Source organism: Nocardioides sp. FY1077, assembly GCF_058681775.1.
Genome location: NZ_JBZWDB010000005.1, coordinates 223,332 through 281,002, shown reverse-complemented (window position 1 = coordinate 281,002; position 57,671 = coordinate 223,332). Strand labels below are relative to the sequence as shown.

47 protein-coding genes and 1 tRNA gene (2 of these 48 cut by a window edge) are annotated in these 57,671 nt (G+C 74.6%); 16 read left to right on the top strand and 32 right to left on the bottom strand.

The genetic code is table 11. The features are described from left to right. From AC4OR8_RS18420 to AC4OR8_RS18395, 6 genes are all read right to left on the bottom strand, one after another. Positions 1-770, bottom strand: partial view of a glycosyltransferase gene (locus tag AC4OR8_RS18420; protein WP_492167063.1) — the 5' portion only. 403 nt of this gene lie to the left of the window's left edge; only the first 770 of its 1,173 coding nucleotides appear in the window; it begins with the start codon at positions 768-770; its stop codon lies beyond the left edge, outside the window. Continuing rightward, complete coding sequence (locus tag AC4OR8_RS18415) at positions 767-2,023, bottom strand: Wzz/FepE/Etk N-terminal domain-containing protein (RefSeq protein WP_492167062.1); 1,257 nt, start codon at positions 2,021-2,023, stop codon at positions 767-769. Before AC4OR8_RS18415 ends, AC4OR8_RS18420 begins: the two co-directional genes overlap by 4 nt. A 153-nt stretch (positions 2,024-2,176) precedes the next feature. Next, positions 2,177-3,256: a glycosyltransferase gene (locus AC4OR8_RS18410; protein WP_492167061.1), complete on the bottom strand. Its 1,080-nt coding sequence runs from the start codon at positions 3,254-3,256 to the stop codon at positions 2,177-2,179. 8 nt (positions 3,257-3,264) lie between these two features. Further along, complete coding sequence (locus tag AC4OR8_RS18405; protein WP_492167060.1) at positions 3,265-4,425, bottom strand: glycosyltransferase family 4 protein; 1,161 nt, start codon at positions 4,423-4,425, stop codon at positions 3,265-3,267. Then, the gene (locus tag AC4OR8_RS18400; protein WP_492167059.1) at positions 4,422-5,783 is read right to left on the bottom strand and encodes an O-antigen ligase family protein; all 1,362 of its coding nucleotides are present in this window, start codon (positions 5,781-5,783) and stop codon (positions 4,422-4,424) included. The genes AC4OR8_RS18405 and AC4OR8_RS18400 overlap by 4 nt, the downstream gene beginning before the upstream one ends. Then, the gene (locus tag AC4OR8_RS18395) at positions 5,780-7,294 is read right to left on the bottom strand and encodes an oligosaccharide flippase family protein (protein WP_492167058.1); all 1,515 of its coding nucleotides are present in this window, start codon (positions 7,292-7,294) and stop codon (positions 5,780-5,782) included. Before AC4OR8_RS18395 ends, AC4OR8_RS18400 begins: the two co-directional genes overlap by 4 nt. A 173-nt stretch (positions 7,295-7,467) precedes the next feature. Between AC4OR8_RS18395 and AC4OR8_RS18390 the strand changes: the two genes are divergently transcribed. Beyond that, positions 7,468-8,214, top strand: coding sequence for a hypothetical protein (locus AC4OR8_RS18390; protein ID WP_492167057.1), 747 nt, complete (start codon positions 7,468-7,470; stop codon positions 8,212-8,214). A 55-nt stretch (positions 8,215-8,269) separates the two neighbouring features. Here AC4OR8_RS18390 and AC4OR8_RS18385 read toward each other — a convergent pair whose 3' ends face one another. From AC4OR8_RS18385 to lepA, 3 genes are all read right to left on the bottom strand, one after another. Then, a complete protein-coding gene (locus AC4OR8_RS18385) occupies positions 8,270-9,388 on the bottom strand; it encodes a hypothetical protein (protein WP_492167056.1) in 1,119 nt (372 codons plus the stop codon). Between the two features lie 63 nt (positions 9,389-9,451). Continuing rightward, positions 9,452-10,348 carry an aminoglycoside phosphotransferase family protein gene (locus AC4OR8_RS18380; protein WP_492167055.1) on the bottom strand — a complete coding sequence of 299 codons (897 nt, stop codon included), beginning with the start codon at positions 10,346-10,348 and terminating at the stop codon, positions 9,452-9,454. Between the two features lie 5 nt (positions 10,349-10,353). Beyond that, complete coding sequence (gene lepA / locus AC4OR8_RS18375) at positions 10,354-12,234, bottom strand: translation elongation factor 4 (RefSeq protein ID WP_492167054.1); 1,881 nt, start codon at positions 12,232-12,234, stop codon at positions 10,354-10,356. A gap of 138 nt (positions 12,235-12,372) precedes the next feature. Here lepA and AC4OR8_RS18370 point away from each other — a divergent pair, with 138 nt between their 5' ends. Together AC4OR8_RS18370 and rpsT are read left to right on the top strand one after the other, a co-directional pair. Then, on the top strand, positions 12,373-13,314 hold the full coding sequence (locus AC4OR8_RS18370; protein ID WP_492167053.1) for a phosphotransferase family protein: 942 nt from the start codon (positions 12,373-12,375) through the stop codon (positions 13,312-13,314). Positions 13,315-13,471: 157 nt separating this feature from the next. Next, on the top strand, positions 13,472-13,732 hold the full coding sequence (gene rpsT, locus AC4OR8_RS18365; RefSeq protein ID WP_492167052.1) for a 30S ribosomal protein S20: 261 nt from the start codon (positions 13,472-13,474) through the stop codon (positions 13,730-13,732). Between the two features lie 109 nt (positions 13,733-13,841). Here the strand turns inward: rpsT and holA are convergent, their stop codons facing one another. From holA to AC4OR8_RS18335, 6 genes are all read right to left on the bottom strand, one after another. Next, on the bottom strand, positions 13,842-14,867 hold the full coding sequence (holA, locus tag AC4OR8_RS18360; RefSeq protein ID WP_492167051.1) for a DNA polymerase III subunit delta: 1,026 nt from the start codon (positions 14,865-14,867) through the stop codon (positions 13,842-13,844). A 100-nt stretch (positions 14,868-14,967) separates the two neighbouring features. After that, positions 14,968-17,262, bottom strand: coding sequence for a ComEC/Rec2 family competence protein (locus tag AC4OR8_RS18355; protein ID WP_492167050.1), 2,295 nt, complete (start codon positions 17,260-17,262; stop codon positions 14,968-14,970). Between the two features lies 1 nt (position 17,263). Continuing rightward, the gene (locus AC4OR8_RS18350; protein WP_492167049.1) at positions 17,264-18,481 is read right to left on the bottom strand and encodes a helix-hairpin-helix domain-containing protein; all 1,218 of its coding nucleotides are present in this window, start codon (positions 18,479-18,481) and stop codon (positions 17,264-17,266) included. A gap of 98 nt (positions 18,482-18,579) precedes the next feature. After that, entirely contained in the window at positions 18,580-19,446 is an 867-nt protein-coding gene (locus tag AC4OR8_RS18345; RefSeq protein WP_492167048.1) for a DegV family protein, read from the bottom strand. Between the two features lie 11 nt (positions 19,447-19,457). After that, positions 19,458-21,941: a leucine--tRNA ligase gene (leuS, locus tag AC4OR8_RS18340; protein WP_492167047.1), complete on the bottom strand. Its 2,484-nt coding sequence runs from the start codon at positions 21,939-21,941 to the stop codon at positions 19,458-19,460. Between the two features lie 228 nt (positions 21,942-22,169). Further along, positions 22,170-22,811: a TetR/AcrR family transcriptional regulator gene (locus tag AC4OR8_RS18335; protein WP_492167046.1), complete on the bottom strand. Its 642-nt coding sequence runs from the start codon at positions 22,809-22,811 to the stop codon at positions 22,170-22,172. 72 nt (positions 22,812-22,883) lie between these two features. Here AC4OR8_RS18335 and AC4OR8_RS18330 point away from each other — a divergent pair, with 72 nt between their 5' ends. Next, complete coding sequence (locus tag AC4OR8_RS18330; protein ID WP_492167045.1) at positions 22,884-23,645, top strand: SDR family NAD(P)-dependent oxidoreductase; 762 nt, start codon at positions 22,884-22,886, stop codon at positions 23,643-23,645. Between the two features lie 91 nt (positions 23,646-23,736). Here AC4OR8_RS18330 and AC4OR8_RS18325 read toward each other — a convergent pair whose 3' ends face one another. Continuing rightward, positions 23,737-25,890, bottom strand: a complete 2,154-nt coding sequence (locus AC4OR8_RS18325) for a PhoX family protein (protein WP_492167044.1) — start codon at positions 25,888-25,890, stop codon at positions 23,737-23,739. A 193-nt stretch (positions 25,891-26,083) separates the two neighbouring features. After that, the gene (locus AC4OR8_RS18320; protein ID WP_492167043.1) at positions 26,084-27,070 is read right to left on the bottom strand and encodes a helix-turn-helix transcriptional regulator; all 987 of its coding nucleotides are present in this window, start codon (positions 27,068-27,070) and stop codon (positions 26,084-26,086) included. Between the two features lie 21 nt (positions 27,071-27,091). Here AC4OR8_RS18320 and AC4OR8_RS18315 point away from each other — a divergent pair, with 21 nt between their 5' ends. Then, positions 27,092-28,630, top strand: a complete 1,539-nt coding sequence (locus tag AC4OR8_RS18315; RefSeq protein WP_492167042.1) for a flavin-containing monooxygenase — start codon at positions 27,092-27,094, stop codon at positions 28,628-28,630. Next, positions 28,627-29,286: an acetoacetate decarboxylase family protein gene (locus AC4OR8_RS18310; protein WP_492167041.1), complete on the top strand. Its 660-nt coding sequence runs from the start codon at positions 28,627-28,629 to the stop codon at positions 29,284-29,286. The genes AC4OR8_RS18315 and AC4OR8_RS18310 overlap by 4 nt, the downstream gene beginning before the upstream one ends. A gap of 96 nt (positions 29,287-29,382) precedes the next feature. On the opposite strand, the gene AC4OR8_RS18305 is transcribed toward AC4OR8_RS18310, so the two are convergent. The 10 genes from AC4OR8_RS18305 to AC4OR8_RS18260 form a co-directional block, all read right to left on the bottom strand. Beyond that, positions 29,383-29,913, bottom strand: a complete 531-nt coding sequence (locus AC4OR8_RS18305) for a Dps family protein (RefSeq protein WP_492167040.1) — start codon at positions 29,911-29,913, stop codon at positions 29,383-29,385. 85 nt (positions 29,914-29,998) lie between these two features. Next, a complete protein-coding gene (locus AC4OR8_RS18300; RefSeq protein WP_492167039.1) occupies positions 29,999-30,865 on the bottom strand; it encodes an FHA domain-containing protein in 867 nt (288 codons plus the stop codon). 3 nt (positions 30,866-30,868) lie between these two features. Further along, on the bottom strand, positions 30,869-31,138 hold the full coding sequence (locus AC4OR8_RS18295) for a hypothetical protein (protein WP_492167038.1): 270 nt from the start codon (positions 31,136-31,138) through the stop codon (positions 30,869-30,871). Positions 31,139-31,302: 164 nt separating this feature from the next. Continuing rightward, positions 31,303-31,375 (bottom strand) — tRNA-Ala (locus AC4OR8_RS18290). A gap of 71 nt (positions 31,376-31,446) precedes the next feature. Then, entirely contained in the window at positions 31,447-32,112 is a 666-nt protein-coding gene (locus AC4OR8_RS18285) for a histidine phosphatase family protein (protein WP_492167037.1), read from the bottom strand. After that, complete coding sequence (rsfS, locus tag AC4OR8_RS18280) at positions 32,109-32,486, bottom strand: ribosome silencing factor (protein ID WP_492167036.1); 378 nt, start codon at positions 32,484-32,486, stop codon at positions 32,109-32,111. Before rsfS ends, AC4OR8_RS18285 begins: the two co-directional genes overlap by 4 nt. Continuing rightward, positions 32,483-33,229 carry a nicotinate-nucleotide adenylyltransferase gene (gene nadD / locus AC4OR8_RS18275; protein WP_492167035.1) on the bottom strand — a complete coding sequence of 249 codons (747 nt, stop codon included), beginning with the start codon at positions 33,227-33,229 and terminating at the stop codon, positions 32,483-32,485. The genes rsfS and nadD overlap by 4 nt, the downstream gene beginning before the upstream one ends. A 19-nt stretch (positions 33,230-33,248) precedes the next feature. After that, entirely contained in the window at positions 33,249-33,413 is a 165-nt protein-coding gene (locus AC4OR8_RS18270) for a hypothetical protein (protein WP_492167034.1), read from the bottom strand. Between the two features lie 29 nt (positions 33,414-33,442). Then, the gene (locus AC4OR8_RS18265) at positions 33,443-34,732 is read right to left on the bottom strand and encodes a glutamate-5-semialdehyde dehydrogenase (protein WP_492167033.1); all 1,290 of its coding nucleotides are present in this window, start codon (positions 34,730-34,732) and stop codon (positions 33,443-33,445) included. 22 nt (positions 34,733-34,754) lie between these two features. Next, positions 34,755-35,507 carry an AfsR/SARP family transcriptional regulator gene (locus tag AC4OR8_RS18260; RefSeq protein ID WP_492167032.1) on the bottom strand — a complete coding sequence of 251 codons (753 nt, stop codon included), beginning with the start codon at positions 35,505-35,507 and terminating at the stop codon, positions 34,755-34,757. 416 nt (positions 35,508-35,923) lie between these two features. On the opposite strand from AC4OR8_RS18260, the gene AC4OR8_RS18255 reads away from it, so the two are divergent. Both AC4OR8_RS18255 and AC4OR8_RS18250 read left to right on the top strand, forming a co-directional pair. Next, on the top strand, positions 35,924-36,832 hold the full coding sequence (locus AC4OR8_RS18255; RefSeq protein WP_492167031.1) for a manganese catalase: 909 nt from the start codon (positions 35,924-35,926) through the stop codon (positions 36,830-36,832). 97 nt (positions 36,833-36,929) lie between these two features. After that, positions 36,930-38,153, top strand: coding sequence for a putative manganese transporter (locus AC4OR8_RS18250; RefSeq protein ID WP_492167030.1), 1,224 nt, complete (start codon positions 36,930-36,932; stop codon positions 38,151-38,153). Between the two features lie 242 nt (positions 38,154-38,395). Here the strand turns inward: AC4OR8_RS18250 and AC4OR8_RS18245 are convergent, their stop codons facing one another. Next, positions 38,396-39,136 carry a hemerythrin domain-containing protein gene (locus AC4OR8_RS18245; protein WP_492167029.1) on the bottom strand — a complete coding sequence of 247 codons (741 nt, stop codon included), beginning with the start codon at positions 39,134-39,136 and terminating at the stop codon, positions 38,396-38,398. Positions 39,137-39,300: 164 nt separating this feature from the next. Between AC4OR8_RS18245 and AC4OR8_RS18240 the strand changes: the two genes are divergently transcribed. Beyond that, a complete protein-coding gene (locus tag AC4OR8_RS18240; protein WP_492167028.1) occupies positions 39,301-40,833 on the top strand; it encodes a lysyl oxidase family protein in 1,533 nt (510 codons plus the stop codon). Between the two features lie 70 nt (positions 40,834-40,903). Here AC4OR8_RS18240 and AC4OR8_RS18235 read toward each other — a convergent pair whose 3' ends face one another. The 4 genes from AC4OR8_RS18235 to AC4OR8_RS18220 all read right to left on the bottom strand — a co-directional run bounded on the left by AC4OR8_RS18235 (position 40,904) and on the right by AC4OR8_RS18220 (position 44,168). Next, positions 40,904-41,857: an electron transfer flavoprotein subunit alpha/FixB family protein gene (locus AC4OR8_RS18235; protein WP_492167027.1), complete on the bottom strand. Its 954-nt coding sequence runs from the start codon at positions 41,855-41,857 to the stop codon at positions 40,904-40,906. 15 nt (positions 41,858-41,872) lie between these two features. Further along, on the bottom strand, positions 41,873-42,670 hold the full coding sequence (locus tag AC4OR8_RS18230; RefSeq protein WP_492167026.1) for an electron transfer flavoprotein subunit beta/FixA family protein: 798 nt from the start codon (positions 42,668-42,670) through the stop codon (positions 41,873-41,875). Positions 42,671-42,820: 150 nt separating this feature from the next. Then, positions 42,821-43,243 (bottom strand): hypothetical protein, encoded by a 423-nt coding sequence (locus tag AC4OR8_RS18225; RefSeq protein WP_492167025.1) that lies wholly within the window; start codon positions 43,241-43,243, stop codon positions 42,821-42,823. A 145-nt stretch (positions 43,244-43,388) separates the two neighbouring features. After that, entirely contained in the window at positions 43,389-44,168 is a 780-nt protein-coding gene (locus AC4OR8_RS18220) for an enoyl-CoA hydratase/isomerase family protein (RefSeq protein WP_492167024.1), read from the bottom strand. A 139-nt stretch (positions 44,169-44,307) separates the two neighbouring features. Between AC4OR8_RS18220 and glgX the strand changes: the two genes are divergently transcribed. From glgX to glgB, 7 genes are all read left to right on the top strand, one after another. Then, positions 44,308-46,497 carry a glycogen debranching protein GlgX gene (gene glgX, locus AC4OR8_RS18215; protein ID WP_492167023.1) on the top strand — a complete coding sequence of 730 codons (2,190 nt, stop codon included), beginning with the start codon at positions 44,308-44,310 and terminating at the stop codon, positions 46,495-46,497. 88 nt (positions 46,498-46,585) lie between these two features. Beyond that, positions 46,586-50,023, top strand: coding sequence for a M36 family metallopeptidase (locus AC4OR8_RS18210; protein ID WP_492167022.1), 3,438 nt, complete (start codon positions 46,586-46,588; stop codon positions 50,021-50,023). A gap of 321 nt (positions 50,024-50,344) precedes the next feature. Beyond that, entirely contained in the window at positions 50,345-50,656 is a 312-nt protein-coding gene (locus AC4OR8_RS18205) for a GIY-YIG nuclease family protein (protein WP_492167021.1), read from the top strand. Positions 50,657-50,989: 333 nt separating this feature from the next. Continuing rightward, complete coding sequence (locus AC4OR8_RS18200; protein ID WP_492167020.1) at positions 50,990-53,011, top strand: alpha-1,4-glucan--maltose-1-phosphate maltosyltransferase; 2,022 nt, start codon at positions 50,990-50,992, stop codon at positions 53,009-53,011. After that, positions 53,008-54,888 (top strand): maltose alpha-D-glucosyltransferase, encoded by a 1,881-nt coding sequence (gene treS, locus AC4OR8_RS18195; RefSeq protein WP_492167019.1) that lies wholly within the window; start codon positions 53,008-53,010, stop codon positions 54,886-54,888. Before AC4OR8_RS18200 ends, treS begins: the two co-directional genes overlap by 4 nt. After that, positions 54,885-56,414 carry a maltokinase N-terminal cap-like domain-containing protein gene (locus AC4OR8_RS18190; protein ID WP_492167018.1) on the top strand — a complete coding sequence of 510 codons (1,530 nt, stop codon included), beginning with the start codon at positions 54,885-54,887 and terminating at the stop codon, positions 56,412-56,414. Before treS ends, AC4OR8_RS18190 begins: the two co-directional genes overlap by 4 nt. Then, positions 56,411-57,671, top strand: the 5' portion of a protein-coding gene (gene glgB / locus AC4OR8_RS18185) for a 1,4-alpha-glucan branching protein GlgB (RefSeq protein WP_492167017.1). 977 nt of this gene lie beyond the right edge of the window; 1,261 of the gene's 2,238 nt are visible here — the first part of the coding sequence; it begins with the start codon at positions 56,411-56,413; its stop codon lies off the right edge, out of view. Before AC4OR8_RS18190 ends, glgB begins: the two co-directional genes overlap by 4 nt.

Sequence of the window (57,671 nt, the reverse complement as noted above, 5' to 3'; positions counted from 1 at the left end):
ACGTCCTCGTCGGGACCGCTGCCCACCAGCACGAGCCGGGCGTCCGGCACCTGCGCCCGCACCGCGGGCCAGGCGGCGAGCAGCGTGTCCTGGCCCTTCTGGTGGCTCAGCCGGCCCACGCACACGACGGTGGGCGCCTCGGTGAGCCCGAGCCGGGCGCGGGTCTCGACCCGGTCCTCGGCGCTGGTGGGCTCGAAGCGGCGCAGGTCGACGCCGTTCGGCACCACCGTGGCCTCTCCCCGGACGCCGGCGGCGCGCCCGGTGGCGAGCTCGCCGTCGCCGACGCAGACGAGCTGGTCGGTCCAGCGCACGGCGAACCGCTCCCAGTGCAGCGCGAGCCGGCTCGCGGTGCCCGACCCGGCCTGGAACGACCAGGCGTGGGGCTGGAACAGGGTGGGGACCCGCCCCCGCACCGCCAGGCGGCCGGCCAGTCCCGCCTTGGAGCTGTGCAGGTGCACGAGGTCGGGGTGCAGTCGCCGCACCAGCGCGCCCAGGCGCAGCGTCTCCTCCAGCGTGCTCGGGCCGGGGTCGCGGGTCGCGGCCCACCACGCCACGTCGGCGCCGGCCTCGCGCGCGGAGTACCCGAGCCAGCCGGTGGACGGGCAGGCGACGGTCACCCGCCACCCGCGGGCCAGCTGCTCGCGCACGTAGGTCATCGCGACCTCGGCGGTGCCCTCGCTGGTCGGCACGCTGACGTGCAGGACGTGGGGGCGGCCCGGGGTCGCGTCGGGGCCCGGGGCGGGCGCGGGGACGGGGCTGCGGGCGGTCACGCCGGCACCACCTCGGCGCGGTGCCCGATCAGCACGGTGCCGGCCAGGCGCACGCCCCGGGCCACGAACCGGTCGGAGTGGGCGGCGAGGGCCTCGGGGCTGATCACGCCCTCGACCACGCCCAGCAGCATGCTCCCCTCCGCCGACATGACGACCGCGTCGTCACCGGCGTCGAGGGAGGGCGCGATCACCACGACGGCGTCGAAGTGGTCGACCAGCTCGCCCGCCACCTGCGCGAACGACTCCTCGAGCAGGGTGAGGTGGGTGCCGTCGGCCGCCCGCCCCGACGGCAGGACGCTGAGCCCCTCGACCGGGCCCGGGCTCACCGCGCGGTGCCACGGCGTGCCCTGCAGCACGTCGACGAGGCCTGCGGTGTCGGGCTCGTCGGTCGGAGGCGTGTCCGGCCCGCCGAGGCGGGCGTCGACGAGCAGGACGCCGCGGCCCGAGGCCGCCAGCGACACCGCCAGGTTGGCCGCGAGCCAGGCGTTCACGTCACCGGTGGTGACCCCGGTGACCACCACCAGCCGCGGGGGGCTGCCGGCGGTGCGCGCCTCGAGGGCGACGCGGAGGCGGCGGAAGACGTCGGCGGCCGGCGTGCCGGCGTACATCGCCTGCAGCGTGGGGTCGCGCGGGGGCGAGACGTGGGCCAGCACGGGAGCGTGCACCGCCGCCTCGACGCCCCACGCGTCCTTGACGGTGTAGGTGCGGCGGTCGCGCGCGAGCCCGGCCACCACGGCGAGCACGAGGCCGAGCAGCGTGCCGACGCCGAGGGCCAGCGGCAGGTCGGGGCTGGCGTACGTCGCCGGCGCGCGCGCGGGCGCGGTCTCGGTGAACTCGAAGGCGCCGGTGGGGTCGCTCTGCTGGAGGGCGAACGACACGGCGTTGGCCAAGCGGGCGGCACCGTCGGCGTCGGTGTCGTCGACGCGCACCTCGATGAGCACGGTGTCGGGGACGACCTGGGCCCGCACCCGGCCCCGCAGCTCGTCGAGGTCGCGGTCGAGTCCGGCGCGCGCGACGGCGCCCTCCAGCACCTGCGGGCTCACCGCCAGCTCCGCGAGCGTGGCGCGCTGGGCGTCGAGCTCGTCGGTGGCGGGGGCGGCGGGCGCGGGCTCGGCGGCCAGCGTGGCCTGCGCGGTGTAGGTCTTCGTAGCAGTGGCCACGCCGAGCAGCACGCCCCCGGCGGTCAGCAGCAGCACGAGCGCCACCAGCACCCGCTGGCGCCACAGGGCGGCACCGATGTCACGCAGCTCCATGTCAGGCTCTCCGGGGGCCGGGTCGTCGGCCCACTGATCCACGGCGCCAGGAGATCTTCCCGGCACCCGCGCCCCCGAGCGGTGCAGGTCGGCGAGGGCGGTGGGCCCGGTCGCACGACGGCGGGCTCCCCACGGGGAGCACTGGTGAAATGTCTACCACCCGGGGTCACCTCGCAAACCTGTGAGCAGCCGACGGTAGAGGTCGCGGTAGGCGGCGTGCATCACCGCGGAGCTGAACCGCTCGGCCACCAGCGCCTGCCCGCGGGCGCGGAGCAGGTCGCGGTGGGGGCCGACGGCGAGCACGCGGTCGAGCGCGGCGGCGAGCGCCGCGGCCGACCCCGTCGGCACCAGCTCGACGGCGTCGGCCAGGCCCACCAGTCCCCCGACGTCGCTGGCCACCACCGGTACCCCGGCCGCCATGGCCTCGAGCACCGCCATCGGCAGGCCCTCGCGGTCGCTGGGCAGCACCAGCACGTCGGCGGCGGCGAGCAGGGCCGGTACGTCGTCGCGCTCGCCCAGCAGCCGCACCCGACCGGCCAGCCCACCGGCGCGCACGGCGCTCTCGAGCCGCCCGCGGTCGGGGCCCTCCCCGGCGAGCAGGAGCACGCCGTCGCCGGTGCGCTCGGCCCAGGCCTGCACCAGCAGGTCCTGGCGCTTCGGCGCGGCGAGGCGCGCCAGGCACAGCGCGACCGGCGTGGCGGCGTCGAGACCGAGGCAGGCCCGGGCGTGGTCGCGGTCGACGCGGGCCGTGGCGGGCGCGGCGTTCTCGACCACCGTCACCATCGGGGCCGGCAGCCCCGCCGCCACCAGGTCGGTCGCCACCGACGCGGAGACCGCCACGACGTGGTCGGCGCAGCGGCGCAGCAGGCGCACCGCGCCCGGGTAGTCGTCGGGCGAGAGCCCGTGCACGGTGGCCAGCAGCGGCGGGCGCCCGGCCGGCCACGTCGCCAGGCGGGCCACCAGGGTCGCGCGCACGTTGTGGGTGTGCACCACGTCGGGCCGCTGCCCCCGCGCCACCCGGGCCAGGCGCGCCACCGAGCGGGCGACGTCGACGGCGCTGCCGCGCTGCAGCGGCACCCGCACGGTCTCCACGAGACCGCCCCCGCTCAGCTGCTGCTCGCGGAACCCGCCGCTGCTGGCCAACACCACCTGGTCGCCGTCGGCGGCCAGCTGCTCGGCCAGGCCCGCGACCAGCGTCTCGGCGCCGCCGTTGCCCATCTCGGCGATGGCCATGAGCACCCTCACGCCGCAGCCCGCCGGTAGGTGGCGAGCAGGCCGTCGACGCACGCGTCGAGCGGGTACGTCGTGACCACGCGCTCGCGCGCAGCCGCGCCGAGCCGCGTGCGCAGCGCGGGGTCGTCGACCAGCCGCCTCAGCGCCGCCGCGAGGGCCGGCGCGTCGTCGACGGGCACCAGCAGGCCCTCGATGTCGTGGCGGACGACCTCGGGCACGCCGCCGACCGCCGTCGCGAGCACGGGCAGCCCGGTCGCCATGGCCTGGAGCATCGCCAGCGGCTGGTTCTCCGCCCCCGAGGTGGACACGTAGAGATCGGCGGAGCAGAGCACGCCACCGACGTCAGCGACGTGCCCGGGCAGCCGCACCCTGCCCCGCAGGTCGGGGCGGGTGGCGCGGCGGGCCAGGTCGGCCGCGCCGCTGCCGGTCCCGGCCAGCACGGCGGTGGCGCCCGGGGTGGCCGCGAGGGCCCCGAGCAGCCGGTCGGGCCGCTTCGCCGGCTCGAGGCGGCCCACCCAGGCCAGCGCAACGGGTCGGTGGGAGGGCGCCTCAGGGGCAGGTCGTGCGGGCCAGCGGGCGAGGTCGACGCCGTGGGCCACCACGTCGACGCGGTCGGGCGGCAGCCCGACGTGCTGCACGGCGTAGCGGGCGAGGGCGGTGCTGGGGGTCACCACGCGGGCGCCCGACCAGCGCGTCGCCCACCGCTCGCCGGCCAGGTAGTAGGCACGGTCGCGGCGGCGTCGCCGTCCCACCAGCGCGTTGCCGGCCACCAGGTCGCTGAGCCCGTCGGCGACGCCGTGCAGCGTGCAGACCAGCGCGGGTGCTCGCCGGCCCGCGGGCAGCAGCCGGCCCAGCCAGGCCGCGCGCCGGTCGTGCAGGTGCAGCACGTCGGGGGCGAGGTGCCGCAGCCGTCGCGACACGGCGGTCGCGCCCCGTGCGTCGCGCACCGAGGTGACCGCCAGCGGGTGCCAGGTGACCCCGCCGCGCTCGGCGGTCGCCGCGCCGGCCGGGCGCGGCCCCACGACGTGGACGTCGACCCCGCGGGCGGCCAGGCCCGCGGCGACGTCGACGACGTGGTCGGCCGGGCCGCCGGCGGCCTGGGTCAGCAGGTGCACGACCCGCCCGGAGGTGTGGGAACCGGTCGACGACGACGCGTCGGCGCGGCTCATCGGCGCCGGGCCGCGGTGGCCGGCACCGCTGCGAGGGCGGCGCCGATCGCGCAGAGCAGCCACAGCGGGAGGAAGAACTGCTCGCTGAGGAACAGCGCGGCGACCGTGGTGCCGACCAGCGCGGTGCAGACGCCGGCCGCGAGCGGGGCGCGGTCGTGGCGCCAGCGTGCCCAGGCGCCGGCGAAGCCGGCAAGCAGCACCCCCAGGAACGCCAGCAGGCCCGCCAGCCCGAGCTCGGCGGCGACCTCGAGGTAGGTGCTGTGGGCGGCGTCGAGGCCGGCCACCTCCTCGGCGTCGTCGCCGCCGTGGTCCTGGTGCTCGCGGGCGAAGGAGCCGGGGCCGTGGCCCAGCAGGGGCGCCTCGCGCGTCATCGCCGCCGCCTGCTGCCACAGCTCGAGGCGCTGGGTCACGTTCTCGGTGGCCACCGCCTGCTTCTGCTCGACGCTGGTCAGCACCAGGCCGGGGCTCACCGAGGCGGTGAAGGCCACCAGGGTGACCACCACCACAGTGAAGGCACCGACCACGCGCCACGGGACGAACCGGGCCAGCACGGCCACGACCAGGGCCACCGCGAGACCCACCGCGGCGCCGCGGGAGAGCGTGCCGACCATGGCCACCGCGCAGACCAGCGCCGCGAGGTCCCAGGGCCAGCTGCGCCGGCCCACCGCACGCACCGCGACGGCCAGCGGCACGGCCGCGACGAGGAAGAACGCGAGGTCGTTGGGGTCGCCCACCGGTCCGCCGACCCGGCGGTCGGCGCCCAGGAGGTAGGCCAGGGCGCCGCAGAGCGCAGCCAGGGTGCACGCCCCGACGTACACCCGGGCGACGGTCTCGGGCGCGAGGCGCCCGCGCATGCAGTCGGCGAGCACGACGAGCAGGGCGAGGAACCCCACCCACCGGCCGAGGGTGGGCAGCGCCTCCCCGGTGGCACCCTGCGCGAGCGTGGAGAGCAGCACGACCACGAGCAGCCCGACGGCGGCCACCAGCACCGGGCTGCGCGGGGCGCGGTGGAGCGGCCGGGCGGCGCGGCGCACCAGCCAGGCGAGCACGACCACCAGCGCCAGCACCTTGGTGACGCGGGGGTCGACGACGGCGAGGTAGTCCTCGAACACGGCCGCGCCCACGACCACGAGCACGGCCAGCTCGATCTGGGCGACCAGCACGGTCAGCAGCACCAGCCCGAGCACCCCGAGACCGGTGACGGTCGGGGAGACGCCGACGAGGAAGCCGCCGAGGACGGCGAGCAGCGCCGGCAGGGCCGTGAGCAGCCAGAGCGGGAGGCGGCGTCCCGCCGGCGGGCGGCGACGCAGCACGAACCCGTCGGTGCCGGCGGGGGCCTCGGGCAGGTGGAGGGTCATCGGAGGGCCGCCCAGGGAGCCACCAGGTCGACGAGCCGGCGGCGCTCGACCAGGCGCAGCACCGCGACATGGGCGGCGAGGCCGGCACCGACCGCGGCGACGAGCAGCCCGAGGCTCGGGCCCGCCGACGCGGTCGCCCGCACCACCGAGACGGCGAGCAGCGACGCGGCGGCACCCAGGGCGAGGCCCGTCGCGGGCCGGCGGGTCCAGGGGCCGAGCGAGCCGCGGCGCACGGGGGGCAGCGCGGCGCACGCCCGGGCCAGCGCGACGCCCGCCACGAGCGCGGCCGCAGCCACCTGCGTCGCGGCGACCGCCACGAGCCCGTGGGGGGCGGCCACCGGCAGCGCGGCGGCGAGCACCAGCAGGTGGACGGCGCGCAGCAGCAGACCGTCGCCCGGGCGACCGGCGGCGGCCAGCGTGGTGAGCGCCACGGCCACCACCCCCAGCAGCAGGCCGTGCACGGCGAGCACCCGCAGCACCGGCACGCCGGGCCGCCACTGCTCGCCGAGCAGCACGAGGTGGTCGGCGAGCAGCGCGGTGAGCAGGCACACCGGCACCAGCAGCGCGAGGGTGCCGGTCAGCAGGCCGCGTCCGGCCGCGGCGAGATCGGCGCCGCGGCGCCGGCAGAGGTAGGGGAACGCCACGCCGGTGAGCACCACCGCCAGCAGCGACGAGACGTAGGCGACCCGCCAGGCCAGGGAGTACTCCCCCAGCGCGACCGCGCCGAGCGCGTGGGCGACCACGACCAGGCCGAGCAGAGGCGCCACGAGGTCGAGCAGGTGGGCCCCGCTCCACGGCAGGCCGAACGACACCAGCGCCCGGGCGTCACCGGCGTGCCACCCCGGCCGCACCGGCGGGTGCACCAGCCACGACCCGGCGAGGGTGACCGCGCCCTGGGCCACCTGGCCCACGACCAGGCCGGTGACACCGGCCCCGTCGAGCACGAGCACCACCGCCACCACCGCGCCGACCACCGCACCGGCCACGTCGGGCAGCACGCGTCGAGCGAAGCTCAGCCGCCGGCGCAGCAGCTCGAGCCCGACGGCGGCCACTGCCAGCGCGGGCACCGGGACGACGAGGCCGCGCAGCACCGCGGTGGTGGCCTCGGGCCCGGCCAGCGCGCGCGTCAGGGCCGGCGCGGCCAGCCAGACCAGCGCCGCGCACGCCGTGCCGCCCACGAGCGCGAGGGTGACCGCGGTGCGCGCCGCGCGGGCCACGTCGCCACGCCACCCCACGAGCGCTCCGGCGGAGCCGAGCCCGGCCACCAGCGTCACGGCGCCGGCCACCACCGTGGCGAGCGCGACCGCGCCGAGGGCCTCCGGTGCCAGGCGGGCGGCGAGCACCAGCAGCACGGCGACGTGGGCCACCTTCACCACCACCGCGTGGGTGGCCACCCACAGCAGACCGCGGGAAGCACCCGCGGCGCCCGAGGACGCGGCGGCTTTCCGATACGGGCGGGCGCTGCGCGCGGGGTCGCCGGAGCGTGCGACGGCGCCCCCCAGCTCCACCATTCCCATCCCCCCGGATCAGGCACGGGCATCCGCCCGCGTCGACATGGTCGTCCTGCGACGCTACCCCGGATGGTTTGTCCCTACACCTGCGCGGGCATCATGGTGCGGGTCCGTCCGGCGTGGGTGCCGGTGCGGGCCGTGTCCTTGCGCGTCGACTGCTCCGGGGGGAACCAGTGCGCACCCAGCTGCTCCGTGTCGTCGCCGTGCTCGCAGGCCTGGTCCTGCTCACCGCCTCGTTGTCCGGCTGCGCCGACCTGCGCGCCCAGGTGGCCGGCTCCGACGACACGTTCCTCGACCCCGTCGAGGTCACCCCGGTGCTGGAGACCAGCGAGTGGGCCGTGACCGACGGCCTGCTGTCGGTGCTGGTGCGCAACACCGAGGCGCGCACGCTGCGCACCGCCGACGTCACCCTGGAGGCCGTGGGCGAGGACGGCCGCTCCCTCGGCACCTGGGGCGCCGGCTCGCTGGCGGGGCAGGACGCGTGCTGCTCGGTGGCCGAGCTCGCGCCGGGCGAGCTCTACGGCCTCTACTTCCCCGTGGGCGAGGGCGTCGAGGACGTCGCCTCGGTGAACCTGCGCTTCCGCGACGTGGCGTGGGAGCCCGCCGACACCGACCAGGACAGCTCCACGGCGGTCGTCGAGGGCCTGGCCCGCGAGCTCGACGACACCCGGACCACGGTCGCCGCCCGGGTGGACGTCGGCACGCGGGACGTGCCGCAGGCGCTGGTGCAGGCCGTGCTGCGGGCCCCGACCGGGCGGCTGGTGGCCGTGGTCACCGGCGTGTGGTCCTGCCTGGCGGCCTTCGAGGAGCGCCCCATCGAGATGGAGCTGTTCCAGCGGGTGCCCCCGGGCACCACCGTCGACACGGTGACCGTGCGGCCCCTCGACGACGCCGTGACGCAGGCCCCGGCCTGCCCCTGACCCTGCCGCGCCGCGCCGCTGGACGGGAGGCCCACCGGCCGGTGGGCCGCAGGGCTCAGTGACCGCGGAAGAGCCACCCCAGCGGGCGGGCACCGCTGAGGGCCTGGTCGAGGTCGTCGACCTCGGCGGGACGCTCGTCGCTGCGGCGTCCGGACGCCACCGACGCGAGCTCGGGCGCGGCGTCGGTGGTCTCCTGCGGCTCGGCGTCCGGCTCGGCGTCGACGGCGGCCTCGGACCGGGCGTCGGACCGGGCGTCGGGCGCCTCCGGCCGGTCGTCGGAGACGGCGATGCGCTCCTCGACACCGACGACCACGACGTCCTGGGAGATGCCGTCGTCCACGTCGTCCACGACGTCCACGACGGGCTGGACGGCCTCGACGGCCTCGACGGGCTGGTCGCCGGGCTGACGCGCGGGCTTTGCCACGTCGTCGGCGTCGTCGGCGTCGTCGGCGTCGTCGGCGTCGGCGGCGTCGGCGTCGGCGGACACCTCCGCAGCCACCGCGTCGACGGCCCGGGTGGTCTCGGTCAGCTCGGCGCTGGCGGTCGTCACGGCCAGGGCGACCGACGAGGCGCTGGCCAGCGTCGTGGCCAGCCCCCGCAGGTCGGAGTCGATGCCGGCGACCAGGCGCTCGGCCTGCTGGCGCAGCTGGGCCATGTCGGCGAGCGCGGTCGCGCGAGCCTCGTCGCGGGCGCGGGTGCGGTCGAGCTCCGCGGCGCGGCGCACCAGGGCGGCCTCCGCCTGGGCGGCCTGCGTCAGCCGCACGGCGTCGGCCTGCGCGGCCTGCGTCAGCCGCTCGGCCTCCGCCCGCGCGAGGTCGGTGGTCTCCGCCGCACTCGTCCGGGCGTCCTGGGTGAGCCGGGCGGCCTCGGCACGGGCGTCCTCGGCGACCGAGGCCGCCTCGGCCATCGCCTCGGCGACGAGGTGCTGGGCGAGCTCCTGCGCCTCCGCCACCAGCCCGTCGGCCTCGGCGACCGCGGCGTCGCGCACGCCGGTGGCCTCGGCGAGCAGGGAGCTGGCCTCGCGGCGGGTGGCCAGCTCGGCGCGCAGCCGGGTGGCCCGGGAGGTGGCGTCGACCGGCGTGGCCGCCGTGGCCCCCTCACCGGGATCGCCCGGATGCTCGGCGTGGTCGGTCGACACGTCCTGCGACGTGTCCGTGCTCGTGCGATCGGTCACCGTTCCCCCTCGGCGCTCGTGCTCTGCTGCGCTCACCCTAGCGAGCATTGGTGGTCATGTCCCCTACTGCTGCACGGCCTTGGCCAGGGTCACACAACGGGTCAGCCAGGCGCGGTCCGGAGTCCCGCTCGCGTCCTCCAGCTCCCACAGCGCGAGGTGCAGCATCCGCACCACCACCCAGTCGCGGGCGCGGTCCTCGTCGAGACCGGCGGCGTCCACCACGGCGTGGAAGCGGCGCCGTACTCCCCCGCGCACGTCGCCGGCCAGCTCGTCCCACCGGTTCCAGAGCAGCGGGGCCACCTCGTAGTGCGGGTCGCCGCTGAGCGGCTTGGGATCGATGGCCAGCCACGGCTCCCGGCCGGCGCCGAGCACGTTGGCGTAGTGCAGGTCGGTGTGCAGCAGCCGACCGTCGGTGGCGGGATCGGCGGCCAGGTCCCGCCCGAGGGAGACCGCCTGCTCGACCAGCCGGTGGGGCAGCGGCGCGTCGGTCGGCAGGGCGGCCAGGCGCGTCGTCCAGCGGCTCGTGCACGACGACAGGGTGCGCAGCTGCGGCGGGGCCGCGACGTGGAGACGGGCGTACAGGCCGGCCACCACCTCGCACGCCTCGAGGTCCCACAGCTCGGTGAGGTCCTCGGGGTGCAGCCGTTCCAGCAGCAGGGCTGAGCGGCGCGGGTCGGCGCGCAGCAGCCGGACGGCGCCGTCGCCGTGCCAGTGCTGCAGGGCGAGGTGCTCGTGCTCGGCCTCCCGGTGCGGCCAGCCCACCTTGAGCGCGGCCGGCACGCCGTCGGCGTCCACCACCGGGACGACGAGCGCCGTGTGGCCGTGCCGCGCGTCGCCGTCGGGCGTCAGCGCCCACTCGTCGTGCAGGTCGCGCACCAGCCGCGGCAGCGCCTCGACCCAGGTGGCCCAGCGGGGCCCGCGCGCCGCCATCGCCAGCACCCCCGGCGGCAGCGGCTGCACGGGTCCTACTTCTTGCCCTTGTCGACCGAGGAGCCCGCTCCGTCGTTGGAGAGCGCGGCCACGAAGGCCTCCTGGGGGACCTCGACGCGGCCGACCATCTTCATCCGCTTCTTGCCCTCCTTCTGCTTCTCCAGCAGCTTGCGCTTGCGGGTGATGTCACCGCCGTAGCACTTGGCGAGCACGTCCTTGCGGATCGCGCGGATGTTCTCGCGGGCGATGACCCGGGCCCCGATCGCGGCCTGGATCGGCACCTCGAACTGCTGGCGCGGGATCAGGTCCTTGAGCTTGCCGGCCATCATCACGCCGTAGGCGTAGGCGGCGTCCTTGTGAACGATCGCGCTGAAGGCGTCGACCGGCTCGCCCTGCAGCAGGATGTCGACCTTCACCAGGTCGGCCGCCTGCTCGCCGGAGCGCTCGTAGTCGAGGGAGGCGTAGCCCTTGGTGCGTGACTTCAGCTGGTCGAAGAAGTCGAAGACGATCTCGCCCATCGGCAGCGTGTAGCGCATCTCGACACGGTCCTCGGAGAGGTAGTCCATGCCGCCGAGGGTGCCGCGCTTGGTCTGGCACAGCTCCATGATCGTGCCGATGTAGTCCGACGGGCTGAGGATCGTGGCCTTGACCACCGGCTCGCGCACCTCCGAGATTTTGCCCTCGGGGAACTCGCTGGGGTTGGTCACCTCGATCTCGGCGCCGTCCTCCAGCGTCACGTCGTAGACCACGTTGGGTGCGGTGGAGATCAGGTCGAGGTCGAACTCGCGCTCGAGGCGCTCGCGGGTGATCTCCATGTGCAGCAGGCCCAGGAAGCCGACCCGGAAGCCGAAGCCCAGCGCGCCGGACGTCTCGGGCTCGTAGACCAGGGCCGCGTCGTTGAGCTGCAGCTTCTCCAGCGCCTCGCGCAGGTCGCCGTACTGGTCGCCGTCGATCGGGTAGAGCCCGGCGTAGACCATCGGGTTGGGGTGCTTGTAGCCGCCCAGCGCGTCGGTGGCGCCGTGGTGCTGGGTGGTGACGGTGTCACCCACGCGGGACTGGCGCACGTCCTTCACGCCGGTGATCAGGTAGCCGACCTCGCCGACGCCCAGGTCGGCGGCCTTCACCGGCTCGGGGCTGATCACGCCGACCTCGAGCATCTCGTGGACCACGCCGTTCGACATCATCTTGATGCGGTCGCGGTGGCTCAGCTTGCCGTCGACGACGCGGACGTAGGTCACCACGCCGCGGTAGGTGTCGTAGACCGAGTCGAAGATCAGCGCGCGGGCCGGCTTGTCGGCGTCGCCCACCGGCGGCGGGGTCTCGGAGACTATGTGGTTGAGCAGGTCCTGCACGCCGAGCCCGGTCTTCGCGCTGACGCGCAGCACGTCCTCGGGCTCGCAGCCGACCAGGCCGGCCAGCTCCGCGGCGTACTTCTCGGGCTGCGCGGAGGGCAGGTCGATCTTGTTCAGCACCGGGATGATGTGGAGGTCGGCGCCCATCGCGAGGTAGAGGTTGGCCAGTGTCTGGGCCTCGATGCCCTGCGCGGCGTCGACCAGCAGCACGGCGGCCTCGCAGGCCTCCAGCGAGCGCGAGACCTCGTAGGTGAAGTCGACGTGTCCCGGGGTGTCGATCATGTTCAGCACGTAGTCGCCCGGCTCGGCGCCCTGCTCGTTGCCGGCCGGGACCGTCCACGGCATCCGCACGGCCTGGCTCTTGATCGTGATGCCGCGCTCGCGCTCGATGTCCATCCGGTCGAGGTACTGCGCCCGCGCGGCCCGCTCGTCGACGACGCCGGTCAGCTGCAGCATGCGGTCGGCGAGGGTCGACTTGCCGTGGTCGATGTGCGCGATGATGCAGAAGTTGCGGATGATCGCGGGATCGGTCTGGCCCGGCTGGGGCAAGGTCTTCGGGGGCACGGACTGCTCTCGTCGAGGGACTGGTCGTGACCCCAGTCTCGCACCCCCTCGGGCGGCGCCACGAATCACTCCACCGCTCTCCGCGCCCAGGACGCGACCGGCTCGCCCCGCGCGGCCCGCGTCGGCCAGGATGCGGGGGTGCACCCCACGACGATCCCCCACGGTCGCACCGCGCAGCGCCTGGAGTGGCCCTTCCTGCCGCCCGCCCTCCGTCGCACGGTGGAGGGCCGGATCGGCACCGAGGTGGTGCGGGCCGAGAGCCAGGGCGCGGGGTTCACACCGGGATTCGCGTCGGTGCTGCACGGCGCCGACGGCTCGGCGCACTTCGTCAAGGCCGCCTCGGTGAAGGCCCAGCGGATGTTCGCCCAGGCCTACCGCGAGGAGGCCCGGGTGCTGGCCGCCCTGCCGCCCGACGTGCCCGCCCCCCGGCTGCGGTGGCTCCACGACGCCGACGACTGGGTGGTGCTCGGCATCGAGCACGTCGACGGCCGGGCCCCGCACCGGCCGTGGACGCCGGGCGACCTGCAGGCCTCGCTGGACGCGCTGGCCCGCACCGCGGCGGCGCTCACCCCGCCGCCGGCCGCCGCGCGCCTGGCCACCTTCGCCGACGACTTCGCCGCCTTCCCCGCCTACTGGGACAGCCTGCGCCGCAGCCTGCCCCACCTGCGCCACCTCGAGGAGGCCGCGGGGCTCGCGGCCCGCTTCGCCGAGGTCACCGCCGGCTCGACCGCCGTCCACACCGACGTGCGCGACGACAACCTGCTGGTGCGCCCCGACGGCGGCGTCGTGCTCTGCGACTGGAACTGGCCCTGCGTCGGCGCCGCCTGGATCGACTCGCTGCTGCTGCTCGTGGGCCCCCGCGGCGACGGCCTCGACGTCGAGGCCGTGCTGGCCAGCCACCCGACCTTCGCCGGGGTGCCGGCCGAGTCGGTCGACGTCGTGCTGGCGCTGGTGACGGGCTACTTCCTGAAGTCCTCCGGCGACCCCGTGCCGCCCACCTCCCCCCACCTGCGCGAGGCGCAGTGGTGGCAGGGTGATGTCTGCTGGCACTGGCTCAGCGAGCGCCGGGGCTGGGAGTGACCGCGTCCGAGCGGCCCCGGGGGCCGAGGGATTTGGGGCGCTGCCGACGGCGCTGTTAATCTCTCCTGTCGCGTGTCTGGCCGCAGCCTGCGCCGACCGCACCAGGACCCGCACCACCCAGACCCCGCACACGTCGACTCGAAGCGAAGGCACATCAGTGGCGAACATCAAGTCCCAGATCAAGCGCATCAAGCAGAACGAGAAGGCCCACGAGCGCAACAAGGCCGTGAAGACCGGCCTGAAGACCGCCGTGCGCAAGTTCCGCGCCGCCGCGGACGCCGGCGACAAGGAGACCGCTGTGGTCGCCGGTCGTGACGCCGCGAAGATGCTCGACAAGGCCGCCTCGAAGGGCGTCATCCACAAGAACCAGGCCGCGAACCGCAAGTCCGCGATCGCCAAGCAGGCCGCGTCTCTCTGAGCCGTCCCGCACCCGGGCGTCACCCCCACGGGGTGGCGCCCTTCTGCGTTCTCGGGACCGGCACCCGTCGGTCGACCCGGCCAGAGCCGGGGCCAGAGCCGGGGCCGGGTCAGCGCTGCAGGCGCAGACCGGTGATCGTGAGGACGAGACGCTCCAGCGTGTAGGACGCGTCGGTCGCCGCACCCTTGATGTCGGCGTCGGCGCGGGCGACGGCCCGCACCGCGCGGCCCAGGCCGTCGTCGTCCCAGCCGCGCACCTGCTCGCGCAGCGAGCGCAGCTTCCACGGCGGCACGCCGACCTCGCGGGCCAGGTCGGCCTCGCGCAGGCTCCGCGGGGCCGTGCGGTAGCGGGCGAGGCCGCGTGCGCCCGCGGCGAAGGCGGAGGTGACCAGCACCGCGGCGACACCGCCGTCGAGGGCCCAGCGCAGCTCCTCGAGGGCGCCGCGGGCATCACCTGAGAACGCGGCGTCGGCCACGGCGAACGACTTCGCCTCGGCCCGGCCACCGAAGTACTGCTTGACCCGGGGCACCGTCAGCGTCTCGCCGGGGAAGTCCTCGGTGAGCTGGTGGGCCGCGGCGGCCAGCGAGCGCAGGTCCTGCCCCACGGCGGTCACCAGGAAGCTCGCCGCCTCCTGGTCGATGCGCGCGCCGTGGCCGCGCACCTCCGCGGCCACGAAGGAGGGGTACTCCGAGGGGCGCATCTCGGCCGACTTCACCTCGGTGACCCGCGGCAGCTTGCGCAGCTTGGTGAGCACGCCGGAGCCCTTGGGCCCGCCGCCGTGGACCAGCACGAGCGCGACGTCGTCGACCGGCTCGGCGGCGTAGGCCACCAGGCCCGCCACCGACTCCTCCGGCAGGTGCTCCAGGCCGCGAACGACGACGCAGCGGGTGCTGGAGAACAGCGAGGCGGCCGACATCTCCCCCAGGGTGGCCAGGGTGAGGTCGGCGGCCGGGCCGTCGGCGAGCTCGGCCTCCGGGTCGTGGGCGCGCACCGCTGCGCGCACGCTCGCGACGGTGCGCTCGCCGAAGAACTCCTCCTTGCCGGTGACCAGCACGACCCGGCCCAGCACGTCGGCGGCCGAGGGGGACGACGGGGCCGAGGCAGCGGCGGGACGGCGGGACGGGGCGGCGTTCATCGTGGGCGCCAGCCTGCCACACGGCGCGGACAACGCCGCCGGCCGTCGGCACGCCAGTCGCCGGTCCCGTCGGCGGGCACGTCGGCGGGCGCGTCGGCGGTCAGTGCGTGGCGGTGCTGAGCGCGCCGGCGTCGTCGACCACCACCGCGAGGTCGCCCTCGAGGTCGGTGCGCAGCACCTCGGCACCCTGAGCGGCCAGGGCGTCGACCACCCTGACCGACGGGTGGCCGTAGTCGTTGTCGGCCCCCACGGACACCAGGACGGTGGCCGGGGTGAGCGACTCCAGGAAGGCGAGGTCCTGGTGGGAGCTGCCGTGGTGGGGCAGCTTGAGAACGTCGACGTCCAGGCCCGGCACCGAGCGCGCCAGGGCGGCCTGCGCGGGCGGCTCGACGTCGCCGGTGAGCAGCACCCGCACCCCGCGCACCTCCACCAGCAGCACGACGCTGGCGTCGTTGGCGGTGCTCCCGTCGCCGGGCCCGGCCCGCGCCGGCGTCGGGGGCGGCCACAGCACCTGCAGGCGCACGTCGCCGAGGCTGCGGGTGGGGCCGGCGGCCACCGGGGTGACCGGCACGCCGTGCTCGGCGGCGACCGCACCCACCTCGGCCACCCCGCCCGGCGGGTCGAGCAGGGGGGTGGTCTCCACGGCGTCGACCTCCCGCCCGTCGAGCACGCCGGACAGGCCTTCGACGTGGTCGGCGTGGAAGTGGGTGAGCACCACCAGGGGCACCCGTTCGACGTCGAGGTCGTCGAGGCACCCGTCGACGGCGGCGGGGTCGGGGCCGGCGTCGACCACCAGCGCGCTGCCGGGACCGGTGCGCACGGCGATCGCGTCGCCCTGCCCGACGTCGCACGCCGCCACCACCCAGCCGGCGGCGGGCCAGCCGCGGCTCGGCGGGCGCACCAGCACGACCACCACCAGCAGCAGCGCCACGGCCACGCCCGCGACGGGGTGGCGCAGCACCCGTGGCCCGAGCACCGCCAGCACCAGGCAGAGCACCACCAGCAGTGCCAGGGCGAACGGTCCGGTGCCCCAGTCGACCGCGGCGGTGGGGAGGTCGGCGCCCCGCCGGGCGACCACGACGATCCAGGCCACGCACCACCCGGCCCCCGTGCCGGGGACCTCCCCCGCCGCGGGCCACCCGAGGCCCACGAGCCCGCCGGCGAGCCCCAGCACGGTGGCCGGCCCCACCACCGGGGCCACCAGCAGGTTGGCCGCCACCGCCACCACGCTGACCTGGCCCGAGATCGCCGCCACCAGCGGGGTGCACGCCAGCTGGGCGGCCGCGGGCACCGCCACCGCCTCGGCGAGCCAGCGCGGCAGCCAGCGGGCCAGGGCGTCGCGCCAGCGCGGCGCCAGCACCAGGATGCCGGCCGTCGCCAGCACCGACAGCGCGAAGCCGGGGGTGGCCGCCAGCGCCGGCGCCACCAGGAGCAGCACGGTGACGGCCACACCCAGGGCCCGCGCGCCGCGCTGGGTGCCGTTGCTGCCGAGCCCGACGAGACCGACGGCCCCCATCGCCGCGGCGCGCACGACGCTGGGCTCGGTGCGGGCGAGCAGCACGAAGCCGACGATCCCCAGCGCGCCCACGACCACGAGCCAGCGCCCGCGCACGCCGGCCCACCGGGCCAGCACCAGCAGGAACCCGACCACGAGCGTCAGGTTGGTGCCCGACACCGCGAGCAGGTGGGTGAGCCCGGTGGCCCGGAAGTCGTCGGCCAGCCCGGGGTCGAGCCCGGCGTCGTCGCCGACCACCAGGGCCGGCACCAGCACGCGCTCGTGCTCGGGGCGCTGGTCGACCGAGGCCCGCAGCGACGCGCGCACGGCGGCCGCGCCGCGCCACCACACGTCCGGTCCCTGCGCCACCCGCACGTCGCCGGCGCCGACGAGCAGGCCCGCGACCGGCTCGCCCCCGCCCTCGTCGGAGGGGGCGAGCCGGCCGCTGGTGACCACCCGCGCCCCCAGTGGGACATCGGCCCACGCCTGCCCGCCGAGCACGACGACCGGCGCCGACAACCGCCAGGAGCGTCCCCGCCCGGTGACCCCCGTGACGTCGAGGCGCACCACCACCAGGTCCTCGTAGCGCCCCGTGACCGGACGCGGGTCGCTCACCACCGTGCCCTCCAGGCTCACCGCAGCGCCCTCAGCGGCGAGCCGGGCGACGGGGCTGTCGTGCACCTGCACGCCGCGCAGCACGGCCACTGCCAGCACCGCCAGCAGCACGACCAGCAGCGCTGCGGCCAGCGCGGGGTCGACCAGCCGACGGCGGGCGAGCACCACGCCTGTGAGGAGCAGGGAACAGGCGACGGCGAGCGCAGCCACCGGGTCGAGCAGCACGCCGACCAGGGCCCCGGCCCACGCGGCCAGACCGACCAGCCCCATCCGCGCGTCGCGCACCTCAGACCGTGACGAGGGGGGCGAGCTGGGCGAGGGTCGCGTCGCCGATGCCGTCCACCTCGAGCAGCTCCTGCACCGCGGTGAACCCGCCGTGCTCGTCGCGCCAGGCGAGGATGGCCCCGGCGGTGACCGGCCCGACCTGCGGCAGCGTCTCGAGCTCGGCCTGCGTGGCGGCGTTGAGGTCGACCAGCGCGACCGGCGCGCCCGGCACCGCGCCGGGTGTCGACGGCGACGCCAGCGACGGTGGCGCCGCGCCCGCGCCGGGCACCCCGACCAGCACCTGCTCGCCGTCGACCAGCAGCCGGGCGAGGTTGAGCGACGACAGGTCGACCCCGGGTCGCGCGCCGCCGGCGGCCTCGATGGCGTCGACCACCCGCGACCCGGTGTCGAGGACGGCGATGCCGGGACGGCGCACCCGGCCGGCGACGTCGACGGTGACCGTGGAGGCGCTCGCTCCGGCGGCCGCACCCGGGTCCCCCAGCACGCCCGTCGCGGTGGCGCCGCCGGACGACACCGGCTCGCCCAGGCCCTCCGCGCCCTCCCCCGTCGAAGCCGCCGTCGAAGGGGCCGGCGGGGCCCCCGGGGTGGCCAGCGGGGTGGCCAGCGGCTCGTCGCCCGCGGCCTCCAGCGCGACCGGGGTCGCCACCGGCCGGGGGTCGGCCCGCACCACCCACCAGCAGGTCGCGCCGAGGGCAGCGGCCACCAGCAGCGCCAGCACCGCGACGTGACCGGTGGTCAGCCGCACCCGGTCACCGAGGCCCGCGCTGCCCACCCGGCCGCCCACCCCGCCGCCCAGCTCGCCCAGCCGCACGCCGGCGCCGGGGCCCGAGCGCCGCGCGGCGTGCCGCCCCGGGGACGGCACCACCCCCGACCGGTCCACCACGGCGTCCGCGTCGGCCAGGCCGACGACCCGGCCGACGACCTGACCGGCGACCCGGCCGTCGACCGAGGGGTCGCCCGGCTCGACCAGCCGCAGCCGCGGCGGGGCCACGTGGGTGTGCGGGGCCCACCAGGCGTCGTCGGGTGCCGTCGCCCCGCCGACGACACCCGCGTCCGGACCGGCGTCCGGACCGGCACCCGGACCAGCACCCGGACCGGGGGCCGGGGCGCTGAGGTCGGGCGGGACGGCGGGGCGGGCGGCGGCCAGCTCGGCGCCCAGCAGGGCGAGGCGGCGCGCCACCGCCTCCTGGTGCTCGGGGCTCGGGCGTCGAGATCGCATGACCGCGAACCTAGGCAGCCAGGCCGGCGCCGGGTCGGCGGCGACCGCAGCCCTGTGGACCGCCTTCCGGCGCGGGCGCCTGTGGAGGCGGCGTGGGCCTAGCGGGGCGAGACGCAGACCGCGATCATCCCGGGGCCGACGTGGGCGCCGAGCACGGCACCCAGCTCGCCGCACCACAGGTCGCGGCCCTCCAGGGCGTCGGCCAGCCGCTCGGTGAGCTTCTCGGTGAGCTGACCGGCGCGGTCGGGGTTGGCCAGGTGGGCCACCGCGACGTCGACGGGCCCGGCGGCGGCCTCCGCGGCCTGGGCCGCGAGCTCCTCGAGGCGGGCCAGCGCGCGACCGGAGGTGCGCACCCGCTCCAGCGGTTCCACCCGGCCGTCGGCGATCTGCAGCAGCGGCTTGACCGCCAGCGCCCCGCCGAACAGCGCCGCGGCGGTGCCGATGCGGCCGCCCCGGCGCAGGTACTCCAGCGTGTCGACGTAGAACAGCGACGTGGCCCCGGCGCCGCGGCGCCGCGCCACCTTCGCGGCCGCGGCACCGTCGGCTCCCCCGGCCACCGCCTCGGCGGCGGCGAGCGCGGCGTACCCGGTGCCGGGGCCCACCTGCCGGGCGTCGACCACGTGCACCGGCACCGAGGCGTCGCGCGCAGCGAGCTGGGCCGACTCGTGGGTGCCGCTCATCTGCGCCGACAGGTGCACCGAGACGACCTCGGTGGCGCCGTCGCGCGCGGCCTGCTCGTAGACCTCGCGGAGCACCGCCGGCGAGGGCCGCGACGTGGACACCGGGGTCCAGGCCCGCAGCGCCTCCGCCACCAGCGCAGGGGTCGCCCCGCCCTCGCCCTCGTCGTGCACCTCCGCACCGACGACCACCTGCAGCGGCACCACGACGATCCCGTGGGCCGCCGCCACGTCGGGCGGCAGGCTCGCGGTGGAGTCGGTGACGACGCGGACGTCGGGAGCGGCCACGGGACCCGTCCTCAGACGACCACGTTGACGAGCTTGGGCGCCCGCACGACGACCTTGCGCACCGGCCGGTCGCCGATCGCGCGCACGACGTCGGGGTCGGCCATGGCCAGCGCCTCCAGGTCGGCCTCCGCGACGTCCGGGGCGACCTCGAGGCGGGCACGCACCTTGCCCTGCACCTGCACGACCGCGGTCACGGTGTCCTCGACCAGCAGCGCGGGGTCGGCCGCGGGCCAGGTGACCTGGGCGACGGTGGCCGGGTGGCCCAGCCGCTCCCACATCTCCTCCGCGACGTACGGCGTCACCATCGACAGCAGCACCGCGACGGTCTCGGTGGCCTCGCGCACGGCGGGGTCGGCCGGGCCGCAGCCGGAGTCGACGGCCTTGCGGGTGGCGTTGACCAGCTCCATGACCCGGGCCACCATCACGTTGAACCGGTGCGACTCCACCAGCTCGGCGGCGTCGTGACGGGTGCGGTGGGTGACCCGGCGCAGCGCGACGTCGCCCCCGGCGGGGTCGACGTCCGGGGCGGAGGTCACGTCGCCGCTGAGGCGCCAGGCGCGCTGCAGGAACTTCTGCGAGCCCGACGGCGACACGTCGGCCCAGTCGATGTTGTCCTCCGGCGGGCTCGCGAAGACCAGCGTCAGGCGCACCGCGTCGACACCGAAGCGGTCGAGCTGGTCGCCCAGGTCCACGCCGTTGCCCAGCGACTTGCTCATCTTGCGGCCCTCGTTGACGACCACGCCCTGACCCAGCAGTGCCTGGAACGGCTCGACGAAGTCGAGCATGCCCATGTCGTGGAGCACCTTGGTGAAGAAGCGGGCGTAGAGCAGGTGCAGGACGGCGTGCTCGAGGCCGCCGACGTACTGGTCGACCGCGCCCCACTCGCGCACCTTCTCGGGGTCGAACGGGCCCTCGGTGTAGCCGGGCGAGGTGAACCGCAGGAAGTACCAGGAGGAGTCGACGAAGGTGTCCATCGTGTCGCTGTCGCGGCGCGCGGGCCCGCCGCACGACGGGCACGCCACCTCCACCCACTCGCTCGCCGCGGCCAGCGGCGAGACGCCCTTGGGCTTGAGGTCGGCGCCCCGCAGCTCGGGCAGCACCACCGGCAGCTGGTCGTCGGGCACCGGCACCTCGCCGCACGCGGCGCAGTGGATGATCGGGATCGGGCAGCCCCAGAAGCGCTGGCGGCTCAGCAGCCAGTCGCGCAGGCGGTAGTTGACGGTGCCGGTGCCGGTGCCGCGCTGCTCCAGCAGCTCGATGACGCGGCTGATGCCGGCGGCCTTGTCGGCCAGGCCGTCGAGCTCGCCGGAGGAGACGTAGGTGCCGTCGCCGGTGGTGGCCACGCCGCTCTCGGCGGGGTCGGGCTCGCCGGTGTCGACCACGCGGCGCACCGGCAGGTCGAAGGCGCGGGCGAAGTCGAGGTCGCGCTGGTCGTGGGCCGGCACGGCCATGATGGCGCCGGTGCCGTAGTCGGCCAGCACGTAGTCCGAGGCCCACACCGGCAGCTGCTCGCCGGTCAGCGGGTTGGTGGCGGTGACCCCCAGGTCGACCCCGGTCTTCGGGCGGTCGGTGGCCAGGCGCTCGATGTCGGAGGCGCGGCGCACCTGCTCCAGGTAGGCGTCGTACGCCGGGCGCTGCGCGTCGCTGACCAGCTCGGCGGCGAGGTCGGCGTCGGCGGCGACCACCATGAAGGTGGCGCCGTGCAGCGTGTCGGGGCGCGTCGTGTAGACGGTGACCGGCTCGGCGCGCCCGGCGACCGCGAAGTCGACGTGGGCGCCCTCGGAGCGACCGATCCAGTTGCGCTGCGCGGTGACCACGCGGTTGGGCCAGCGCGCCGCGACGGTGTCGAGGTCGTCGAGCAGGCGCTCGGCGTAGTCGGTGATCTTGAAGTACCACTGGGTCAGGTCGCGCTTGGTGACCACCGCGCCGCAACGCTCGCACGCCCCGTCGACGACCTGCTCGTTGGCCAGCACCGTCTGGTCGTGGGGGCACCAGTTGACCGGGCTCTTCTTGCGGTAGGCCAGGCCCCGCTCGTGCAGCCGCAGGAACAGCCACTGGGTCCAGCGGTAGTACTCGGGGTCGGAGGTGTGCAGCCGCCGCGACCAGTCGAAGGCCAGCCCGTAGCGGCGCATCGAGGCGGCCTGCGTCTCGATGTTGGCGTAGGTGTAGGTGGCGGGGTGCTCGTCGTTGCGGATCGCGGCGTTCTCCGCCGGCAGCCCGAAGGAGTCCCAGCCCATCGGGTCGAGCACCTCGTAGCCGCGCAGGCGCCAGTAGCGCGCGATCACGTCGTGCAGCGCGAACACCTCGGCGTGGCCCATGTGCAGGTCGCCGGAGGGGTAGGGGAACATCGTCAGCGCGTAGCGCTTCTCGCGCGGGGAGTCGTCGTCGGCGACGAACGGGGCGAGCTCCTCCCAGACGCGCTGCCACTTCTCCTCGGTGGCCACGACGTCGTAGCTCGTGGCGTCCTGCTCGGGGGTGGTCGGTCGCTGGCTCATCGGGTCTCTCTCACGTCTCGTGCACGGATGGCGGAGCGGCTGTCGAGGGCATGAAAAAACCCCTCGGGTCGAGGGGCGGCCGCGTCGAGGGGTGGTCGTCGACGCGGCTAGGCAAGCAGCAGGCTCCGGCGCATGCCGTCATGATAGCGCCCCGGCCGGGTCGGCCGCTCGGGCCCGGCAGGCGTCGGTGCCCGTCGGCACCGGCCGGCACACCGGTCGGCGTCGGCGTCAGGGCGCCAGCATCAGCGGCAGCAGCGCCCGCACCTGCGGGGCCACCTCGTCGAGCGCGGTCGCGCTGCCACCGAGGTGGGCCAGCAGCGTGGCCTGGAAGAGCCCGTCGAGCACGGCGTACGCCGTCGGCGCGGCCAGGACGACCGGTCGCCCCGCGAGCTCGGCGTAGCGGGTGACGACGCGCCACACCATGTCCTGCAGCGTGGTGTCGATCAGGGTGACGGCCTCGCGCAGCGGCTCCTCGAACATGCTCTGGGTGCGCAGGTCGTACCAGAGCCGGTGCATCGGCGCCTCGTCGCGCAGGGTCTCCACCAACCGGGCGGCGAACGCGTCGAGGAGCTCGTCGGCGGTGGTCGAGGTGGCCACGACGTCGTCGTAGCGGGTGACGCAGCGGGACTTGTAGCTGCGCACGGAGTAGACGATCAGCTCGAGCTTGTCGCGGAAGTAGTAGTGCACGACGCCGTGGCTGTAGGGCGAGCGCTGCGCCACCACCCGCAGGCTGGCGCGGGCGTAGCCGACCTCGCCGAGCGTGCGCAGGGCCGCGTCGGCGAGCTCCTCGCGCCGCGCGTCGTGCTTCTGCGCCGCGGTGAGGACGCCGGCGTGCCCGGCGTCGGCCGGGGGCGCGTCGGTGGTGGCCACGTCGCCTCCTCCCGGGCCCGCTGCTGGACCGATCGACCCACCCTACGCCGGGTCGCCCCTACGATCGGGCGCATGACGGTCGACGACATGTTCAGGCTGGACGGCAAGGTGGCGATCGTGACGGGCGCCTCGAGCGGGCTGGGGGTGGCCTTCGCGCAGGCCCTGGCCGAGGCCGGCGCCGACGTCGTGCTCGGCGCGCGCCGCGCCGACCGGCTCGAGGAGACCGCGGCCCTGGTGCGGGCCACCGGACGCCGGGCGCTGGCGGTGGCCACCGACGTGAGCGACCCGCAGTCGTGCACCGACCTGGTCGCCCGGGCCGGCGAGGAGCTCGGCCGCGTCGACGTGCTGGTCAACAACGCCGGCATCGGCACCGCCGTGCCGGCCACCCGGGAGACCCCCGAGCAGTTCCGCGAGGTCGTCGACGTCAACCTCCACGGCTGTTACTGGATGGCGCAGGCCTGCGGTCGGGTGATGCCGCCCGGCTCGAGCATCGTCAACATCTCCTCGGTCCTGGGCCTGACCACCGCCGGGCTCCCCCAGGCGGCGTACGCCGCGTCGAAGGCCGGCCTGATCGGGCTGACCCGCGACCTCGCGCAGCAGTGGACCGGCCGCAAGGGCATTCGGGTCAACGCGCTGGCGCCGGGGTTCTTCGCCTCGGAGATGACCGAGCAGTACCCCGAGGGCTACCTCGAGTCGATGCAGGCGCGGGTGCCGGCGGGGCGCACCGGCGACCCCGCCGAGCTCGCCGCGACGCTGGTGTGGCTGGTCTCCCCCGCCGGCGGCTACGTCACCGGCCAGACCATCGCCGTCGACGGCGGCATGACCATCACCTGAGCTCGGTGCCACCGGACCGTGAGACGCCGGGAGGCGGCACCCCGTCGGGGTGCCGCCTCCCAGGTCGTGCGGGCGGTGCGGGTGGTGCGGCTCAGGCGCGCCGGAAGGCGACCACGACCGAGGGACGCGGGAAGTCGTTCGTGTGGGGCCAGGTGCTGACCTGCTGCTCGAACGTGGCGGAGTCGCTCTCACCCGGGTGCTGCACGGCGAAGAACAGCGACCGGTTGCCGTCGGCGACCAGGGGGCCGCAGGCCTCGGCCGCCCGGGGCACCGTGACGAACTGCTCCACCTTGCCGCGCTCCGGGCCGGACGTCGGCACGCGGAAGATGCCGTCGTTGGAGCCCAGGACGTTGCCGTCGGTCGAGACCCACAGCGACCCGTCGTCGGAGAACGCCACGTTGTCGGGGCAGCTGATCGGGCTGACCTGGGACTTGTCGAAGCCGGCGAAGTAGGTCTCCTGCGCCGCGGGGTCGCCGCAGACCAGCATCAGGTCCCAGGTGAAGGTGCGCCCGGCGTGGTCGCCCTTGTCGGGGGTCATCTCCAGCACGTAGCCGTTGCGGTTGCCCGACGCCGGGGTCAGCGGGGCACCCAGCGACGACCGCACCATGGAGGAGCCGATCGGGTTGGCCTCGTCGGTGGGCTGGGCCGTGCCGCGCCCGGAGTTGTTGGTCAGCGCGGCGTAGACCTTGCCGTTGACCAGGTTGGGCTCGACGTCCTCGGGGCGGTCCATCCGGGTCGGGGTGACCTTGTCGGAGGCCAGCCGGGTGAACAGGAGCACCTCGGCGACCGACATGCCCTCGACGAACGACTCGGTGTCGGAGCACAGCGGGATCCACTCGCCGGTGCCGTCGTACTCCCCATCCTCGGTGCCGTCGCCGACGAGGCGGGCGACGTACAGGGTGCCCTCGGTGAGCAGCGCCATGTTGTGGCGGCGCGCGGCGGGCGTGCCGGCGTCGTCGAACTGCTGCGCGGAGACGAACTTGTACAGGTAGTCGCCGCGCTCGTCGTCGCCCATGTAGGCCACCGCGCGGCCGTTCTTCGCGATGACGACGTTGGCGCCCTCGTGCTTGAAGCGGCCGAGCATCGTGTGCTTGCGGGGGGCGGACTTCGGCGCGAACGGGTCGACCTCGACGATCCAGCCGAAGCGGTGGGGCTCGTGGGGCTCGGTGGTGAGGTCGAAGCGGGGGTCGACCTCGCTCCAGCCGCGGCCCGAGCCGCTGATGCCGTAGCGCGCGTACTGCGCGGTGTAGCGGGAGTCGAGGGCACCGGAGCGGTCGAAGTACTGGTTGAAGTTCTCCTCGCCGGAGAGCACCGTGCCCCAGGGGGTCGTGCCGCCGGCGCAGTTGTTCAGGGTGCCGAGCGCGCGGGTGCCGGTGGGGTCGGCGGTGGTGCGCATGCGCTCGTCGCCGGCGGCGGGGCCGTCGATGACGAACTCGGTGTCGATGTGCAGGCGGCGGTTGTACGGCGCCTTCGCGAGGTTGACGACCTGCTTCCAGTCGCCGACGGTGCGGGCCCGCTCGATGTGCACCACCGACATGCCGTGGTTGGCCATCGCGATGGCCTTGATCTCGAGGTCGGTGTAGGTGTCGGCCGGGAACATGATGTTCTCGTCGGTGTACTCGTGGTTGACCACGAGCAGCGCCTCGCGGAAGCCGCGGGCGCTGGGGTCGTAGCTCTTCTTGACCCGGCCGCCCCGGCCCGTGACCAGCGGCAGCACGCCGACGTAGTCGCAGTTGTAGCCGAACTGCTTCTTGGCGGCCTCGGGGGTCTGCTCGTAGGCGTCGAAGCGCGGGGCGCCGGGCTCGACGCGGTCGCCCCACCCGATGACGACGGAGTGGTCGAAGCCGCGGGGCACCGTGACGGCGTCGCGCTTGTTGGGGGCGACCGGCGCGAACGCGGCGCGGGCCAGGTCGCCGCTGAGGGCGGCGCGGGCCGCACCCGACGGGGCGGCGGCGGCGGCGGGGGCGGCCACGGCGCCGGCGGCGAGCCCGCCGAGCACCATCACGCCGCCGGTGGTCGCGGCGCCCTTGAGCACCGAGCGCCGGGCGACGGCCTTCACGATCTCGTCCTGCACGTGGCCGTGGCCGGTCTGGTTGGGCTCGGGGTGGTCGCAGGCCAGGCCGCAGCGGAAGAAGCAGGTGGCGTAGCTGCGCGAGCCGTGGCGGGTGCCCTGCGGGACCGGCACGAGCTGGAGGCTGGTGCGGCCGTCGGCGGTGGTCGGCCGGGACGTGGGGGCAGTCGTCATCGCGGTGGGTCTCCCTGATCGATCGGTGTGGTCGCCGCGCGGTACGCGCCTCGACGGGCGCACCCTAGGAAGCCGAGGTGGTGTCCCCGGCGGCGCACAGGTGGGCAGCCGGTGACCGCTGGGTGAACGGCGCGGGGTCGGCGCGGGATCGGCGCGGGGTCGGCGCGGGATCGGCGCAGGACCGTCGCGGGGCTCAGCGGCCGCGCGGGGGCCGGCCGGTCCACCGCCGGTGGGCGTGGGTGAGCGCGGCGGCCTCGGCGTACCCCAGGCGGCGGGCCACCTCGGCCACCGGCAGGCCCGTGGCGAGCAGCTCGGCGGCCATCGGGGCCCGCACCTCGTCGAGCAGCGCACGGTAGCTCGTGCCGGCCCCGGCGAGGCGGCGGCGCAGCGTGCGCTCGCTCAGGCCGAGGTCGGCGGCCACCTCGGGCATCGGGGCGCCCGTGCCGAGCTTCTGGGCGATCAGCACCCGCACGTCCTGGGCCGGTCCGCTGCGCTCGCGACGCCGGGCCACCACGTCGTGGCACACCTGCTCGGCGAGCACCGCGGCGCGGGGGTCGCGCCGCGGCAGCGGCCGGGCGAGCTGGTCGAGGTCCACCTCGAGGCGGGCCACGTCGGCGCCGAGGGACAGCCGGGCGCCGAGCCCGCCCGGCACGAGCGAGGCCAGCAGCGTGTCGATGGCGGTCGCGTCGCGGGCCACCAGGAACGACCGCACGTCGCCGGGCAGCGCGCGGCCGTCGAGGGTGGCCACGACCCGGCCGCTCTCGACCACCGTCGAGGGGATGACGAAGGCGTGGCTGAGGTCGAGGTAGCGCAGGCCCACCTGCACCGCGTCGAGCACGGTGCGGCTGGTGAGCATCGCGTAGCCCAGCACGCCGAACGTCGAGGCCTCGTACGTCGCGCCCACCGCGGCGCCCGCGTCGGGGAACCGGCGCCGCAGCGTGCGCACCACCCGCAGCTCCTGCGCCGCGGTCACCACGGCCCCGCGCACCCCGAGGTCGTCGGCGCGCAGCCCGGTGCCGGCCAGCGCCTGGGCCGCGCCGACGCCGTGCGCGACGGCGTAGCGCACCAGCAGGGCCACCCCCGCTGCGGCCCGGGGGAAGTCGGCGTCGACCGCCCCGGGCGGCTCCAGGTTGTCCGGAATCATCAGGTCGATCATCGCCGACGCCTCCCGGTCGCGCACGCGCCGTCCTAGGTTCGCGGCGTGGACACCCCCCGTGACGCAGACGCCGAGACCAGCACCGACCCCGCGGCCGCTCCCCCGGCGGCGCCCGGAGCCACCCCGCGCGGCCCCCGCGTGGTCGTGGTGGGCGCGGGCTTCGGCGGCCTGGGCGTGGTGCGCGCCCTGCGCGAGCAGGGCGTCACCGACGTCACGGTGCTCGAGCGCGCCGACGGGGTCGGCGGCGTGTGGCGCGACAACACCTACCCCAACGCCGCCTGCGACGTGCCGTCGCCGCTGTACTCGTGGTCGTGGGCGGTGAAGACCGACTGGCGGCGCCGCTACGGCACCCAGCCGGAGATCCTCGACTACCTGCGCGGTACCGCCGCGCGCGAGGGCCTGCTCGACGTCGTGGAGACCGGGCGCACCGTCACGGGGCTGGCGTGGTCCGACGACGACCACCGCTGGCGGGTGAGCACCGCCGAGGGCCCGACGTACGACGCCGACCTGGTCGTGGTGGCCACCGGCCAGCTCTCCGAGCCGGTGGTGCCGCGGCTGCCGGGCGTGGAGGACTTCGCCGGCCCGGCCTTCCACTCCGCACGCTGGCGCCACGACGTCGACCTCACCGGCAAGCGGGTGGCGGTGGTCGGCACCGGCGCCAGCGCCATCCAGCTCGTGCCCGGCATCGTCGACCGCGTCGGCGCCCTGACGGTCTTCCAGCGCTCCGCGCCGTACGTCGTGCCGAAGCCCGACCAGGCGTGGGGCGAGCGCCACCACCGGGTGTTCGGCCGGGTGCCGGGGCTGATGGGGGTCGAGCGCCGGGCCTGGTTCCGGCTCACCGAGCTGCTCAACGGCAGCCTGTCGGAGGAGTCGCCGGCCGGACCCGTGGTCATGCGGGGCCTGCGGGCGCTGTGGCGGCTCACCCTGCGCGCGCAGGTGCGCGACCCCCGGCTGCGGGCGCGGCTGGTGCCGGACTACCCGCTGGGCTGCAAGCGCCTGCTCTTCAGCAACGCGTGGTACCCCGCGCTCACCCGCGACCACGTCGAGGTGGTCGACGAGGCCGTCACGGGGGTCGAGCCCACCGGTGTCCGCACCGCCGACGGGCGCCTGCACGAGGCCGACGTCGTGGTGTGGGGCACCGGCTTCGCGGCCACCCGCTTCCTCGACGGCGTGGAGGTCACCGGGGTCGAGGGACGGCGCCTCCACGACGAGTGGAGCGACGGCGCGCGGGCCCACCTCGGTCTGGGCGTGCCCGGCTACCCCAACCTGTTCTGCGTGTACGGCCCCAACACCAACCTCGGCGGCAGCTCGATCATCGCGATGCTCGAGTCGCAGGCCGGCTGGATCGCGCAGGTCGCCCGCGGCATCGCCGAGGGCAGGGCCCGCAGCGTCGCACCCCGCCCGGAGGCCTACGCCGGTTTCGACGCCGAGATGCAGTCGCGCCTGGCCGACTCGGTGTGGTCGGGCTGCGCGAGCTGGTACGCCGAGGGCGGGCGGATCAGCACCAACTGGCCCGGCCGGGTCAGGGAGTACCAGCAGCGCACCGCCCGCGTCGACTGGGACGAGCTGGAGACGGTCTCGTGACCGGGCCGACGGGAACGACGGGGGCCACCGGGCCGACCGGGGACGCGGCGTACCCGCCCGAGCCGTGGCACCTCGCCGGCACCGGCCTGGTCGGGCTGTGGCGGGTGCCGGTCGCGGACCTGCCGCCGCTGCCCCGCGGGGCGCGTCCCCTGGCGGCCCGCGGCACGGCCCTGGCGCTCACCGCGTTCGTCGACTACGACGCGCGGGGACTGATGGGCTACCGCGAGCTGCTGGCCGGGGTCGTCGTGGGCCACCGCCGGCGCCCCGGCCTGTCGATCACCCACATCTGGGTCGACAGCCCCGCCTCGCGCGCCGGGGGCCGCGCCCTGTGGGGCATCCCCAAGGAGCTGGCCGACCTGTCGGGGCTCGACGCCCCTGCGGGCCCTGCCGCCGAGGTCGACGGCCGGCCGGTGGCCTCTGCGACGTCGACCCCCCGCCGGCTGCCGTCCGTACGGCTGCCGGTGCCGCTGACGGGCTCGGTGGTGCAGACCCGCGGCGGTGCGACCCTGGCCAGCCCGGTGCGCACCCGCGGCCGGGTGCGGCCTGCCGCCGCCCGCTGGGACGTCGCCGCCGACGGCCCGCTGGCCTGGCTCGGCGGGGCCGACCCGGTGACGTCGTTGGCGGTGGAGGACTTCGCGATGCGCTTCGGTCGCTGACCGACCCGGGAAGACGTACGCCGACGGCCCCGCCACCTGCGCCCGAGGGCGGTGAGTGGCGGGGCCGTGGGTCGAGCCCGTGCGGGAGCGCTCGGCTCAGGAGCGGTGGATCGAGCGCGGCAGGCTGCGGTTGGCGACGCGGTTCTCGGCGTCGATCATCCAGGCGAGCTGCTCGAGGCGCTCGATGACGGTGTGCAGGATGTCGGCCGTGGTCGGGTCCTCGGCGTCCACCTCGTCGTGGATGCGGCGCGCGGTGCCGGTGGTGGCGTAGATCGCGGCGGTGATCAGGTCGACGGTCTGCGCGGCGTCGACCTCGTCGGCCGGGAACTCCGGCAGGCTCGTCTGCGCCGCGACGGTGCGGGCGCGCCCGTCGGGGGTGACGTAGACGGCGCGCATGCGCTCGGCGATGGTGTCGCTGAACGCGCGGGCGGCGTCGACGACCTCGTCGAGGGCGAGGTGGAGGTCGCGGAAGTTCAGGCCGACGACGTTCCAGTGCGCCTGCTTGCCCTGCAGGTGGAGGTCGATCAGGTCGACGCTCATCTGCTGCAGGTGGGCGGCCAGCTGCTCGGAGGCGGTGAAGGGCGGGCGGGCCACGTGGGTGGTCCGGGTGTCCAGGATGTCGGTCATGGGGAGCTCCTCTCGCTCGGTACGCCTACTCAAGCAGGTTCTCTGGAACGGTTCCAGAAAGGTGAGGCTGACCTAACGGACCGGCTCAACCGTCGAGGGGCCGCTCCGGCTGGGCCCGCAGCGACGTGCGCGGCGCCTGCGGCAGCTGACGGCCCAGCTCGCCACCGACCCGCCCGTAGTGCGGCCGCCCGTGGTCGGCGTGCTCCTCGCGGGTGTAGGCCAGGTGGTGGCCGCCGACGTCGAGACGGGTGCCGGTGCGCAGGACGCTGCGCTCGACCAGGGCGCCGTGCACCCGCACCGCCCCGTCGAGGGCCACCACGACGTACTCGTCGTCGTCGTCGTGGTCGATGCGCGCGTGCCGGGCCTCGAGCCCGACCAGCACCACGTCGCAGGAGGGGTCGGAGCCCAGGGTCACGCCGTCGCCGAGCCAGTAGATGGGCTGGCGCTCGCCGGCCCACACCGCCTCGCGCACCAGCACCAGCCGGGCCGCACCCCCGCGTCCGGGGTCGTGGGTGGTGGTGACCCGGGCGCGGCGGCGCCGGGCGAACGTCGGCACCAGCGGCCACAGCGTCGTCGGCGGCAGCAGCGAGCCGCTGGGCAGCACGCTGGGTGCGCGGCGGGCCCGCGCCCGGGCCGAGGTGAGGGCGCCGCGCACGCTGCCGAGGCGGATGCGGCGCGAGCCGGTGGCCCGCCGCTGCCACCACGGCGCCGACACCGCGCCCAGGCAGACCAGCAGCCGCCCGTCGTGCACGACCCGCACGACGACGCCCCGGGCGGCCAGCTCCTCGGCGAAGGTGCGCACGGCGGCGACGTCGCCGGAGCCGGCGAAGGCGGCCGGGTCGCTGACCTCCATCGTCAGGCGGCTGTCGACGCCGCGCACGTGCACCGTGACGGGCTCGACGTCGTCCTGCTCGATGCGCACGCGCAGGTCGGCCGCCACCCGGACGGCCACGGGTCAGCCCCGCCCGTCGCTGCCGGGGCCGACCTGGGAGTCGGTCGTGGTGATGGTGAGCGTGCCGTCGATCTTCCAGGTCGCGCGCGGGGCGTTGGAGCCGGTGTCGCGCGGCACCTCCACCGCCATGTCCTCGAAGCGGTAGTGGATGGCGGCCTGCCGGCCGGTGAGGAAGTCCCACATCCGTCGGCCGAGGTCGGTCCAGTCGACGACCTCGCCCTCCTCGCCACCCAGCGACTGGCTGCTGACCCGGCCGTGCCCTGCTGTGCTCATCTGGTCCTCCGGCGCTCAGACCTCAACAGGTTGTCGAGGTATTGCTCGACAGGATGGTCCGATCTGCGCAGGGCCGACAAGCGATCGGGCCGGACGACCACCCGGAAGGGGGAGAACGACGAACGGGGCGGCCCCTGGTGGGACCGCCCCGTTCGGTGTGCGGGTGGAGCTGAGGGGACTCGAACCCCTGACCCTCTGCATGCCATGCAGATGCGCTACCAGCTGCGCCACAGCCCCGCCTCGCCGGCCGGATCACTCCGTGCTGGCGACCTGCGGAACAGTAGCAACACGTCGTCGTCGATGTGAAATCAGGGTGTCGTGCCGGGGTCGACCGACGCCGCACCCACCCGCTGACCTGCAGCGACGCGGTTGTACGCCGCCAGCCGCAGGGGGGCCGACGGCCCGGCCCGGTCGAGCTCCACCCACCCGCAGTTGTCGAGGCCGTGCAGGGCGGCCCGCCCCTGCTCGGGCCAGCCGAGCAGGGCCGGCACGGCGTCGCGCACGGCCGCGCCGTGGGAGACCGCGATCGCCACCTGGCCGTCGGCCACGGAGTCGAGCAGGTCGCCGAGGGCGGCGCACATCCGCTTCGTCACGGTCTCGGCGTCCTCGCCGCCCGGCACCACGTCGAAGTCGCCGGTCCGGAACACCGCGAACTCCTCGGGGGCCACCGCGGCGTACTCCTCGTGGGCCAGGCCCTGGCGCTCGGCGAGGAAGTACTCCCGCAACCGGGGGTCGGGCTGCGCCTCGAGCCCGGTGGCGGCCTCCAGGTACGCCGCCGTGCGTCGGGCCCGCAGCAGGTCGGAGCACCACAGCGCAGCCGGCTCCAGCGCGGCCAGCACCGGGGCGACGGCGGCGGCCTGGTCGTGGCCGACGTCGTCGATGTCGACGTCGAGCTGGCCCTGCACCCGGCGGGCGGCGTTCCAAGCGGTACGTCCGTGGCGCAGCAGCACCAGGCGCCGGGGGGCGCCGCTCACCGCTGCGGAGAGGTGACGTCCGCGGGCAGCGCGATCACGGGGCAGTCGCGCCACAGCCGCTCGAGGGCGTAGAACTCCCGCTCCTCCTCGTGCTGCACGTGGACGACGACCTCGCCGTAGTCGATGAGCACCCAGCGGCCGTCCCGCTCGCCCTCGCGGCGCACCGGCTTGGCGCCGATCTCGCGCAGGCCGTCCTCGACGGCGTCCACGATGGCCTTGACCTGGCGGTCGTTGGTGGCCGAGGCGATGACGAAGGCGTCGGTGATGGCGAGCTGCTCGCTGACGTCGAAGGCGACGATCTTCTGGGCGAGCTTGTCGGAGGCCGCGCGGGCGGCGGCGTGCACGAGCTCGAGGGCGTGGTCGGTGGCGGTCATGGGGCTCCGGACAGGTCGGCTGCGGGTGGGACGGACGGGTGCTGGTCGTGCTGGCCGTGCTGGTCGTGCTGGTCGTGCGGTGCTGCGGTGGTGACGGGCCGTGCGGGGTGGTCCACCGTGCGGTGGTCCGTCTGCTGGGGGTAGAGGTCGTGCTTGGCGAGGTACTGCACGACGCCGTCGGGCACCAGGTACCAGACCGGCTCGCCGCGGCGCTTGCGCTCGCGGCAGTCGCTGGAGGAGATGGCCAGGGCGGGGATCTCCACCATGGTCACCCGGTCGGCCGGGATGGCAGCCAGCGTCTGCTCGTCCATCTCGTAGCCCGGGCGGGTGCAGCCGACGAACTGCGCGAGGGCGAACAGCTCCTCGGCGTGGCGCCAGGTGAAGATGTCGGCCAGCGCGTCGGCGCCGGTGATGAAGTAGAGGTCGGCCTCCGGACGGGCGGCGCGCAGGTCGCGCAGCGTGTCGATCGTGTACGTCGGCCCCGACCGGTCGATGTCGACGCGGCTCACCGTGAAGCGGGGGTTGGCGGCAGTGGCGATGACCGTCATCAGGTAGCGGTCCTCGGCCGGGGAGACCCGCCGGTCGGACTTCTGCCACGGGTCGCCGGTCGGCACGAAGACGACCTCGTCGAGGTCGAACCACGCCTGCACCTCGGAGGCCGCCACGAGGTGGCCGTGGTGGATCGGGTCGAACGTGCCGCCCATGACGCCGACGCGACGGCGCCTGCCCGGGCGGGAGGTCATGGGTGGGCCTGCACGCGGGTCAGCTGTGCTCGCGCCCGTTGCCGAAGGCGGCCAGGGCGTAGGCCAGGCCGAGCAGGATGGCCAGGGTCAGCACACCGATGCCCCACGACAGGAGGTGGTTGACCTCGTGCTCCTCCTCGGAGGCGACGAGGACCAGGTTCTGCACGAGCTGCGCGGCGGTCATGACCGACAGCCTACCGGGCGGGACCGGGCTCAGCGCACGTGGCCGTCACCGGTCACGACGTACTTGGTGGAGGTCATCTCGGCCAGCCCCATCGGTCCGCGCGCGTGCAGCTTCTGCGTGCTGATCCCGATCTCGGCACCGAAGCCGAGCTCGGCGCCGTCGGTGAAGCGGGTGGAGGCGTTGACCATCACCACCGCGGAGTCGACGGCCGCGGTGAACCGGCGCGCCGCCCGCTGGTCCTCGGTCACGATGGCCTCGGTGTGGCCGCTGGACCAGCGCCGCACGTGGGCGACCGCCTCCTCCACGGAGGCCACCACGGCCGCGGAGACGTCGAGGGAGAGGTACTCGGCGGCGAAGTCGTCGTCGGTGGCGGCGACCACCCCGTCGAGCGCGGCCACCACGGGGTCGCCGTGCACGGTGACCCCGGCCTCCTGCAGGGCGGTGACGACCCGCGGCAGGAAGGTGTCGACCAGGTCGGCGTGCACGAGCAGCGACTCGGCGGCGTTGCAGACGCTGGTGCGCTGCGTCTTGGCGTTCAGCACGATGGCCAGCGCCTTGTCGAGGTCGGCGGCGGCGTCGACGTAGACGTGGCAGTTGCCGACGCCGGTCTCGATCACCGGCACGGTGGAGCCCTCCACGACCGAGGCGATCAGGCCCGCTCCCCCGCGCGGGACCAGCACGTCGACGTGGCCGCGGGCACGCATCAGCGCCGTCACGGCGTCGCGGCCCTCGCCGGGCACCAGCTGCACGACGTCGGGGTGCAGCCCGACGTCGGCGGTGGCCACGGCGTCGCGCAGCACCGCGACCAGCGCGGCGTTGGTCGCCCGCGCGCTCGAGCTGCCGCGCAGCAGCACGGCATTGCCCGACTTCAGGCAGATCCCCGCGGCGTCGACGGTCACGTTCGGCCGCGCCTCGTAGACCATCGCGACCACCCCGAACGGCACCCGCAGCTGTCGCAGCTCGAGGCCGTTGGCCAGCGTGCTGCCCCGCACCACCTCACCGACCGGGTCGGGCAGCCCCGCGACGTCGCGCAGCCCCTGGGCCGCGGCGGCGAGCCGGTCGTGGTCGAGTCGCAGCCGGTCGACGACGTGCGGCGCCGTGCCGCCGGCCTCGGCGCGCGCCACGTCGTCGGCGTTGGCGGCCAGCACCTCCTCGGCCCGCTCGTGCAGCCCGCGCGCCATCGCCTCCAGCACCTCGTCCTTGGCCGCGCGGGTGGCCAGCGCCAGCGCGTGGCTCGCCGTGCGCGCCCGCACCGCGGCCGCGACGACGTCCTGCTCGGTGGTGGTGCTGCCCTGGCTGCTGCTGCCCGCCGTGCTCATGCGGCCCGAGGGTAGTGGCGGGTCAGCCGGCCTGGCCGACGGCGTCCACGGGACGCCCGAGCAGCGGCTGCACCAGGCGGCGGATCGCCGGCGACGGCGGCAGGCCCAGCTCGTCGGCCAGCAGGCGGCGGTAGCCCTGGTACTGGCGCAGCGCCTCGGCGTGGTTGCCCTCGGCCAGGTGCACCTCGATGACGCGGCGGTGGGCGCTCTCGCGCAGCGGCTCGGAGCGCACGGCGGTCAGCGCGGCGGTGAGCGCGTCGTGGAACCGGCCCCGCTCGCACAGCGTGACGGCGCTGCGCTCGAGGGCGTGCAGGCGGCGCTGGCGGTGTCCCTCCCGCTCCACCTCCAGCCAGTCGTCGTCGACCTCCGGCAGCACGTCGAGGGCGAGCAGGCCCAGGTCGGCGAGCACGTCGGAGGCGGGCGGCTCCTCGGCGCACAGCAGCGCGGCGAGGTGCTCGGCCTCCCAGAGGTCGACCTGCACCTCGGGCGAGAGGCGCACGGTGGTGGAGTCGCCGACCACGAGGGTGCGGGCACGCGGACGGGGCAGGCGCCACAGCACCGAGCGCAGGCTGGACGCCGCACGCCCCGGGGCCGCCTCGGGCCAGAGCCGCTCGGCCAGCCCGGCACGACGTACCGGCTCACCGCGGTGGGCGACGACGAGATGGGTGAGCAGGCGCTGGGCGGGCTGCGAGACCCGCACCTCCTCGCCGGCGAAGGTGAGCCGGAACTCCCCCAGCAGGCACACCCGAGGTCGCAGTGGTACGGCGTGCTCCATGGTTCCCTCCCGCCCCGGACCCGAGCGAACCCGGGGACCTCCTCAGGTGCCCCGTGCCACCTCGGCTCATGCCCGCCCAAGAGGGCTCTTTTCCGCTCGCGCCGCACGCGTCGGGGGTGCCCCGGTGGCGCGGCGGTGACGCCCCGGTGACGGCCCGGGGACGCCCCCGTCGCCGGGCCCGTCACGGGGGGCGTCACGGGGTGCGGCACGGGCGGTGCCACGCCGCGCACCACCACGCGGGACACGTCGCCGAGCACCCCCCGTCGTACGCGCCGGCACACCGCCGGGCACACCGCTGGGCACACCGCTGGGCACACGCGACGCCGCACGGCCCGGACACGGGGGCCCGGCACGGTGGTGGTCATCGGGAGCGACCGCCGCTCCTGCAGACGGAAGGCCCCACGATGTTCCGACACATGAGCGAGCTCCAGAACGAGGTCAAGCCCGACCGCCCCGACGCCCTCCTCGCTGCCAAGGTGCAGGAGCTGGTCGGTGGCCAGTTCGGCGAGATGACCGTGATGATGCAGTACCTGTGGCAGGGCTGGAACTGCCGCATCCCCGGCAAGTACAAGGACATGATCCTCGACATCGGCACCGAGGAGATCAGCCACGTCGAGATGCTCGTGACGCTGATGGCCCGCCTGCTCGAGGGCGCCCCCTCGGAGACCCAGGCCGACGCCGCCGCCGCCAACCCGGCGCTCGCCGCCGTCCTCGGTGGCCAGAACGTGCAACACGCCATCGTCGCCGGTGGCGCGGCCATGCCGACCAACAGCCAGGGCGTGCCGTGGAACGGCGGCTACATCGCGGCCAGCGGCAACCTGCTCGCCGACTTCCGCAGCAACGTCGCCGCCGAGGCCCAGAGCCGGCTGCAGACCGCCCGGATCTACCAGATGACCGACGACCCGGGCGTCAAGGCCACCCTCAAGTTCAACCTCGGGCGCGACACGTTCCACCAGCAGCAGTGGCTGCTCGGCATCGAGCAGCTCATCGAGGACGGCTACACCGACGGCATCGAGGACTCGCTGAAGGAGGAGGAGGACGCCGACGCCGCGCGCACCTACTACAGCTTCCACGAGAACAGCACCGCCTCCGAGGGCCGCTGGGCCCAGGGCACCACGCTCGTCGGCGGCCAGGAGATCCGCTACGAGCAGGGTCGTCCGCTCTCCGACGACATCAACGACGTGCCGGCCCCCGACCCGCTGCTCTTCGCCACCTACGACGGCAGCAAGGGCCCGGGCAAGCCCGGCACCGCCGGCGGCGCCTACCTCCAGGGCGCGGAGAACCTCCTGCACAAGGCCAAGGAGGCCATCACCCCGAACGACTGAGCCGCCCGGCTCACCGGCACCACCTGAGCCACCCGGCTCACCCGTCACCACCCCGTCGCCGCCCGTCACCGCCCCGCCACCCCGTCAGGAGAAGACCGTGCTCGAGCTCGTGGTCCGTCCCCTGGCCGACGCCTTCATGGAGGTCGGCGTCTTCGTCGCCCTCCTGGTGGCACCGTTCGGGTGGGCGCGGCACCGTTGGGGCCACCGCCTCGACGCGGCCCTGGAGCGCCACCGGCGCCTCGGGCCGCTCGTCGCGGCGCTCCTCACGGTGCCGCCGGGGTGCGGCGGCGCGATCGTGGTGATGGCGCTGTACTCCCGCGGCGCGGTGTCCTACGGCGCCGCCATCGCTGCCCTCGTGGCCACGATGGGCGACGCCACCTGGGTGCTGCTGGCCGCCGACCCCCTGCTGACGCTGCAGCTGAAGGTGCTGCTGGTCGGCACGGGGGCGGCGGCCGGGTACGCCGTGGACGCCCTCGGCATCGCCCCGCGCCGCCGGGCCGACCGGGCCGGTTCCGACGCCGCCGGCGCACGGCGGGGCGCCGACCGGCGCCGGCCCGTCGCCGCAGCGGTGGGGTCCACCGGCGGGTCGCTGCCCGCCACTCTCCTCCCGGTGCTGCTGCGCACCCCCGACGTCCCGGACGTCCCCGGCACCTCCCAGGTCCCCGACGCCGGCGTCCCGGCGTCCGCGCTGCCGTTTCCCCGGCTGCACGACCTCGGGGTGCTGCCCGCCGTGCTGTGGCTGGCGCTGGCCACCGGCGCCGTGCTCAGCCTGCCCGTGACGTTCCAGCTGCTCGACCCGGCCGCCCTCGGCCACGCGCTGCTCGGCGGCGTCGACCCCTACCTCGCGATCGGCGCGACCGGCACCACGCTGGCCGTGGTCGCGTTCGTCGCCGGCGGCTGCTCGCTGGCCGACGACGACACCAGCAGCGCCCACCCCACCTCGATGACGCAGGTGCTGCGCCACGGCGGCCACGAGGTCGCCTTCATCACCACCTGGGTGGCCGTGGCCTACCTCGCGTGGTCGCTGACCACCCACCTCACCGGCTTCGACGGCTCACAGCTGCCCGTCCTCGGCGTCACCGGCGTCGTCGTGGGCGCCCTGGTGGGCCTCATCCCCGGATGCGCGGTGCAGATCGTCTTCGCCGGTCTCTTCGTCGCCGGTGGCATGCCGCTGCCGACGCTGGTGGCCAACACCATCAGCCAGGACGGCGACGCGCTGATCCCCCTGTTCGCCCTCGAGCACCGCTCGGCGCTGCTGGCCACCCTGCTCACCACCGTGCCGGCCCTGCTGGTCGGGCTCGCCCTGCTCCTGCTCACCTGACCGCGCTCCCGAAGGAGACCCCGATGCACCTGCAGCTCCCCGACCGACTCCAGCTCACCCTCGCGCTGGTGCTGGCCCTGACCGGCACCCCGTGGGGCATCGCCGCCGGCGCCGTCGTGCTGGCCCACCTCGCTGCACGGCTGCGCCACTCCCGTCGCGCAGCGGTGCCCGCCGGGACGTCGGTCCCGACGGGCACGCAGCCGGGTCCCCTGGCCGCGGTGGCCACGGGCGCTCCGGTGCCCTCAGCGGCTGGTGCTGGGGTCCTCGCCGCGGCGCAGCGCGCTGATCTGCTCGACCCGACCGGACGCACCGGCCGCCACCAGGCTGGCTGAGCGCAGGCTCGCCGCGACCGGCGGCGGGGTGAGGCGCGCCGCCTTGTCGAGGACGTCGCGGCCCCGGTCGAGCACGCTCAGCGGGAACGCGGCCAGCACGTTGCCGGGTGGCCGCCGCGAGACGCGGGGGTGCGGGCGCGTGGGCGCCGTGCGTCGAACGACCTCCCAGGCGAGGCCGAGGCGGCGCAGCCGGGCGACGTCCAGCGCCTCCTGGAGCCGCGGCAGCATCACGTCCTCCTCGTCGCGGACGTCCTCCCGCAAGATCTCCACCAGCCGGGCCACCACGCGGCCGCGGGCCGCACCGACGGTGGCCGGCTGCTCGAGGCGCACCACCAGCTCGTTGACCTCCTGGTGCTCCTTCTCCACCTGCAGGGTCAGCTCCTCGCCGTCGGGCAGCACCCGGCGCACCTCGGGCCAGAGCACCGACTCCTCCGCGAAGGCGTGGGGGAACACCAGGCGGCACACCTGGTTCATGGTCTCCTCGTAGGCCGCGCGCCGCGGGTCGTCCGGCGTCGCGTCGCGGCTGTCGGCCTCGGTCCGCACGAGGCGCTCGAGCAGCTCGTCGAGGCGCACGTGGTCGCGCTTCTGACGCACCAGGACGCTCCAGGTGCCGCCCAGGTCGGTCTCGGTCTGGTCGCTCAGTGATCGCACGGTGGGCTCCTCGGGGTCGCAGGCAGGAACCCTCCGGGTACCCAGCCCGTGCCGGGCCACGCCGCGACGCGGCTCCCACCCGAGCGAGGTCAGTGGTGGAAAGACAACCCCACGGGGTCCCCACGCGTCATAGGTTGCGACCACGACCTATCCGGAAGGCCTCCATGTCCCGCACCCGCACCCCCGCGCGCCCCGCCCGTCGCGCCGCAGCCGCCGTCGCAGCGCTCGCGGCAGCCGCCACCGCCCTGTCCGCCGCCGGCGCCGCAGCCGACCCTGCCGGCTCCCCCGGGTCCTCCTCCGGGTCCTCCGCCGACACCGTGGGCGCACGAGCGGCCGCCCCCGCCGACATCTCCCTGTGGGCGCCCGACACGGTGCGGCTGCGCCAGCACCGCGGGTGGGCCCACGGCGACCTCGGGGTGCGCCTGCGCGCGGGCGCCGACCCGTTCGAGGTCCGCACCACCCGGGCGTCGTACGACGACCCGATCCGCACCGTCTGGCGCGCGCCCGACGGCCAGGACGTCACGATGCCCTCGTCGGAGGGCTTCGGGGGGCTCGACGACTTCGTCACCCTCACCCTCGACCCGGTCGGCGACGGCAGGACCCGCACCATCGACATCAGCGCCTGCGTCGGCGGGTGGGAGTCGGAGCGCTACGCACCCCACGGCCCCGCGGACTCCCGCTACCCCAGCTGGTGCGGCGGGTCGAACCCGTTCACCCTCGGTGCGGTGCAGGGCGTGGAGGCCGGCTGGGCCTCCCCGGTCGCTGAGTACACCTCGTTGCGGCTGCAGCCGGGCCGCTACGACGCCACCGTCGCCTTCGGCGACGAGTGGGCGACGGCGCTGGGCACCGACCCCGACGCCGCGCGCGACTTCAGCGTCGTGGTGCGCGAGCGCCGCGACGGGCCCTGGTTCCGGCCGCAGGCCGACCCCACCGCCACGGGGGCAGCCGACGAGCCCGCGGACACCGAGCCCGGGGCCGCGGCCGCCGGCGAGGTGCCGACCGACCAGCCCGACCTGCGCTCGCTGCCGGCCTGGGGCATGCAGCTCAGCGACAGCGGTCGCTACCTGCAGTTCGCGGCCACCGTCTGGAACGCCGGCAGCAGCCCGCTGGTCGTCGACGGCTTCCGCCGCGAGGGCGAGGACGTGATGGACGCCTACCAGTACTTCTTCGACGCCGACGGCGAGCAGGTGGGCTACCAGCGCGTCGCCGGCGCCGACTTCCACTGGGACGCCGACGACACCCACCAGCACTGGCACTTCGAGGACTTCGCCCGCTACTCCCTGCTGAGCGCCGACCTCGACGAGGTCGTGCGCTCGCGCAAGGAGGCGTTCTGCCTCGCCAACACCGACGCCGTCGACCTGACCGTGCCCGGGGCCGCCTGGCGCGCGGAGCAGGACGACCTGTCCACCTCGTGCGGCAGCCGCGGGTCGCTGTCGCTGCGCGAGGTGCTCTCGTCGGGCCACGGCGACACCTACGGGCAGTACCGGGCCGGGCAGTCGTTCAAGGTGGCCGACCTGCCCAACGGCAAGTACTACGTGCAGGTGCTGGCCAACCCCGACGGCGACCTCGTCGAGTCCGACACCGCGAACAACACCGCGCTGCGGCCGGTGTGGCTCCGGGGCACCGCGGAGAACCGCCGACTGGTCACCCGGCCGGTGGGCCTGGTCGTGGAGCCCGACTGGTTCTCGCGCGGCTGACCCCCGGGCGGGACGCACGACGGCCCGGCACCCCTCGTGGGGTGCCGGGCCGTCGTGGCGTCGGGGCGGCTCAGCCCTTGCGCTTGGTGATCTCCTCGGTGGCCGCGGGCAGGACCGCGTGGAGGTCGCCCACCACACCGAAGTCGACGAGCTCGAAGATCGGCGCCTCCTCGTCCTTGTTGACCGCGACGATCGTCTTGGAGGTCTGCATGCCGGCGCGGTGCTGGATCGCACCGGAGATGCCGTTGGCCACGTAGAGCTGCGGCGACACGGTCTTGCCGGTCTGGCCCACCTGGAAGCTGTGCGGCATCCACCCGGAGTCGACGGCGGCACGCGAGGCGCCGACCGCGGCACCCAGGGCGTCAGCGAGGCCCTCGACCGGGGCGAAGTCGCCGCCGGTGCCACGACCACCGGAGACCACGATCGCGGCCTCGGTGAGCTCGGGGCGACCGGTGGCCTGACGCGGCTGCTGGGCCACGATCTGCGCCTTCTTGGCCTTCTCCGAGATGGTGGCGGCGAACTGCTCGACCGCCCCGGCGCCCGGGGTCTCCTCCGGGGTGGCGGAGTTGGGCTTGACGGTGATGATCGGGGTGCCGGTGGTGACCTTGGCCTTCACCGAGAAGTTGCCGGCGAACACGCTCTGCGTGGTCACCCCGCCCTCCTCGACGTCCACGGCGTCGGTGATCAGCCCCGAGCCGGTCTTGATCGCCAGGCGACCGGCGACCTCCTTGCCCTCGTAGCCCGAGACCAGCAGCACGGCGGCCGGGGAGGTCTTCTCCACCAGCTGCTGCAGGGCCTCGGCCTTGGGGGCCACCAGGTAGCCCTTGATCTCGGCGTCGTCGACGACGTAGATCTTGTCGGCGCCGTAGGCGGTGAGCTTCTCCGCGACGGCGGTGGCCTTGTCGGCACCGCCGAAGAAGACCGCAGCGGGCGAGCCGAGGCGCTTGGCCAGGGCCAGCAGCTCGAAGGTGGGCTTGCGGATCGCGCCGTCGACGTGGTCGACGACGACCAGGACCTCAGACATCAGTGCTCCTCGTCCTCAGATGAACTTCTTGGAGGCGAGGAACCCGGTCAGCGCGCTGGCGCCCGACCCGTCCTCGTCGGTGACGATCTCGCCGGCCGTGCGCGGCGGGCGCTCGGCGGCCTCCTCGACCTGGCTCCAGGCCACGGAGAGACCGACCTGCGCGGGGTCGACGCCGATGTCGGCGAGCGACCACGTCTGCATCGGCTTCTTCTTCGCGGCCATGATGCCCTTGAAGGAGGGGTAGCGCGCCTCGCCGGTCTGGTCGGTCACCGACAGCACCAGCGGGAACGTCGCACCGATGACCTCGGTGGCGGTGTCGGAGTCGCGCTTCACCCGGATCTGGTCGCCCTGGGTCTCGATGACCGAGGCGAACGTGACCTGGGGCAGGTCGAGACGCTCGGCGAGCATCGCCGGGACGACGCTGCCGGAGGCGTCGGTGCTGGCCATGCCGCAGATGACCAGGTCGACGGGCTTCTCCGCACCGGCCTTCTCGACGGCCTTGGCCAGCACGAGCGAGGTGGCGATGTAGTCGGAGCCGGCGATGGCCTCGTCGGAGACGAGCACACCCTGGTCGGCCCCCATCTGCAGGGCCTTGCGGACGGCGTCGACGGCCTTCTCGGGACCCACGCAGAGGGCGGTGACGGTGGTGTCGTCGCCGGCCTTCTCCTTGAGCTGGAGGGCCTGCTCGACGGCGTACTCGTCGAGCTCGGACAGCAGGCCGTCGACACCCACGCGGTCGACGGTGTAGTCGGACTCGAACTGGCGGTCGGCGGTGGCGTCGGGAACGTACTTCACACAGACGATGATGTTCATGGCAGATGGCCGGGCGGGCCCCTCCTGTGCACTCGATGTGTGGCCGAGGTTACCGCCGGGTCACCAACGGCGGTACCGAGGGCCGTCGTTGGCTATCTCACATGCCTGACAGCACCGCTGTCAGGGTCGGTCAGGGTCGGGCGCGAGACGTCAGGGCCGGATGATCCGGTCGAGGATCCGGCCGACCACGAGGTAGGCGACGGCACCGAGGCCCCAGTTGACCAGGGCGTTCTTGGTGGCGGCGTTGCTGCCCTTGAACTCCATGATGCCCTTGGCGCGCGAGAAGATGCCGAGGTCGACGGCGTCGGCGGTGTCGAGCACCGCGCGCACCAGGTCGTTGCCGCGGTTGGCGTCGATGGCGATCAGCAGCGCCCCGACGGCCAGGGCCAGCGCACACAGCACGAACAGCAGCCACACCACCTGCGCGAGGCGCTGGCGCACCGTGGCCACGAGCTTGCTGTGGTCGCGCCGGGGCTTCGGCTCCTTGGCCGCGGCGGCCGTCGTCTCGTCGGCCTCCTCGCCCTCGGCGGGCGTGCTGCCCTTCCGACCCAGTCGCGTCCCCAGTCGCGCCATCGTGCACCCCTTCAGCAGTCGTCCGGCCCGTGCGCCGGCTCGTTCGTCCGGCGCGGCGGGCGCCAGGGTGTGAAGGATGACACACGCGACGCGTGGGCGTACACGTGTCCACCGGCGGGTCGCCGACGCCTCGGACAGGGGCGGGTCAGCGCCCCTCGAAGACCGCCTTGCCCGGTCCGCGCTCCACGAACGACGTCATCCCGATCTCCCGGTCGCGGGTGGCGAACAGCGCCGCGAACTGCTGACGCTCCATCTCCAGGCCGCTGTCGAGGTCGACCTCCAGGCCCCGGTCCACGCTCTCCTTGGCCGCGCGCAGGGCGTACGCCGCCGCACCGCTGAACTGCCCGGCCCACGCCAGCGCCTCGGCGTGCACGTCGGCGGCCGGCACGACCTTGTCGACCAGGCCGATGGCCAAGGCCTCCGCCGCCCCCACGAAGCGGCCGGTGAAGATCAGGTCCTTGGCCCGGCTCGGCCCCACCAGGCGGCTCAGCCGCTGGGTGCCGCCGGCGCCCGGGATGATGCCGAGCAGCACCTCCGGCTGGCCGAGCACGGCGTCGTCGGCGGCGAAGCGGACGTCGGCGGCCAGCGCGAGCTCGCAGCCGCCGCCGAGGGCGTAGCCGGTCACGGCGGCGACGACGGGCTTGGGGATGCGGGCCACCGCGGTGACGGCCGCCTGCAGGGGCCCGGAGCGCTTGACCATGTCGACGTGCGACATGGCGGCCATCTCCTTGACGTCGTTGCCCGCCGCGAAGACCCGCTCCCCGCCGTAGAGCACCACGGCGCGCACGTCGTCGCGCTCGGTGGCCTCCAGCGCCGCGGCGAGCAGCTCGTCCTGCACCTGGGTGCTGATCGCGTTCATCTTCGGCCGGTCGAGCCGGATCGTCGCGACGCCGTCGGCGACCTCCAGCCGTACGAACTCACCCATGGTCTCGTCCTCGTCTCCTCGGGCCCGCGGACGGGCGCCCCTGTGTCGGTCGGTGCGCGGCCGGCGCCGATCGGCAGGTGGATCCCGCGTGCGCCGGGCCGCCCACGGCATGCTGCCACCATCGGCGATGATGGCGCCCGTGACGCCGACGACCTGGACCCACCTCGGGCAGACCTCCCCGGTCTGGCCCGGCCGCAACTGGCCCCTGGGGGCCACGTGGACCCAGGAGGCGACGAACTTCGCGGTCTACGCCCCGAACGCCACCCACGCCTGGGTGTGCCTGGTCGAGGAGCCCCCCGCCGGCACCGAGGGCCCGGAGGTGGAGAGGCGCTACCCGCTCACCGAGCGCTCGCTCGGCATCTTCCACGGCGCCATCCCGGCGCTGCCGAGCGGCACCCGCTACGGCTACCGCGTCGACGGGCCGTGGGACCCCGAGCGCGGGCTGCGGTTCAACCCCGCCAAGCTGCTGCTCGACCCCTACGGCCTCGCGGTCTGCGGCGACTACGTGCCCGACGAGTCGACGTACTCCTACCGCCGCGGTGCGCCGCTGGAGCCCGACACCACCGACTCCGCGCCCCACGTGCCGCGCAGCGTGGTGGTCGACCCGACCTTCGACTGGGAGGGCGACGTCCCGATGCGGCGGCGCTGGCGCGACACCGTGATCTACGAGGCCCACGTCAAGGGGATGACCGCGCTGCACCCGCGCGTGCCCGAGGAGCTGCGCGGCACCTACGCCGGTCTCGCCCACCCGGCGGTCACCGGCTACCTCAAGGACCTCGGCGTGACCGCGGTGGAGCTGCTGCCCGTCCACCAGTTCGTCTCCGAGCCCGCGCTGACCGCCCGGGGCACGTCGAACTACTGGGGCTACAACTCGATCGGCTACTTCGCCCCGCACCACCCGTACGCCGCCACGGGCCAGCGCGGCGAACAGGTCGCGGAGTTCAAGGAGATGGTGAAGGGCTTCCACCGCGCGGGCCTCGAGGTGATCCTCGACGTGGTCTACAACCACACCGCGGAGGCCGGCCCGCTCGGGCCGACGCTGTCGTTCCGCGGGCTCGACGACCGCGGGTTCTACAAGCGCGCGACCCCCACCACCGACCCCGTCACCGGCGCCGCCACGTTCGACGACGCCTACTTCGACGTCACCGGCTGCGGCAACACCGTCAGCTCCGACGACCCCCAGACGCTGCGCCTGATCCTCGACTCGCTGCGCTACTGGGTCACCGAGATGCACGTCGACGGCTTCCGCTTCGACCTGCTCTCCGCGCTGACCCGCACCGGCCACGACGTCGACATGCGCTGCGCGCTGCTCACCGCGATCGGCCAGGACCCGGTCCTGCGCCACGTCAAGCTCATCGCCGAGCCGTGGGACGCCTCGATGGACGGCTACCTCGTGGGGCGGATGCCGCCGCCGTGGGTGGAGTGGAACGACCAGTACCGCGACACCGTCCGCGACTTCTGGCGGGGGCAGAGCGCCGGCGTCCACCGCGTCGCCACCCGGCTGGCCGGGTCCTCCGACCTCTACGCCGACGACGGCCGCTCGGCGTACAACTCGGTCAACTTCGTGACCGCCCACGACGGCTTCACGCTGCGCGACGTGGTGTCCTACGACCACAAGCACAACGAGGCCAACGGCGAGGACAACCGCGACGGCACCGACAACAACCGGTCGTGGAACCACGGCGTCGAGGGCGAGACCGACGACCCGCAGGTGCAGGAGCTGCGCCGGCGCCAGGCGGCCAACCTGATGGCCACGCTGTGCCTGAGCAACGGCGTGCCGATGATCACCGCCGGCGACGAGCGGGGCCGCACCCAGCGCGGCAACAACAACGCCTACTGCCAGGACGGCGAGCTGTCGTGGATCGACTGGTCCGACGACGACGCGTGGCTCGACGTGCACCGCCTCACCCGCACGGCGCTGCGGCTGCGCCGCGACCACCCCGCGCTGCGCCAGCGGCACTGGTTCGAGGGGCGGCCGACCATCCGGGGCGGCCCTAAGGACCTCGCCTGGATCCACCCGTCGGGCCGGGAGATGACCGAGGCCGACTGGCACGACCAGGGCCTGAAGACGGTGGCGCTGTTCCTCTCCGGCGCGCCGCTGCGCTCCCCCGGGCCTCGCGGGCAGCAGCAGTTCGACTCCTCCTTCATGATCTGGCTCAACTCCAGCTCGCAGCCCCGCACCGTGGAGCTGCCGGTCAACGACTGGGTGCGCGCCACCGAGGTCGTGGTCTCCACCGACCCCGCCCTGCCCCACGGCACCCCGGTCAAGACCGGTGACCAGGTCACCCTGGCGAGCCGGTCGGTGGTCGTGCTCCAGCAGACCGAGTAGCGCCTCCCGGCAGGTCACCGTCGGGTCACGGTGCGGTCTCGGCGGCTACCGGCGCGTAACCGCGGGCCCCGCACGCCGTTGGGTGGCCATGACCTCACCCTCTCGGCGCCGCCGTCGCACGACGGCCGCGATCGCCCTGCTGACCGCTGCGGCGGTCCCCGGGCTCGTCCAGCTGCCCGCCCTCGCCGGCACCACGCCCCAGGCGGTCCTCACCGCCGACCCCACGATCGCCCCCGACGACGTCGTCACCCTCGGTGACCCCGTCGGGGGGCTCACCGACGTCGACGTCCGGGGCGTGGTGAAGCCGCTGGCCGCCCAGGTCAGCGCGGCGCGCGGCCTCGGCGCCGTCGACCTGCGCTGGAACGACCTCGGCACGCCGTCGTCGATCCTGCCCGCCGACGGCGTGCTCGCCCGCGCCACCTCGACGAACCCCGTCGTCGCGGCGCGCGCCTGGCTGCGGGCCAACGCCGCGGTCTTCGGGCTGTCGGCCGCCGAGATGGGCGACCTCGTGCTCGTGCAGAACCAGGAGCTGGCGCAGAGCCCGGCCCGCGCCGTGCTGCTCCGTCAGGACTTCGGCGGCCTCGCCCCCGCCCGCGGCGGCCTGGTCACGGTCGGCGTCGCGAACGGCGAGATCGCCTACGTCTCCTCCTCGCTGACCCGCGTCACCGGCACCCCCGCCGACGCGACGCTGAGCCCCCTCGAGGGCTGGGTGGCCGCGGCGCGCGACGTGCGTCCCACGTTCAGCACCGGCCTGGTGAGCGACATCGTCGAGTCCGTCTCCGGCTCCGACGACTGGACCCGCCTGCAGGTGCCCGGCTTCGCCCAGGAGCAGCAGGTGCGCCTGCGCGCCCTGCCCACCCCCGACGGCGTGCGACCGGTCTTCGAGGCCAACGTCGTCGACTCCGAAGCCGGCAACGCGATGGCCTTCACCTCGATGGTCGACGCGGTCACCGGCAAGGTGCTGGTGCGCCAGAACCAGGTGGAGAACGCCGTCTACAACGACGCGTTCACCGGCACCTTCACCGCGGCGTCCTGCGGCGAGAAGCACGAGTTCGAGCTGACCGACGGCGCCACCCGCACCATCAACGCCGTCGGCATCGCCGCGCCCACCGACGACATCACCGTCAAGCTGTTCGGCAGCAACGGTCAGCTCCTGCTCGACCAGGACCTCCTCACCAGCCCCGAGGTGGCGACGTACACCGCCGAGAAGATCCCGGCCGGGGTCTACTCCGTGCAGGTCTGCCCCTTCGACGCCGCGTCCGCGGTCGTCGGCCAGTACGCCCTGAGCGTCAGCACCAGCGACCAGAGCGGCCCGGAGGCCGGCCAGGTCACCGGAAACCCGAAGTGGCGCTACTTCACCGCCAACCCCGCGATGACCAGCCTCGGCCAGGGCGACGTGCCCGCCAACGCGATCATCGGGTGCTGGGTCAACGCCTCCGACTGCACCAGCCCGACCGGTCCGCTGCGCGGCCCGGCCTCCGTCGGCCCGTGGGACACCTTCGGCGGCACCGTGCCGACCTCCACCACCGTCGGCAACAACGCCAACACCCACGAGGCGTGGGCCAGCCCGCTGACCCCGGGCGGCCTGTTCCAGGCCCCCGTCTCCCCCACCCGGGAGTACACGACCGAGTTCACCGACGCCTGGAACGAGGAGCGCTGCAACCCCTCGCAGCTGACCCCCGGCGGCAACGACATCGACTTCTCGGTCGGCAACCTGTTCGTGTCGCACAACCGCATGCACGACTACAGCTACTACCTCGGCTTCACCGAGGAGAACTACAACATGCAGCTCGACAACCACGGTCGCGGCGGCGTCGCCGGTGACCAGGAGATCGGCAACGCGCAGGCCGGAGCGCTCACCGGCGCGACGTACCTGACCGGCCTCGGCCGGGACAACGCCAACCAGATCACCCTGCAGGACGGCGTGCCGGGCATCACCAACCAGTACCTGTTCCAGCCCATCGCCGGCGCCTTCTACTCCCCCTGCACCGACGGTGGCCTCGACATGGGCATCGTCGGCCACGAGTACACCCACGCGATCAGCAACCGCATGGTCGCCGGGCCCGACGAGGGCCTGACCTCCGAGCAGGGCGCAGCCATGGGTGAGTCGTGGAGCGACCTGGTCGCCGCGGAGTACCAGTTCAGCCACGGCTACTCCAACGGCGGCAACGTCTGGGCCGTCGGCGTCTACGCCACCGGCAACAAGTCGGTCGCGATCCGCGACTACGCGATCAACAAGAACCCGCTGAACTACTCCGACTACGGCTTCGACACCACCGGTGCCGAGGTGCACTCCGACGGTGAGATCTGGAACGGCACCCAGTGGGCCGTGCGCCAGGCGCTGGTCAAGAAGTACGACGCCCAGTTCCCCTACGCCAACCGCAAGCTGCAGCTGCGCTGCGCGCAGGGCGACCAGACCGCCTCTCCCCTGCCGGCCAACCTCTGCCCGGGCAACCGGCGCTGGGTGCAGCTGATGTTCGACTCGTTCCTGCTCCAGCAGGGCGCGACGTCGATGCTCGACGCGCGTGACGCGATGCTCGCCGCCGACCGGCTGCGCTTCCGCGGCAAGGACGTCGACGTGATGTGGAAGGCCTTCGCCCAGCGCGGCATGGGCAAGAACGCCTCGGTGCCGAACGCCGACTCCGAGGACACCGTCGCCAGCTTCGCCTCGCCGCAGCACCGCAACGGCACCGTCCGCTTCACCGGCGGCGACGCCGGCACCGAGGTGTACGTCGGGCAGTACGAGGCCCGGGCCACCCCGGTGGCCGACCTCGCGTCGTCCACCAAGCGCCTCGACGCCAGCGCTGTCTTCGTGCCGGGCCGCTACCGCATGGTGGCCGTCTCGGAGAAGGGCGGCTTCCGCCGCTTCAGCGTCACCGTCCAGCCGGGCTCGCAGGTCGTGCGTCTCGGCGGCGGCACCAACCTCGCCGCCGCCGCCTCGGGGGCGTCGGTCATCGACGCCACCGAGGGCTCGCGCAACGCCGACTTCCTCATCGACGGCACCGAGGCCACCAACTGGGGCGGGGTGACCGCCGAGAACGTCGACGTCTCCCAGCCCTCCGTGGCCGTGGACCTCGCCGGTGGCACCCACACCGTGCGCCGGGTGCAGGTCAGCGCGCTGCTGACCCCCGCCCCGCCCACCGACGAGACCGTGCCGCTCGCCGTGGACGAGGACCCCGACTCGGGCTCGCGGTTCACCGCGCTGCGCAAGTTCGCCATCGAGGTGTGCGCCTCGGCGTGCACCAGCGCCGACGCCACCTGGAAGCGCGTCTACACCTCGGCGAACGACGCTTTCCCGGGCAAGCGCCCCCGTCCGGTCGCCCCCGACCAGACGCTGCGCTCCTTCCCGGTGAAGGCCAGCACCGCCGCCGCCGTGCGGCTGGTGACCCTGGAGAACCAGTGCACCGGCTTCGCCGGCTACGCCGGTGAGCTCGACGACGACCCGCTCAACGACACCGACTGCTCCACGGCGTCCGACCGCGGCACCATCGTGCACGCTGCCGAGCTGCAGGTCTTCACCCGCTGACCCACCCGCACCACCGCACCACCGCCGACGGGCGGGCCCCCGGGCCCGCCCGTCGGCGCGTCCGGTCGAGCCTGCCCGTACGGCTTCCCGCCCGTCGAGCGTCGAGACCACTGCCACCCGTAGGTCGAGCAGCGAGGGCCGAAGGCTCGAGCGTCGTCGAGACCACCGCCACCCGTAGGTCGAGCAGCGAGGGCCGAAGGCTCGAGCGTCGTCGAGACCACCACCACCCGAGCACCCCACCCGTCCACGCCGCCCGGCCGATCGTCCACAGGCGCAGACCGCACCGGGACCGGGCCCCGCCGAACGGGGAACGCTGGCGGCATGGCCTGGGTCTACATCCTGCGGTGCGCCGACGGTTCGCTCTACGTGGGCAGCACCGTCGACCTCGAGCGCAGGCTCGGCGAGCACGACGCCGGCATCGGGGCGGCGTACACCCGGCCCGCCCGGCGGCGCCCCGTCGTGCTGGCCTGGGCTGCTGAGTTCACCCGTGTCGACGAGGCGTTCCGCTACGAGAAGCAGGTGCAGGGCTGGGGTCGAGCCAAGCGGATGGCGCTGATCGAGGGGCGCCTCGACCTCCTCCCGGGGCTGGCCCGTGGACGGAACCGTCCCCCGCCGGAGGACGCCGGTGACTGATCGCGGGCCGCCGTCGTCGGCCAGCGGTGGCCGAGGCTCGAGCGCCGTCGACACCACCCGTGCCCGTGCAGGGAACTGCGCGCGCGACGTACCAGCCCAGGCTGCAGCGGTCTCGACGACGCTCGTCGCTGGCGCTCCTCACTGCTCGACCCACGGCGCCCCCGCAGAACCCCTCGCGCGGCGTACCAGCGCAGCCTGCGGCGGTCTCGACCACGCGCGACCCACGGCGCTGTGGCCGTATCCACTGGAACGATCCAAAGGCGCGGTCACCCCAGGGGGTGGCGACAGGTCCGTCGTCTTGCATCGCCCGGAGCGGGCCGCTTGGGTGGACGCATGGTCGGACGCATCCCCGTCATGCACGTCAAGCCCCTCGTCGACCTCGGTCGACTCCCAGCGAAGGCCACGGTCGGCGAGCCGTTGCCGGTCTCGGCGACGGTCTTCCGCGAGGGCCACGACCGGCTCGGCGCCGAGGTCGTGCTCATCGGTCCCGACGGCGCGCGACGCCCGCCGGTGCGGATGACCAAGCACGAGACCGTGCCCGACCGGTACGACGCCTGGGTGGTGCCCGACGAGGGCGGTGCCTGGTCGTTCGAGGTGCACGCCTGGGCCGACCCCGTCGGCACGTGGGAGCACGCCGCCGGGCTGAAGATCCCCGCGGGTGTCGACGTGGAGCTGATGTTCACCGAGGGCCGGCTGCTGCTGGAGCGGGTGCGCGAGCTGCTCGCCGCCGACGACACCCAGGGCGCCGAGCAGGTCGCCGCCGGGCTGACCGCCGCCACCGACGCCGCGCGCCCGGTCGAGGTGCGCCTCGCCGCGCTGCAGGACCCCGCACTGGTCGCCGTGATGTCGGCCCACCCGCTGCGCGAGCTGGTCACCGTCGAGGGGCCCTACCCGCTGTGGGCCGACCGGCCCCGCGCCCTGTTCGGCAGCTGGTACGAGTTCTTCCCGCGCTCGGAGGGCGCGACCCGCGACGAGGCCACCGGCGTCGTCACCAGCGGCACGTTCCGCACCGCCGCGGAGCGGCTCGACGCGGTCGCCGAGATGGGCTTCGACGTGATCTACCTCCCCCCGATCCACCCGATCGGCGAGGTCAACCGCAAGGGCCCGAACAACACCCTGACGCCCGGTCCGGGCGACCCCGGCTCGCCCTGGGCCATCGGGTCGAAGGACGGCGGCCACGACGCCGTGCACCCCGACCTCGGCACGATCGAGGACTTCGACGCGTTCGTCGCCCGTGCCCGTGAGCTCGACCTCGAGGTGGCCCTCGACCTGGCCCTGCAGGCCGCGCCCGACCACCCGTGGGTCACCAGCCACCCCGAGTTCTTCACCACCCGCGCCGACGGCTCGATCGCGTTCGCGGAGAACCCGCCGAAGAAGTACCAGGACATCTACCCCGTCAACTTCGACAACGACCCGAGCGGCATCTGCCGCGAGGTGCTGCGCGTCGTCAAGCACTGGATGGCCCACGGCGTGCGGATCTTCCGCGTGGACAACCCCCACACCAAGCCGGTGGCGTTCTGGGAGTGGCTGCTGCGCGAGGTGCGGCGCACCGACCCCGACGTGCTGTTCCTCGCCGAGGCGTTCACCCGCCCCGCGATGATGCGCGGGCTCGGCGCAGTCGGCTTCCACCAGTCCTACACCTACTTCACCTGGCGCACCGCGAAGTGGGAGGTCGAGGACTACCTGCGCGAGCTGTCCACGGAGTCCGACCACGTCATGCGGCCGAACTTCTTCGTCAACACCCCCGACATCCTCCACGAGTTCCTGCAGTACGGCGGCCCGCCGGCGTTCAAGATCCGGGCGGCGCTGGCCGCGACCGGTTCGCCGACGTGGGGCGTGTACGCCGGCTACGAGCTCTACGAGCACGTCGCGGTCAAGCCCGGCAGCGAGGAGTACCTGGACTCCGAGAAGTACCAGGTCCGCATCCGCGACTGGGAGGGCGCCGCGGCCGAGGGCCGCACGCTGGCGCCGTACCTGACGCGGCTGAACGAGATCCGGCGCGCCCACCCGGCCCTGCAGCAGCTGCGCAACGTCGTGGTGCACCACAGCGACGACGAGAACATCCTGGTGTTCAGCAAGCAGACGCCGGTCGTGCCGGGGCCGACCTCGCAGGTCGCCGACCCCGACGCGGCGCCCGCCGACACCGTGCTCGTCGTGCTCAACCTCGACCCCCACGCCACCCGGGAGACCACGGTCCACCTCGACCTGCCGGCCCTGGGCATGCAGTGGGGCGACACCTTCGAGGTCACCGACGAGATCGGCGGCGAGACCTGGACGTGGAGCCAGCACAACTACGTCCGCCTCGACCCCCACCACGAGCCCGCGCACATCTTCTCGGTCCGGAGGCCCGCATGAGCACCACGTCCGACCTGACCGGCACCACCGACGTCACCGACGTCACCGACGCCACGGGGACCACCGACCCGTCCACCGACCCCACCAGCGACCTCAGCACCACGGACGCGGCGCACGACGGCCCGGCCCTGGGCGACGACCCGGTCGAGGACGGCCACACCAGCTCCGGCGTCGACGCCGGCGAGGCGGCGTACACGACCCCCGACTGGTTCAAGACCGCCGTGTTCTACGAGGTGCTCGTCCGCTCGTTCCGCGACTCCAACGGCGACGGCACCGGCGACTTCCGCGGCCTGGTCGAGAAGCTGGACTACCTCGAGTGGCTCGGCGTCGACTGCCTGTGGATCCCGCCGTTCTTCCCGAGCCCGCTGCGCGACGGCGGCTACGACGTGGCCGACTACACGGGCGTGCTGCCGCAGATCGGCACCATCGAGGACTTCCGCTACTTCCTCGAGCAGGCCCACGAGCGCGGCATCCGCGTGATCATCGACTTCGTCATGAACCACACCAGCGACCAGCACCCGTGGTTCCAGGCCAGCCGGTCCGACCCGGACGGCCCGTACGGCGACTTCTACGTGTGGTCCGACAGCGACGAGCTCTACCAGGACGCCCGCATCATCTTCGTCGACACCGAGCCGTCGAACTGGACGTGGGACCCGGTGCGCCAGCAGTACTTCTGGCACCGCTTCTTCTCCCACCAGCCCGACCTCAACTTCGACAACCCCGCCGTGCACGAGGCGATGATCGAGGCCATGTCGTTCTGGCTCGACATGGGTCTCGACGGGTTCCGCCTCGACGCCGTGCCCTACCTCTACGAGCGGCCCGGCACCGACGGGGAGAACCTCCCCGAGACCCACGAGGTCCTGCGCCAGGTGCGGTCCTACGTCGACGAGCACTACCCCGGCCGGGTGCTGCTGTGCGAGGCCAACCAGTGGCCCAACGACGTCGTGGAGTACTTCGGCGACTACGAGGTCGGCGGCGACGAGTGCCACATGGCGTTCCACTTCCCGGTGATGCCGCGCATCTTCATGGCGGTGCGCCGCGAGTCGCGCTTCCCGATCTCCGAGATCCTCGAGCAGACGCCGGCGATCCCGCACAACTGCCAGTGGGGCATCTTCCTGCGCAACCACGACGAGCTCACCCTCGAGATGGTCACCGACGAGGACCGCGACTACATGTGGTCGGAGTACGCCAAGGACCCGCGGATGAAGGCCAACATCGGCATCCGCCGGCGACTGGCGCCGCTGCTGGAGAACGACACCAACCAGATCGAGCTGTTCAACGCGCTGCTGCTCTCGCTGCCCGGGAGCCCGGTGCTCTACTACGGCGACGAGATCGGCATGGGCGACAACATCTGGCTCGGCGACCGCGACGGCGTGCGCACCCCGATGCAGTGGACCTCCGACCGCAACGCCGGCTTCTCCGCCGCCAACCCCGGCCGCCTCGACCTGCCGGTGGTGCAGGACGCGATCTACGGCTACGAGTCGGTCAACGTCGAGGCGCAGATGGAGAACTCCTCCTCGCTGCTGCACTGGACGCGCCGGATGATCCACGCCCGCCGCCACCACCCGGCCTTCGGGCTCGGCGAGTTCCACGACCTCGGCGGCTCCAACTCCACGGTGCTGTCGTACGTGCGCGAGCACGTGGACGCCGAGGGCAACCAGGACGTCATCCTCTGCGTCAACAACCTGTCGCGCTTCCCGCAGCCGGTGGAGCTCGACCTGCGCCGCTTCCAGGGCTGCCGCCCGGTGGAGCTGCTGGGCGGGGTGCAGTTCCCCGAGGTCGGCGAGCTGCCCTACCTCCTGACCCTGGCGGGCTACGGCTTCTACTGGTTCCGCCTCACGCCGAGCGAGACCCACCACGAGGGGCAGCTGCTGTGACCGACCACCCGACGCCGGAGACCCCCGGCACGCCCGACGCGCCCGGCACTCCCGGCGCGCCCGACGCAGGCGACAGCGGCGCGCAGCCCCACCTCGACCCGCAGGTCTTCGTCGACTACCTCGCCCGCACCCGCTGGTTCGCCGGCAAGGGCCGCCCCTTCCGGGTCACCGAGATCCGCCGCATCGGCATCCTGCCCGGCCAGGTCGAGGGCCCCCCGACCGTCGCGGTGCACCTCGTCGAGCTGACCTACGACGACGTCGCCGCCGACGCGCCCGACGCCGTGGAGCTCTACCAGGTGCCGCTGGCGTTCTACACCGACCCCGAGTCGCGCCTCGACCACGCGTTCCTCGGCTGGTGGGAGGAGCCCGGCCTGGGCTGGGTGCACGCCTACGACGCGCTGCACGACAAGCGGGCGATGGCCGGCTGGCTGCGCTCCTTCGACGAGGCCGCCGCCCGACCGGGCGGCAACATGACCGACGAGCGCAGCACGATGGCGTTCCACCGCGTGCCGGGGCACGACCTCGACACCGAGGCGTGGTCCACGCTGTTCTCCGGGGAGCAGTCGAACTCCTCGGTGCACTACGGCGAGGACTCCCTGATGAAGGTGTTCCGCAAGGTCACCGTGGGGGTCAACCCCGACATCCAGGTGCACGAGGTGCTCACCCGTTCCGGGTCCGACAAGGTCGCCGCCCTCTACGGCTGGCTCGACTGGGTCGACGAGCGTGCCGACGGCGGCACCGGTGCGGTCGTGCAGCTGGCGATGCTGCAGCAGTTCCTGCGCACCGCCAGCGACGGCTGGGACCTCGCGCTGTCGAGCGTGCGCAACCTCTACGCCCAGCCCGAGCTGCACGCCCACGACTCCGGCGGCGACTTCGCCGGCGAGGCCACCCGCCTCGGCGAGGCGCTGCGCGAGGTGCACGCCCTGCTGGCCGAGCACTTCCCCACCGCCACGCTGTCGGCCGCCGAGACCACCGCGCTGGCCGCGGCGATGACCAGCCGGCTCGAGGCCGCCACGCTGGTGCAGCCCGGGCTCGCGGCGCACGGCGACGCCCTGCGCGCCACCTACGACAAGGTCGCCCGCCTCGGCACCGTGGCGGTGCAGCGGGTGCACGGCGACCTGCACCTCGGCCAGACCCTGCGCACCGCCAAGGGCTGGAAGATCGTCGACTTCGAGGGCGAGCCGGCCAAGCCGCTGCACGACCGGCTGCTGCCCGACTCCCCCTGGCGCGACGTCGCCGGCATGCTGCGCTCCTTCGACTACGCCCCGCGCGTGGTCGAGCGCCAGCTGGCCGGTGAGGACCCCGAGGGCCGCGAGACCCGCGCGATGCGGGCAGGCGAGTGGGCCCACCGCAGCCGCAACCACTTCATCACCGCCTACGGCGGCGACCTGAGCGAGGCCGACCACGTGCTGCTCGACGCCTACCTCGCCGACAAGGCGGTCTACGAGACCGTGTACGAGACACGCAACCGTCCGACCTGGGTGGACATCCCGCTCGGCGCCGTGGCGGAGATCGGAGCGACATGACCTCCCGACCCCTGACCCCCGTCCCCGTCGGTGCCGAGGAGCTCGCGCTCCTGGTGGCCGGTCGCCACGGCGACCCCCACTCCGTGCTGGGCCCGCACCCCGGCGAGGGCGGCGTCACCGTGCGCACGCTCAAGCCGATGGCCTCCAGCGTCGTCGTGCGCGGCGCCTGGGGCGAGACCCCGCTCGACCACGAGCAGGACGGCGTGTGGGTGGGCGTGCTGCCCGTCGACGACGTGCCGGACTACCGCCTGGCGGTGGCCTACGACGGTGACGCCCACGAGGTCGACGACCCCTACCGCTACCTGCCCACGGTGCGCGAGATGGACCTCCACCTGATCAACGAGGGCCGCCACGAGCAGCTGTGGACCGTGCTCGGCGCCCACGTCCACCACTACGCCGGGGGCGTCAGCGGCACGTCGTTCGCCGTGTGGGCCCCCGCCGCGCGCGGCGTGCGCCTGAAGTCGGAGGTCAACGGCTGGGACGGCCGCGAGCACCCCATGCGGCAGCTCGGCACGTCGGGGGTGTGGGAGCTGTTCGTGCCCGGCGTCGGCAGCGGCACGGCGTACCGGTTCGGCGTGCTGAGCCCCGAGGGCCAGTGGCTGGACAAGGCCGACCCGATGGCCGGCTGGGCCGAGGTGCCGGCCGACACCGCGTCGCGGGTCTTCGAGTCGACCCACACCTGGGGCGACGAGGCCTGGATGACGCAGCGGGCCGCGAGCAGGCCCGTCGTGGAGGCGATGAGCGTCTACGAGATGCACCTCGCCTCGTGGAAGAAGCACCACGACGGCTCGATGTGGGACTACGACACCCTCGCCGACGACCTGGTGCCCTACCTCGCCGACCTCGGCTTCACCCACGTCGAGCTGATGCCGGTGATGCAGCACCCGTTCGGCGGGTCGTGGGGCTACCACGTCACCTCCTACTTCGCCCCCGACTCCCGCTTCGGCGACCCCGACGGCTTCCGCCGCCTCGTCGACCGGCTCCACCAGGCCGGCATCGGCGTCATCCTCGACTGGGTGCCCGGTCACTTCGCCACCGACGAGTGGGCGCTGGTGCGCTTCGACGGCACCCCGCTCTACGAGGACCCCAACCCCCAGCGCGGGTGGCACAAGGAGTGGGGCTCCCACATCTTCAACTTCGGGCGCCCCGAGGTGCGCAACTTCCTCTACGCCAACGCCATCTACTGGCTCGAGGAGTTCCACGCCGACGGCCTGCGCGTCGACGGCGTCGCCTCGATGCTCTACCTCGACTACTCCC

Excerpts from the sequence above, each read along its gene's own strand:
- AC4OR8_RS18330 (WP_492167045.1), top strand. The coding sequence starts at position 22,884 with ATGACGGTCGACGACATGTTCAGGCTGGACGGCAAGGTGGCGATCGTG.
- AC4OR8_RS18210 (WP_492167022.1), top strand. The coding sequence starts at position 46,586 with ATGACCTCACCCTCTCGGCGCCGCCGTCGCACGACGGCCGCGATCGCC.
- AC4OR8_RS18270 (WP_492167034.1), bottom strand. The coding sequence starts at position 33,413 with ATGACCGCCGCGCAGCTCGTGCAGAACCTGGTCCTCGTCGCCTCCGAG.
- AC4OR8_RS18295 (WP_492167038.1), bottom strand. The coding sequence starts at position 31,138 with ATGAGCACAGCAGGGCACGGCCGGGTCAGCAGCCAGTCGCTGGGTGGC.
- AC4OR8_RS18255 (WP_492167031.1), top strand. The coding sequence starts at position 35,924 with ATGAGCGAGCTCCAGAACGAGGTCAAGCCCGACCGCCCCGACGCCCTC.
- AC4OR8_RS18230 (WP_492167026.1), bottom strand. The coding sequence starts at position 42,670 with ATGAACATCATCGTCTGTGTGAAGTACGTTCCCGACGCCACCGCCGAC.
- holA (WP_492167051.1), bottom strand. The coding sequence starts at position 14,867 with ATGAACGCCGCCCCGTCCCGCCGTCCCGCCGCTGCCTCGGCCCCGTCG.
- AC4OR8_RS18325 (WP_492167044.1), bottom strand. The coding sequence starts at position 25,890 with ATGACGACTGCCCCCACGTCCCGGCCGACCACCGCCGACGGCCGCACC.
- AC4OR8_RS18350 (WP_492167049.1), bottom strand. The coding sequence starts at position 18,481 with ATGCGATCTCGACGCCCGAGCCCCGAGCACCAGGAGGCGGTGGCGCGC.
- AC4OR8_RS18200 (WP_492167020.1), top strand. The coding sequence starts at position 50,990 with ATGGTCGGACGCATCCCCGTCATGCACGTCAAGCCCCTCGTCGACCTC.
- AC4OR8_RS18400 (WP_492167059.1), bottom strand. The coding sequence starts at position 5,783 with ATGACCCTCCACCTGCCCGAGGCCCCCGCCGGCACCGACGGGTTCGTG.
- rsfS (WP_492167036.1), bottom strand. The coding sequence starts at position 32,486 with ATGACCGCCACCGACCACGCCCTCGAGCTCGTGCACGCCGCCGCCCGC.
- AC4OR8_RS18410 (WP_492167061.1), bottom strand. The coding sequence starts at position 3,256 with ATGGCCATCGCCGAGATGGGCAACGGCGGCGCCGAGACGCTGGTCGCG.
- AC4OR8_RS18415 (WP_492167062.1), bottom strand. The coding sequence starts at position 2,023 with ATGGAGCTGCGTGACATCGGTGCCGCCCTGTGGCGCCAGCGGGTGCTG.
- treS (WP_492167019.1), top strand. The coding sequence starts at position 53,008 with ATGAGCACCACGTCCGACCTGACCGGCACCACCGACGTCACCGACGTC.
- AC4OR8_RS18260 (WP_492167032.1), bottom strand. The coding sequence starts at position 35,507 with ATGGAGCACGCCGTACCACTGCGACCTCGGGTGTGCCTGCTGGGGGAG.
- AC4OR8_RS18305 (WP_492167040.1), bottom strand. The coding sequence starts at position 29,913 with ATGACCGACATCCTGGACACCCGGACCACCCACGTGGCCCGCCCGCCC.
- AC4OR8_RS18205 (WP_492167021.1), top strand. The coding sequence starts at position 50,345 with ATGGCCTGGGTCTACATCCTGCGGTGCGCCGACGGTTCGCTCTACGTG.
- leuS (WP_492167047.1), bottom strand. The coding sequence starts at position 21,941 with ATGAGCCAGCGACCGACCACCCCCGAGCAGGACGCCACGAGCTACGAC.
- AC4OR8_RS18240 (WP_492167028.1), top strand. The coding sequence starts at position 39,301 with ATGTCCCGCACCCGCACCCCCGCGCGCCCCGCCCGTCGCGCCGCAGCC.
- AC4OR8_RS18395 (WP_492167058.1), bottom strand. The coding sequence starts at position 7,294 with ATGGTGGAGCTGGGGGGCGCCGTCGCACGCTCCGGCGACCCCGCGCGC.
- AC4OR8_RS18225 (WP_492167025.1), bottom strand. The coding sequence starts at position 43,243 with ATGGCGCGACTGGGGACGCGACTGGGTCGGAAGGGCAGCACGCCCGCC.
- AC4OR8_RS18220 (WP_492167024.1), bottom strand. The coding sequence starts at position 44,168 with ATGGGTGAGTTCGTACGGCTGGAGGTCGCCGACGGCGTCGCGACGATC.
- AC4OR8_RS18265 (WP_492167033.1), bottom strand. The coding sequence starts at position 34,732 with ATGAGCACGGCGGGCAGCAGCAGCCAGGGCAGCACCACCACCGAGCAG.
- AC4OR8_RS18235 (WP_492167027.1), bottom strand. The coding sequence starts at position 41,857 with ATGTCTGAGGTCCTGGTCGTCGTCGACCACGTCGACGGCGCGATCCGC.
- nadD (WP_492167035.1), bottom strand. The coding sequence starts at position 33,229 with ATGACCTCCCGCCCGGGCAGGCGCCGTCGCGTCGGCGTCATGGGCGGC.
- AC4OR8_RS18405 (WP_492167060.1), bottom strand. The coding sequence starts at position 4,425 with ATGAGCCGCGCCGACGCGTCGTCGTCGACCGGTTCCCACACCTCCGGG.